The organism is Streptomyces sp. CWNU-52B, from assembly GCF_047444975.1.
Classification (GTDB): Bacteria; Actinomycetota; Actinomycetes; order Streptomycetales; family Streptomycetaceae; genus Streptomyces.
On record NZ_JBLFJV010000011.1, the window covers coordinates 1 to 57,671 of the forward strand.

General features: G+C 70.7%; 39 protein-coding genes (1 of these 39 running past the window's edge). 20 read left to right on the plus strand and 19 right to left on the minus strand.

Annotated elements, in window-relative coordinates:
- On the minus strand, window positions 1-613 hold a 613-nt coding region (locus ACLVWQ_RS13165; RefSeq protein WP_414108666.1), incomplete at its 3' end, for a 2-oxoacid:acceptor oxidoreductase family protein.
- Window positions 614-792: 179 nt separating this feature from the next.
- On the opposite strand from ACLVWQ_RS13165, the gene ACLVWQ_RS13170 reads away from it, so the two are divergent.
- Window positions 793-2,358 (plus strand): acyl-CoA carboxylase subunit beta, encoded by a 1,566-nt coding sequence (locus tag ACLVWQ_RS13170; RefSeq protein ID WP_414108667.1) that lies wholly within the window; start codon window positions 793-795, stop codon window positions 2,356-2,358.
- Entirely contained in the window at window positions 2,355-2,543 is a 189-nt protein-coding gene (locus tag ACLVWQ_RS13175) for an acyl-CoA carboxylase epsilon subunit (protein WP_414108668.1), read from the plus strand. Before ACLVWQ_RS13170 ends, ACLVWQ_RS13175 begins: the two co-directional genes overlap by 4 nt.
- A 38-nt stretch (window positions 2,544-2,581) precedes the next feature.
- Here the strand turns inward: ACLVWQ_RS13175 and ACLVWQ_RS13180 are convergent, their stop codons facing one another.
- The 8 genes from ACLVWQ_RS13180 to ACLVWQ_RS13215 form a co-directional block, all read right to left on the minus strand.
- The gene (locus ACLVWQ_RS13180) at window positions 2,582-4,423 is read right to left on the minus strand and encodes a sugar-binding domain-containing protein (protein ID WP_414108669.1); all 1,842 of its coding nucleotides are present in this window, start codon (window positions 4,421-4,423) and stop codon (window positions 2,582-2,584) included.
- Between the two features lie 100 nt (window positions 4,424-4,523).
- The gene (locus tag ACLVWQ_RS13185) at window positions 4,524-5,162 is read right to left on the minus strand and encodes a hypothetical protein (protein WP_414108670.1); all 639 of its coding nucleotides are present in this window, start codon (window positions 5,160-5,162) and stop codon (window positions 4,524-4,526) included.
- A gap of 9 nt (window positions 5,163-5,171) precedes the next feature.
- A complete protein-coding gene (locus ACLVWQ_RS13190; RefSeq protein WP_414108671.1) occupies window positions 5,172-6,008 on the minus strand; it encodes a carbohydrate ABC transporter permease in 837 nt (278 codons plus the stop codon).
- Window positions 6,005-6,976: a carbohydrate ABC transporter permease gene (locus tag ACLVWQ_RS13195; protein WP_414108672.1), complete on the minus strand. Its 972-nt coding sequence runs from the start codon at window positions 6,974-6,976 to the stop codon at window positions 6,005-6,007. Before ACLVWQ_RS13195 ends, ACLVWQ_RS13190 begins: the two co-directional genes overlap by 4 nt.
- Window positions 6,973-8,313: an ABC transporter substrate-binding protein gene (locus ACLVWQ_RS13200; protein WP_414108674.1), complete on the minus strand. Its 1,341-nt coding sequence runs from the start codon at window positions 8,311-8,313 to the stop codon at window positions 6,973-6,975. The genes ACLVWQ_RS13195 and ACLVWQ_RS13200 overlap by 4 nt, the downstream gene beginning before the upstream one ends.
- 137 nt (window positions 8,314-8,450) lie before the next feature.
- On the minus strand, window positions 8,451-9,191 hold the full coding sequence (locus ACLVWQ_RS13205) for a cupin domain-containing protein (protein ID WP_414108676.1): 741 nt from the start codon (window positions 9,189-9,191) through the stop codon (window positions 8,451-8,453).
- Window positions 9,185-10,138, minus strand: coding sequence for a PmoA family protein (locus tag ACLVWQ_RS13210; RefSeq protein ID WP_414108678.1), 954 nt, complete (start codon window positions 10,136-10,138; stop codon window positions 9,185-9,187). Before ACLVWQ_RS13210 ends, ACLVWQ_RS13205 begins: the two co-directional genes overlap by 7 nt.
- Window positions 10,135-11,283: a Gfo/Idh/MocA family protein gene (locus ACLVWQ_RS13215; protein ID WP_414108679.1), complete on the minus strand. Its 1,149-nt coding sequence runs from the start codon at window positions 11,281-11,283 to the stop codon at window positions 10,135-10,137. The genes ACLVWQ_RS13210 and ACLVWQ_RS13215 overlap by 4 nt, the downstream gene beginning before the upstream one ends.
- A gap of 279 nt (window positions 11,284-11,562) precedes the next feature.
- Here ACLVWQ_RS13215 and ACLVWQ_RS13220 point away from each other — a divergent pair, with 279 nt between their 5' ends.
- Window positions 11,563-12,606 carry a LacI family DNA-binding transcriptional regulator gene (locus tag ACLVWQ_RS13220; protein WP_414108680.1) on the plus strand — a complete coding sequence of 348 codons (1,044 nt, stop codon included), beginning with the start codon at window positions 11,563-11,565 and terminating at the stop codon, window positions 12,604-12,606.
- A gap of 410 nt (window positions 12,607-13,016) precedes the next feature.
- Here the strand turns inward: ACLVWQ_RS13220 and ACLVWQ_RS13225 are convergent, their stop codons facing one another.
- Window positions 13,017-15,080, minus strand: a complete 2,064-nt coding sequence (locus ACLVWQ_RS13225; RefSeq protein WP_414108681.1) for a glycoside hydrolase family 97 protein — start codon at window positions 15,078-15,080, stop codon at window positions 13,017-13,019.
- A gap of 486 nt (window positions 15,081-15,566) precedes the next feature.
- On the opposite strand from ACLVWQ_RS13225, the gene ACLVWQ_RS13230 reads away from it, so the two are divergent.
- From ACLVWQ_RS13230 to ACLVWQ_RS13240, 3 genes are all read left to right on the plus strand, one after another.
- Window positions 15,567-19,271 (plus strand): alpha-glucuronidase family glycosyl hydrolase, encoded by a 3,705-nt coding sequence (locus ACLVWQ_RS13230; protein WP_414108683.1) that lies wholly within the window; start codon window positions 15,567-15,569, stop codon window positions 19,269-19,271.
- A 51-nt stretch (window positions 19,272-19,322) separates the two neighbouring features.
- Window positions 19,323-21,647, plus strand: a complete 2,325-nt coding sequence (locus tag ACLVWQ_RS13235) for a family 43 glycosylhydrolase (RefSeq protein WP_414108684.1) — start codon at window positions 19,323-19,325, stop codon at window positions 21,645-21,647.
- 146 nt (window positions 21,648-21,793) lie between these two features.
- A complete protein-coding gene (locus ACLVWQ_RS13240; protein WP_414108685.1) occupies window positions 21,794-22,618 on the plus strand; it encodes an SDR family oxidoreductase in 825 nt (274 codons plus the stop codon).
- Between the two features lie 125 nt (window positions 22,619-22,743).
- Here ACLVWQ_RS13240 and ACLVWQ_RS13245 read toward each other — a convergent pair whose 3' ends face one another.
- Both ACLVWQ_RS13245 and ACLVWQ_RS13250 read right to left on the minus strand, forming a co-directional pair.
- On the minus strand, window positions 22,744-23,964 hold the full coding sequence (locus tag ACLVWQ_RS13245; RefSeq protein ID WP_414108686.1) for a metallophosphoesterase: 1,221 nt from the start codon (window positions 23,962-23,964) through the stop codon (window positions 22,744-22,746).
- A 123-nt stretch (window positions 23,965-24,087) separates the two neighbouring features.
- A complete protein-coding gene (locus tag ACLVWQ_RS13250; protein WP_414108687.1) occupies window positions 24,088-24,831 on the minus strand; it encodes a FadR/GntR family transcriptional regulator in 744 nt (247 codons plus the stop codon).
- Between the two features lie 124 nt (window positions 24,832-24,955).
- Here ACLVWQ_RS13250 and ACLVWQ_RS13255 point away from each other — a divergent pair, with 124 nt between their 5' ends.
- Both ACLVWQ_RS13255 and ACLVWQ_RS13260 read left to right on the plus strand, forming a co-directional pair.
- Window positions 24,956-26,698, plus strand: a complete 1,743-nt coding sequence (locus tag ACLVWQ_RS13255; RefSeq protein ID WP_414108688.1) for an IlvD/Edd family dehydratase — start codon at window positions 24,956-24,958, stop codon at window positions 26,696-26,698.
- Between the two features lie 66 nt (window positions 26,699-26,764).
- Entirely contained in the window at window positions 26,765-27,952 is a 1,188-nt protein-coding gene (locus ACLVWQ_RS13260) for a fumarylacetoacetate hydrolase family protein (RefSeq protein ID WP_414108689.1), read from the plus strand.
- A gap of 72 nt (window positions 27,953-28,024) precedes the next feature.
- On the opposite strand, the gene ACLVWQ_RS13265 is transcribed toward ACLVWQ_RS13260, so the two are convergent.
- The 4 genes from ACLVWQ_RS13265 to ACLVWQ_RS13280 form a co-directional block, all read right to left on the minus strand.
- Complete coding sequence (locus ACLVWQ_RS13265; protein WP_414108691.1) at window positions 28,025-30,406, minus strand: beta-glucosidase family protein; 2,382 nt, start codon at window positions 30,404-30,406, stop codon at window positions 28,025-28,027.
- Window positions 30,407-30,500: 94 nt separating this feature from the next.
- Window positions 30,501-31,403: a carbohydrate ABC transporter permease gene (locus ACLVWQ_RS13270; protein ID WP_414108693.1), complete on the minus strand. Its 903-nt coding sequence runs from the start codon at window positions 31,401-31,403 to the stop codon at window positions 30,501-30,503.
- Window position 31,404: 1 nt separating this feature from the next.
- Window positions 31,405-32,307: a carbohydrate ABC transporter permease gene (locus tag ACLVWQ_RS13275; protein WP_414108694.1), complete on the minus strand. Its 903-nt coding sequence runs from the start codon at window positions 32,305-32,307 to the stop codon at window positions 31,405-31,407.
- Complete coding sequence (locus ACLVWQ_RS13280; protein WP_414108695.1) at window positions 32,304-33,620, minus strand: extracellular solute-binding protein; 1,317 nt, start codon at window positions 33,618-33,620, stop codon at window positions 32,304-32,306. Before ACLVWQ_RS13280 ends, ACLVWQ_RS13275 begins: the two co-directional genes overlap by 4 nt.
- 655 nt (window positions 33,621-34,275) lie before the next feature.
- Here ACLVWQ_RS13280 and ACLVWQ_RS13285 point away from each other — a divergent pair.
- From ACLVWQ_RS13285 to narI, 8 genes are all read left to right on the plus strand, one after another.
- On the plus strand, window positions 34,276-35,313 hold the full coding sequence (locus ACLVWQ_RS13285) for a LacI family DNA-binding transcriptional regulator (RefSeq protein WP_414108696.1): 1,038 nt from the start codon (window positions 34,276-34,278) through the stop codon (window positions 35,311-35,313).
- 393 nt (window positions 35,314-35,706) lie between these two features.
- A complete protein-coding gene (locus ACLVWQ_RS13290) occupies window positions 35,707-36,579 on the plus strand; it encodes a universal stress protein (RefSeq protein WP_414108697.1) in 873 nt (290 codons plus the stop codon).
- Window positions 36,580-36,916: 337 nt separating this feature from the next.
- Complete coding sequence (locus ACLVWQ_RS13295) at window positions 36,917-38,128, plus strand: MFS transporter (RefSeq protein ID WP_414108699.1); 1,212 nt, start codon at window positions 36,917-36,919, stop codon at window positions 38,126-38,128.
- Window positions 38,129-38,206: 78 nt separating this feature from the next.
- Window positions 38,207-38,683, plus strand: a complete 477-nt coding sequence (locus ACLVWQ_RS13300; RefSeq protein ID WP_414108700.1) for a hemerythrin domain-containing protein — start codon at window positions 38,207-38,209, stop codon at window positions 38,681-38,683.
- A 243-nt stretch (window positions 38,684-38,926) separates the two neighbouring features.
- Window positions 38,927-42,649, plus strand: coding sequence for a nitrate reductase subunit alpha (locus ACLVWQ_RS13305; protein ID WP_414108702.1), 3,723 nt, complete (start codon window positions 38,927-38,929; stop codon window positions 42,647-42,649).
- Entirely contained in the window at window positions 42,649-44,373 is a 1,725-nt protein-coding gene (gene narH, locus ACLVWQ_RS13310; protein ID WP_414108703.1) for a nitrate reductase subunit beta, read from the plus strand. Before ACLVWQ_RS13305 ends, narH begins: the two co-directional genes overlap by 1 nt.
- Window positions 44,370-45,035, plus strand: coding sequence for a nitrate reductase molybdenum cofactor assembly chaperone (gene narJ / locus ACLVWQ_RS13315; RefSeq protein ID WP_414108704.1), 666 nt, complete (start codon window positions 44,370-44,372; stop codon window positions 45,033-45,035). The genes narH and narJ overlap by 4 nt, the downstream gene beginning before the upstream one ends.
- Window positions 45,032-45,802 carry a respiratory nitrate reductase subunit gamma gene (narI, locus tag ACLVWQ_RS13320; RefSeq protein ID WP_414108706.1) on the plus strand — a complete coding sequence of 257 codons (771 nt, stop codon included), beginning with the start codon at window positions 45,032-45,034 and terminating at the stop codon, window positions 45,800-45,802. The genes narJ and narI overlap by 4 nt, the downstream gene beginning before the upstream one ends.
- A gap of 396 nt (window positions 45,803-46,198) precedes the next feature.
- Here the strand turns inward: narI and ACLVWQ_RS13325 are convergent, their stop codons facing one another.
- Window positions 46,199-46,375 (minus strand): hypothetical protein, encoded by a 177-nt coding sequence (locus tag ACLVWQ_RS13325; RefSeq protein ID WP_414108707.1) that lies wholly within the window; start codon window positions 46,373-46,375, stop codon window positions 46,199-46,201.
- A 260-nt stretch (window positions 46,376-46,635) separates the two neighbouring features.
- Here ACLVWQ_RS13325 and ACLVWQ_RS13330 point away from each other — a divergent pair, with 260 nt between their 5' ends.
- The 3 genes from ACLVWQ_RS13330 to ACLVWQ_RS13340 all read left to right on the plus strand — a co-directional run bounded on the left by ACLVWQ_RS13330 (window position 46,636) and on the right by ACLVWQ_RS13340 (window position 48,047).
- Window positions 46,636-47,145 carry a hypothetical protein gene (locus ACLVWQ_RS13330; RefSeq protein ID WP_414108708.1) on the plus strand — a complete coding sequence of 170 codons (510 nt, stop codon included), beginning with the start codon at window positions 46,636-46,638 and terminating at the stop codon, window positions 47,143-47,145.
- Between the two features lie 208 nt (window positions 47,146-47,353).
- Complete coding sequence (locus ACLVWQ_RS13335; protein ID WP_414108709.1) at window positions 47,354-47,881, plus strand: DUF6924 domain-containing protein; 528 nt, start codon at window positions 47,354-47,356, stop codon at window positions 47,879-47,881.
- 28 nt (window positions 47,882-47,909) lie between these two features.
- Complete coding sequence (locus tag ACLVWQ_RS13340; protein ID WP_414108710.1) at window positions 47,910-48,047, plus strand: hypothetical protein; 138 nt, start codon at window positions 47,910-47,912, stop codon at window positions 48,045-48,047.
- 188 nt (window positions 48,048-48,235) lie between these two features.
- Here the strand turns inward: ACLVWQ_RS13340 and ACLVWQ_RS13345 are convergent, their stop codons facing one another.
- Together ACLVWQ_RS13345 and ACLVWQ_RS13350 are read right to left on the minus strand one after the other, a co-directional pair.
- Entirely contained in the window at window positions 48,236-51,937 is a 3,702-nt protein-coding gene (locus tag ACLVWQ_RS13345) for a discoidin domain-containing protein (protein WP_414108711.1), read from the minus strand.
- A gap of 144 nt (window positions 51,938-52,081) precedes the next feature.
- On the minus strand, window positions 52,082-56,044 hold the full coding sequence (locus tag ACLVWQ_RS13350) for a GH92 family glycosyl hydrolase (RefSeq protein WP_414108712.1): 3,963 nt from the start codon (window positions 56,042-56,044) through the stop codon (window positions 52,082-52,084).
- A 717-nt stretch (window positions 56,045-56,761) separates the two neighbouring features.
- Here ACLVWQ_RS13350 and ACLVWQ_RS13355 point away from each other — a divergent pair.
- Window positions 56,762-57,671 carry the beginning of a hypothetical protein gene (locus tag ACLVWQ_RS13355; RefSeq protein ID WP_414108713.1) on the plus strand. 959 nt of this gene lie beyond the right edge of the window, so 910 of the gene's 1,869 nt are visible here — the first part of the coding sequence; it begins with the start codon at window positions 56,762-56,764; its stop codon lies off the right edge, out of view.

Sequence of the window (57,671 nt, forward strand, 5' to 3'; positions counted from 1 at the left end):
TCGCCGACAAGAACGACTCGGTCCCCTCCGTCGGCCGGTGATACATCCACGACAACAACCCCAACGCGAACATGTTCTTACTGCGCTCCGCCTCCTTGCGGGAGAGCCCGAACTCCTTGAGCGCCTCGACGGTCAGCGTGGTCAGCGGCACCGGATGAAGGCGGTAACCGTCGAGGAGACCGTCTTCCAGCGGCGAGGTCGCATACCCCGCCTTCCGCGTCGCCCGTTTTGTGAACTCGTCCGTGTTCACGATGATCTGCGCGCCGCGTGGCAGGTCGGAGAGGTTGGCCTTGAGCGCTGCCGGGTTCATGGCGACCAGGACGTCGGGTGCGTCGCCCGGGGTGAGGATGTCGTGGTCGGCGAAATGCAGCTGGAAAGACGAAACGCCCGGCAGGGTTCCTGCGGGCGCGCGGATCTCGGCGGGGAAGTTCGGCAGTGTCGAAAGGTCGTTCCCGAACGACGCCGTCTCGGAGGTGAAACGGTCTCCGGTGAGTTGCATACCGTCACCCGAGTCCCCCGCGAACCGGATGACCGCTCGGGGCCGGCGCTCGGTGCGCGTGGGGGTGGTCGCTTTCGTCGGAGGGTCTGCGGTGGGTGATGAGGCAGCAGTCACCGGTCCTCAACTTCCTCGCTCGGGAATCGCGGCCGTTGCAGCTTCGGTACGAGTGCTTGAGGGGCGGTCAAGAAGCGGTGCATCCGGCCGGGGGCGCACGAGGCGCGCGTGAGCCGGTTTCCAGCGCCGCTCCAGCCCCACTGCGCACCCTGGGGCCGACGCACCGAGAAAGGGATCACATGGACCTTCACCCACTTCCGCTCCGGGAACGCACGGCCGAACTCCACGAGTTGCGTGAGGCGGTGCGCCGCGGTCCGGACGGACGGGCGACACGGGCGCAGCACGCGAAAGGGAAGCTGACCGCGCGCGAGCGACTCGACATCCTCTTCGACAAGGGCACGTTCACCGAGACCGAGGGCCTTCGCAGGCATCGTGCCGCCGGTTTCGGGATGGAGGGCCGGCGCCCGCACACCGACGGGGTGGTGACCGGCTGGGGGACGGTGCACGGCCGTACGGTCTTCGCCTACGCACACGACTTCCGGATCTTCGGCGGAGCGTTGGGCGAGGCGCACGCGCAGAAGATCCACAAACTGATGGATCTGGCTTCGGCGACGGGTGCCCCGCTCATCGGTCTGTGCGACGGTGCGGGCGCCCGCATCCAGGAAGGTGTCACCGCGCTCGCGGGCTACGGCGGAATCTTCGCCCGCAACGTCCGCAACTCCGGGGTGATCCCCCAGATCAGTGTCGTCATGGGCCCCTGTGCCGGGGGTGCCGCCTACTCTCCCGCGCTCACCGACTTCGTCTTCATGGTGCGCGGCACGTCACAGATGTTCATCACCGGGCCCGATGTCGTCCAGGCGGTGACCGGCGAGGAGATCACCATGGAACAGCTCGGTGGCGCCGATCCGCACGCCATGACCTCGGGCGTGGCCCACGCGGTCTTCGACGACGAGGAGGAGTGCCTGGAGCACGTCGGGTTCCTGCTGTCGTTCCTGCCCGCCAACAACCGCGAACTCCCGCCCGCGCTGCCCGAGTCGGACCCGGCGGACCGCCGCACCGAGCCGCTGCTGGACCTCGTGCCGGCCGACTCCCGTGCCTCGTACGACATGCGCGCCGTGATCGAGGAGATCGTCGACGACGGCAACCTGTTCGAGGTCCACGAGCACTGGGCGGCCAACATGGTGTGCGGACTGGCTCGGCTCGGCGGTGAGGTCACCGGTGTCGTCGCCAACCAGCCCACGACGCAGGCCGGGGTGCTCGACATCCACGCCTCCGAGAAGGCGGCCCGGTTCGTACGGTTCTGCGACGCGTTCAACATTCCGCTCGTCACACTCGTCGACGTCCCCGGCTTCCTGCCGGGTGTCGACCAGGAGCACGGCGGGATCATCCGGCACGGCGCGAAGTTGCTGTACGCCTACTGCGACGCCACCGTGCCCCGGGTACAGCTCATCCTGCGCAAGGCGTACGGCGGCGCGTACATCGTCATGGACTCCCGCTCCATCGGCTGCGACATGTCGTTCGCCTGGCCTGCCAACGAGATCGCGGTCATGGGTGCCGAAGGCGCGGCCAACGTGGTCTTCCGCCGGGAGATCGCCGCCTCCGACGATCCGGGGGCCACCCGCGAACGGCTCGTCAAGGAGTACCGCAGTGAACTCATGCACCCCTACTACGCGGCGGAACGTGGCCTCGTCGACGACGTGATCGACCCTGCCGAGACTCGCTCCCGCCTCATCGGCGCTCTGCGGATGCTGCGCCGCAAGCACGTGACGCACCCGTCACGCAAGCACGGGAACCCGCCGCAGTGAGCCCCGCCGGCCACACCGTCCGGGTGGTACGGGGCCACCCCACCGACGCCGAACTGTCGGCCCTGCTCACGGTCCTGCTGGCACGCGCCAGGCCGGTGGACCGTCCCAGGACGGGCCGGGCTCCGCTCGCCACGCGGTGGGCCACGGGCTGGGCCGCCCAGGGATTCCCCGGCTGGGCGGCATGAGACCCGACCTCCGCCGGATCACACCTCACTCACCCCACTCACCCCCGCTGAACCCGCCCGAGAATGGCCCGCATCTCCGCCACCGGGATCTTGGGCCTGCGGTCCGCCGTGAACAGGCCGTTGATCTCCTGCTCCGTGTCCGTGAACTGGGTGAAGCAGAAGCCCGCGAGGCCGGAGTCCACCGCGGCGCCCACCAGGTCGGCCAGCCGGTCGGTGAACTCCTCCTTCGTGGCGACGGTGTCGTAGCCGAACCACTCGGCGCCCTCGGCCGGTTCGAAGGTGGCCCCGCCGAACTCGCTGAGCACGACCGGCTGGCCCTGGTGACGTACGCCGTCCAGGAGGAGCCGTTTCGCGCCGGGCCACGGATCGGTGAGTTCGCCGCGGCGCAGCGAGGCGTGGCCGTAGCGTTCGCGCAGCACCTCCGCGCGCTGCGTGTAGTCGTGGACGCCCCAGATGTCGGCCGCGGATATCTCCCACCCGTCGTTGGAGACCGCGGGGCGGGACGGGTCCAGGGTCTTGGTCAGGTGGTACAGGGCATCCATGAAGTGGCGCTGTTCGGGGACGAGCGCGGGGTTCGGGACGGACCAGGACTCGTTGACCGGCACCCAGGCGACGATCGAGGGATGGCTGAGGTCGCGGGAGATCGCCTCGGTCCACTCGGCGACCACCCGCCGCACCGTCGTCGTGCCGAACGTGTAGGCCGAGGGCATCTCCTCCCACAGCAGCAGGCCGAGCCGGTCGGCCCAGTAGAGGAAGCGGGGGTCCTCCAGCTTCTGGTGGATGCGCAGCCCGTTGAGCCCGGCCTCCTTGGCGAGTTCGGCGTCGCGGCGCAACTCGTCGGCGGACGCGGACAGGTGGGACCCGGGCCAGTACCCCTGCTGCAGCGCGAACCGCAGGAAGTACGGCTTGTGGTTGAGCAGGAAGCGTCCGCTGTCCCAGCCGACGTCGCGCAGTCCCAGGTAGGACGTGACACGGTCGACCACCGGAGTGCCGGCACCGCCGACCACCGCCGTGCCTGCACCGCCGTCGTCGTCCGCCGCGTCGCTCAGTACCACCGTCGCGTCCACCAGATGCGGGTGCTCCGGGCTCCAGAGCAGCTCCTCCAGGGCCTGCCCGTGACGCAGCGCCGGCACCGAGATGTCGAACACCGTCTCCTGACCGTCGGCCAGTACCCGCTGCTCGGCGAGCACCCGGTCCGCCAGAGCCAGGCGCACCGTCACCGCGAGAGGCCGCCGCGGCCACGTGGCGAGGCGCACCTCGCAGCGGACCCGGGCATGGGCGACGTCGGGTGTCCAGTGCAGCGACGCCACATGCTGCTCGGGCACCTCCTCCCACCACACCGGCTGCCAGATGCCGGAGGTGCGGTGGTACCAGATGGCGTGCGGGTCCCGGCGCCAGTCCTGCTTGCCGCGGGGCTGTGTGGCGTCGAGCGGCTGGTCCTCGACCCGGACGACGAGCACCTGTTCCCCATCCCGCGTGACGGCGTCGGTGAGATCGCAGGTGAAGCCCGTGTGGCCGCCCTCGTGACGGCCGACCGGATGACCGTTCAGCCAGACGTCGGCCCGGTGGTCGACCGCCCCGAAGTGCAGCAGGAGACGCCGGCCCGCAGCCGGCGCGGTCACGTCGATCGTGCGCCGGTACCAGAGCACGGGGTGGAACCCGGTGTCCCCGATGCCCGAGGCCGCCGACTCCGGGGGATACGGGACCGTGATGGTCGAGGCGAAGGGCTCGGTGGTGCGCGGATCCATCCAGCGGTCGGACCGGCCGCGATCCTCGTCGTCGTGGGCGAACCGCCACGGACCGCTCAGGTCGTGCCAGTCGGGATCCCGGACGATCTGCGGCCTCGGGTGGCCTGCGGCGTCCAGATGGGTGTGGGGCATGCGAGATCTCCGGTGGGGCGTGCATAGGGGGTGGGGGTGGGGACGGGGCGTGAACAAGTGGGGGGAGGGAGAGGGAAGGAGGCCGGGGCGAGTGACGGGGTCAGCCGGGCGGTGGGCGGTCCCCCGCGCCGGGGAGGTCGACCGCCGTGCCGCGGAGGTCCACCACCGTCGCGGCGAACGCCAACGGCCCCGGCAGCAGCGGCAGGAGCAGCGGTATCGACCAGGCCAGCAGCACGGCCAGGACGATCGCGCCGGCCAGGAGGAGCGTGCCGCGCCGGTCGGCCACCGACCGGACCAGAGCCTCGCGGGCCGACAGCCGGTACGGGGCGTCCAGTGCCGTGGCACGCAGCCCCACGACCATGGCGCCCAGGGTCGTCAGGGTTAGGGCGGGTGCCATCACGGCCGCGCCCGGCAGTGCGCTGCGCACCAGCGCGGCGTCGACCAGCAGGACGACGACGAGCAGCGGCGGGACCAGCCCCGCGGCCAGCGCCCGTACCGTCAGGTGGGCCCGCAGGTGGCCGAGGTACACCCGGGCGCCGGCCTGTGCGCCGTCGCCCGCCGTGTCCCGGAGGGTCGCCGACGCGGCGGAGAAGGCGGCCGGAATCGTGACGACGGGCAGACAGGCGACACCCGTGAGCAGGCCGACGAGCAGCATGTCGGCGAAGAGGGTGAAGCCGGATCCGAAGACCTCGCCGGGTTCCCGGCGGTCGCTGGGCGGCAGCGTGGGTGCGTGTGCCATGTCGCCGCCTCAGCCCTTCAGTCCGGAGGTCGCCATGCCCTGCACCAGATAGCGCTGGAACACGAAGAAGAACAGCACGATCGGCAGCACCGAGATCACCGACATCGCGAACATGGGCCCGTACGCGGAGGTGCTGGACTGGTCGACGAAGCTGCGCAGGGCCACCGTGATGGTGAACTTCTCCGGCGCGAACAGATAGATCATCTGCGTGAAGAAGTCGTTCCACGTCCAGATGAACGTGAAGATCGCCGTGGTGATCAGCGCCGGCCGGGTCAGCGGCAGCGTGATGGCCCAGTACGTACGGAACGGGCCGCAGCCGTCGATACGGGCCGACTCCTCCAGCTCACGCGGCAGCCCCCGCATGAACTGCACGATGAGGAAGACGAAGAACGCCTCCGTGGCGAGGAACTTGGGCAGGATCAGCGGCCAGTACGTGTCCACCATGCCGAGCTGGTTGAAGATGATGTACTGCGGGATCAGCACCACATGGTGCGGCAGCATCAGCGTGGCCACCATGAAGGCGAACATCACCTTGCTCATCCGGAAGCGCAGCCGGGCGAACGCGTAGGCGGCCAGGGAGCACGACAGGACGTTGCCGATGACGGCGCCGCCCGCGATCAGCACGGTGTTCCAGAGGAGCCGGGTCACCGAGACGTCCGAGACGCCGTCCATCGCGGTCGTGTAGTTGGACCACTCCAGATGGCTCGGCCACAGGTCGAGGCTGGTCACCACCTGGTCGGCCGGCTTGAGCGACGTGGCGAGCAGCCACGCCAGGGGGTACAGCAGGACGAGCAGGCCCACGACCGCGATCGTGTGCGGCAGCCATCGCTTGGCAGTCAGGTTCATCGTCCCTCCTCGTCCGCGTAGAAGACCCAGGACCGGGACGTCCTGAACAGGATCAGCGTGATGACGCCGATGGCGATCAGCAGCAGCCAGGCCATGGCCGCCGCGTAGCCCATGTGGGAGGCGGTGAAGCCGCGCTCGTACAGGTACAGCGTGTAGAACATCGTCGAGTCGGCGGGGCCGCCGTCACCGCCGCTGATCGCGTAGGCCGGGGTGAACACCTGGAAGGACTGGATCATCTCCAGCACCAGGTTGAAGAAGACGACCGGGGACAGCATCGGCACCGTGACGGAGACGAACTGCCGCCAGCGGCCCGCGCCGTCCAGCGCCGCCGCCTCGTAGAGGTCGGGCGAGATCTGCATCAGCCCCGCGAGGAAGATCACCATGGGGGCGCCGAACTGCCACACCGTCAGCAGGACGACCACGAACACCGACAGGTCGGGGTTGCCGATCCAGCCTGCGCCGCCGCCGATGCCGAGGGTGCTCAGCAGATCGGGGACGGTGCCGCCGTCGTTGAACAGCGCCCGCCACACCAGGGCGATCGTCATGCTCGCCCCGAGCAGCGAGGGCGCGTAGAAGGCGGAGCGGTAGAAGGCACGGCCGCGGCCGAGGTTCTTCAGCAGCATCGCCGCCCCGAGCGCGAGCAGCAGCTTGAGCGGCACGGCGAGAACGACGTACAGCAGCGTGGTGCCCACCGACCGCCAGAACCGGGGGTCCTCGGTCAGCATCTCCTTGTAGTTGCGCAGCCCCACCCACTGCGGCGGGTCGAACAGGTTGTAGTCCGTGAACGACAGGTACAGCGACACGGCCATCGGCACCAGCGTGAGCACGATCGCGCCGAGCATCCACGGCGTGAGGAACACGAAGGCGGGCCACTGCTGTTCACGCCGCGGGCGCCGGCGCCCGGCCGGCGCTTCCGATGTCGTCGCGCGCCGGGCGCTCGCGGGCGCCCTGGTCGACACTGTGCTCATGACCGCAGCTCCCTCTTGGCCTCGTCGATGAGTTCGCGCGCCGCCTGCCGCGGAGAGGCCAGGTCGTACATGACGCGCTGGTACGCACGCTTGAAGGCGGTCTGGATCGCGACATCGCCCCGCGGGGGTGCGGTCGGCGGGGCGTCCAGGCCGTACTTCTCCATCGTCAGCGAGTACTCGTAGATCTCCCGCTCCGCTCCTTCGAGGGTCTTGGCGACGGTGGCGGCGATCTTCCGGTTCGGCGGTGTCGACCGGCTGAAGCCGAGGACGGCGCCGGCCCGTGGGTCGTTGACGAGGAAGTCGACCAGCGCGGTCGCCTCCTCGGGGTGCGGCGTGTTGGCCCCGACGCCCACCAGCATCGAGGGCTTGAAGTACGCGCCCTGCTTCCCGTCGGTCGTGGGGACCGGCGCGTAGTGGATCTGGTCGCCCATGAGCGCCGTGTAGCCGGGGAAGGGCGCGTCCCAGGTGAAGTCGGCGGCGGCGAGCCCGCGGCCCATGGGGCTGGTCTCCGTGGTGATCGCCTGCGACGTGTCCTTGGCCTGCGCGGTGGCGCCCTCCCTGCGGAGCTTGTCGCTGAACGTCCAGAACTCGGTGAGGTCGTCCTCGGTGAAGCCGAGCTTCGTCTGGCTCGCGTAGAGCTGCCCGCCGCGGCTGCGCAGCCAGTCCTCGAAGATGTCCTCGTTGACCCCGTTGTCGTTGGCGCCCGCCTTGGGGCGTCCGTCCGGGGACTTCAGACCCAGGTCGGCGATCTTCCGGTTGGCGTCCGCCCAGTCGTCCCAGGTCCAGTCGGGCCGGGGCGTGGCGATGCCCGCCTTCTTGTAGACGGCGGCGTCGTACGCGTATCCGGTGATCCCGCGGCCCATCGGCACCGCGTACTGCTCGCCCTGGTAGGTGCCGGTGTGCAGGAAGTCCTTGTCGATCTCGGACGTGCGGATCGAGCCGTCCGCGACGGCGTCGCCCAGCGGCAGGAGCGCGCCGCCTCCCGAGTACTGGGAGATCTGCCGGTAGTCCAGCTGGGCCACGTCGGGAATGCCACCGCCCGCGGCCTGGGTGGCGAGCTTCTGCATGTACGAGCCGAAGTCCGCGTTGGAGGTGCGGACGGTGATGCCGGGGTGTTCCTTCTCGAAGAGCCGTACGGCCTCTTTGGTGCGCTCGGCACGGTCGTCGTTGCCCCACCAGGTGAAGGTGAGGGTGACGCCGCCTGACGCGGTGCCGCTCTCGGCGGAACACGCGGAGAGCGAGGCCGTCAGAGCGGTGCTGAGACCGACGGCGGCCGCTGCCAGGACGGCCCGGCGGCCTGGGTGTCGGCGCCGGCCACTGCTTCGGGGCTCGGGCATGGGGGCCTTCCAGAGATGGGAAGAGACAATGGACATGGACATGGACATGGACATGGACATGGGCGGGGTCGGCGTCGGCGGTGGCGGTGGCGGTGGATGCCGGATCCAGGCCCGGATCCGGCATCCACCGAGGGGAGTCAGATGCCCGGGTAGACGGCCAGCCGGCCGCACATGCCGAAACGGCCGCGTGCGGTGGGTCCGGTCGCGGCCACCCCGGCCTCGGCCAGATAGGCGGCCTCGTCCTTGCCGCGCAGCGCGTCGAACTGCGCGCGGGTCGCCTCCGCGGCGGCGTGCGCACCGTCGCGCCACCGCTGCTCCCAGTCGTCGAGGCGGGGCCGCACCAACTCGGCGGCGGCCCGCCGGAACGCCGCGAGCGGCTCCGGATCACCGGCCTCGAAGGCCTCGCGCAGCTCCAGGAAGCGCCGGGTCGCCAGGTCGCGGCGGGCGCGCGCGATCCGTACCTGCTCGGCCTCGGGGACGTCGGACGGGATACGGATCGCCTCGGCGTACGTGTCCGCGTCGACGAGGCGGTCCGGCGGCAGGGTGAGCACCGCGTCGCCCGCCTCGGGCAGACCGCTGTTCTGCATCACGACGGTGATCTCCAGGCCCCCGTCGTTGATCAGCCGATGGATCGTGCCCGGCGTGAACCAGGCCACGGTGCCAGGTTCCAGCGCCGTCTCCTGACAGCCCGAGGCGGTGAGGGTCTGCACCGCGCCCCGGCCCGCCGTCACCACGTACCCCTCGCTGCACGTGAGGTGAAGGTGCGGGGTGCCGCCGCCGGGCAGGCCCTCGACGGTCGGCCAGTCGTACACGGTCAGCCGGGACACGCCGACCGCCGCCGGGAAGCCGCCGTACGTTCCGCTCGCCACGCTCACCATGCCAGCCCCGCCAGGTGCGCGGCGATCCGCTCGCGGTCCCAGGCGCCGTCGGCGACGAGGACGCGGTAGCTCCGGGCGAGGGTGTCGCCGGGGGAGAGGACCAGCTCCTCGTGGAACGCCCAGGACGGCGCGACCGCGGCGAACGGGTCGCTGCGTACGAACCAGTGCGCCGGGTGCGTCCCCTTCTCGCCCGCGTGGTCGTTGGCCGGCGCGTGCTCGAAGACGAGGGTGGCGTGGCCGTCCCGTCCGTCGTGCTCACCGACGTACGCCAGCCAGGGGGCCTGGCTGCCCATCAGGTCACCCTCGACGGCGGACTCGGCGGACTCGGCTGCTTCGGCTGCTTCCGAGATGAAGACCTGGCCGTCGCGGAAGGCGCGCGGGCCGCGCCAGAACAGCCCGGTGTAACCGGCGGCGGGGCGGCCATGGGTGGTGGGGCTGCCGAACCGCAGCGGCTCGGTACGCCGGTTGGTCACCGCCGACGTCCAGGTGAAGGCCCAGCTGCCGGCCTCGGGGTCGACGTCGGTCACCTCGATGCGGCGCTCCTCCTCGGCCCACAGCGTGCCGTCGTGCGGGTGCCAGGTCAGCCGCTCGGCGATGACGACGCGGTCCTCGGAGGCCGTGACCTCCTCGAAGCCCACATGGGCCATCGAGCCGACCTTCTCGGCCAGCGGGAGGTACCCCTCGCCGTGCACATAGGTGTTGCCGCCCCACAGGTTCTGCCCCGACAGATGGGACGCCGTCAGCTGCAGCCCCTTGTGCCACCGGTGGTCGTTGGGGCGGTAGTCGGTGACGAGCCCGCCGGACAGGGTCCGGATCGGGTGCAGGTACGGCTTGGGTGCCTCCCAGGCGGCTTCCGGACGGTACACGTAGGAGAACAGCTCGGTACCGGTCGCCTCGTGGGCCACGGTGATGCGGTCACCGTGGGCGTGGGTCAGCGAGAGCGTCATGCGTGATCCTCTTCCTTGCGCGGGCCGGCCGGCGCCCAGCCTGGGGCGCCGCCGTGCAGCTCGGTGTAGTACGGGTCACCGGGACCGATGTCGCCGGCCCGTACGGTCGTGTCGGTGAACGCGGACTTGTACACGGCGGTGATGAACTCCAGCGTCTGCCGGCCGCCCGAGCCGCTGGTCGCGTGGCGCCGGCCGTTCCTGATGTCGTCGACCAGGACGCGCAGTTGGGCCAGGTGCGAGCTGGGCAGGTCGGTGCCGAAGTCGCGCCAGGCCGCCACCGTCTCCTCGGGAACCCCGGGCGCGGGGGTGATGCGCCAGTCCGCGTTGCGGTAGCCGTACAGGTGGGTCAGCTCGATGGTGGCCAGCTCGCAGTCGATGCGGATACGGCTGACCTCGTCCGGGCTCAGCACGCTGTTGACGACGGTGGCGACGGCCCCGTCGGCGAAGCGGACCTGCGCGGTGGACACGTCCTCGGTCTCCACGTCGTGCACGAGCCGGGCGGCCATGCCGCGCACCTCGGCCCACGGGCCCATCAGGTCGAGGAGCAGGTCGGTCTGGTGGATGCCGTGCCCCATCGCGGGGCCGCCGCCCTCGGTCGCCCAGCGGCCCCGCCACGGCACGGCGTAGTAGGCGCGGTCCCGGTACCAGGTCGTCTGGCAGTGGGCGACCAGCCGCCGGCCGAACGCGCCCGCCCGCAGCAGACCGCGGATGTGCCGCGCGCCGGAGCCGAAGCGGTGCTGGAAGACGATGGAGGCGTACGGATCCGCGTCGCCGCCCTTCTCCGCGGCCTCCATGGCGTCGAAGTCCGCCAGCGACGGGCACGGCGGTTTCTCGCTCCACACCCAGGCCCCGGCCGTGAGCGCCGCCACGGTCTGCTCCCGGTGCACGGCGGGCGGCGTGCACAGCACCACCAGGTCCGGCCGGATCTCGGCGAGCATCGCGCCGAGATCCGTGGACGTGTACGCGATCCCCGTCTCGTCGGCGAGGGCGCGTGCCGCGACCGGGTCGACGTCGACCGCTGCCACGATCTCCACCGCGCCCTCGTCGGCCAGGGTCCGCAGCGCGGGGAGGTGGCTGGAACGCGCGATGCCTCCCGTGCCGACCACGGCGGTGCGCAGCGGGGTGTACGAACGGTTCGCGGACATGCGGACCCTCTCAAGAGACAGACAGACAGACGACAGATGGACAGTCGGGCGGGCGGGCGGACGGGCCCCACCGCGGGCAGCGCGGACGGCCTCGATGTGCGGCGGCCGGCCCCGGTGTGTGGCGCGGCCGGTTCTGATCGGTCGGTTCCAACGTTGTAACCGCCGCGTATCCCCGAGGTCAACCCCTTGGAAGAGAGCGCTTTCTCGACGGGGTCGGTGCTGACACGCGGGGCAGGGGCGTGCATAATCGAGGAAAACTATGCTTATGGGGGCTCGTCGGTGGCGGCAGTGACACTCAAGGAAGTGGCGCAACGCGCGGGGGTGTCGATGAAGACCGTTTCCAACGTTGTACGCGGCGCCCCGCGGGTGTCCGACAGCACCCGGACACGCGTGATGCAGGCAGTGACCGAGCTCGGCTACCGGCCGAACCCCTCGGCGCGCCGGCTGCGGACCGGCCGCAGCGGTCTGATCGCCCTCGCGGTCCCGGACCTCGCCACGCCCTACTTCGCCGAGCTGGCGCACCACGTGGGGGCGGAGGCGTCGGCCCAGGGCTTCACGGTGCTGATCGAGGAGACGCTGGGGGACGCCAGGGAGGAACTGCGGCTGGCGACCGGCGTCCACGCGTCGCTGCTGGACGGCGTGATCCTCTCGCCCCTGCATGTGTCGCCCACCGACCTCGCGCCCGTCGCCGACGAGTTCCCGCTGGTCCTGCTCGGCGAGCGCAGCTACGAGCACGATCACGTCGTGGCCGACCACGTCCTCATCGACAACGTCGCCGCGGCCCGTGACGTCGCCGCGCACCTGGCCGGCCTGGGCCGTACGCGGATCGGCGCCATCGGCGTGGACCAGCCGCAGTCGGCGACCAGCCGGCAGCGGCTGGAGGGCTTCCAGCAGGGGCTGCACGAGGCCGGGCTGACCTACGACCCGCGTCTCGCGGCACGGGTCAAGGAGTTCGACCGCAGCAACGGACTGCTGGCGATGCGCAGCCTTCTCACGCTGCCGGCCGAGGAGCGGCCCGACGCGGTCTTCTGCTTCAGCGACATGCTGGCCGTCGGTGCCCAGCACGCCTTGTACGAAGCGGGCTTGAGCGTTCCCGGCGATGTCGCCGTGGCGGGCGTGGACGGCTCCGAGGAGGCGCTCTACAGCACGCCCTCCCTCACCTCCGTGGTCCCCGACAAGGCCGCGATCGCCTCCTTGGCCGTGAAGTGCCTGGCGGCCCGCATCCGTTCGGAGGAGCGGACGTCGTTCGAGGTGTACAAGGCTCCGCACTGGCTGGAGGTGCGGGAGTCCACGGACGGGGTGCGGCGGCGCCTGTCCCGGTGAGCGGCGGAGCCCGCTCCGGCGGGGTGCCGCCGTCGTCGTACTGGTCGCGTCCGGGACCCGCCACGGCGGCGACCGGAAGCCGTCGCGCACACCCGCGCCGCCCCACGGCCGCACCGCCGCCGGCGACCGCGACTTGACGATCCGTCGGCGCCGGGTGTCCGCTGGCCCCGACGCCCCGACGCCCCGACGCCCCGACGCCCCGACGCCCCGACGCCCCGACGCCCCGACGCCCCGACGCCCCGACGCCCCGACGCCCCGACGCCCCGACGCCCCGACGCGCAGTTCTTGGGTTGTCGGCCCGGGAACGGCGAGCCCGACGCCCGACGGAGCACGGGCAGTCGACGGAGCGCGGGCAGCCGATGGTGCACGGGCAGTAGACCGGGCCCAGGCGGTCGACCGGTCGCAGGCGGTCAGCGCACCCCGGGGCGGAAGCGGATCGCGGTGCCCCCGCCCGCGGGCAGCCTCAGCTTCAGCACGGTGGACGCGCGCACCGTCTCGGTCCGGATGTCGATCGGCAGGGGATTGTCGTGCCAGCTGGTGTCCGCGGCGTCGCTGTAGATCTCGGCCGTGTACCGGCCCCGGCCCAGGAACCGCAGCGGCAGCCGCAGCGTCCGGTCGTTCTCGTCGGTGATGGCGCCGAGGTACCAGGTGTGGCCCTTGCGGCGGGCCGCCACCGTGTAGTCGCCGATCACGCAGTCCAGGAAGCGGGTCTCGTCCCAGCTGGCGGGCATGTCCTTGAGATAGGCGAACCCGGGGTGGGCGTGGTAGTTCTCCGGGGTGTCGGCCAGCATCTGCAACGGGCTGAAGAACACCGAGTACAGGGCGAGTTGCGCGGCCGACGTCGTCTGCACCCGGGTCCCGAGCCCGGCCGGGTCCCAGGTCACGGCGAGCACCCCCGGGGTGTAGTCGGCGGGCCCGCCCATGAACCTGGTGAACGGCAGAACGGTGGCCTGCTCCGGCGGGTTGCCGAGCTTGCCCATGTAGTTCTGCTGTTCCATGCCGGCGACGCCCTCGCCGGTCATCATGTTCGGGAAGGTGCGGCCGAGACCGGTCGGCTTGATGGCCTCGTGCGCGACGATCATGATCTGGTGACGGGCGGCCGTCTCGACGACCCGCTGGTAGTGACGCACCGCCTCCTGGTCGAAGTGGCTGCGGTTCACCCCGCCCAGCACGAACTTGGTGGCGTAGCCGGTCTTGACGGAGTGGATGCCCAGCTCCGCGTACCGCGAGAAGATCGTCTCCAGGTTCTGCTCGTAGTAGTCGACGAAGCCTCGTGTCTCGTTGTGCGCGGTGAACCCGACACCGTTGGCCCGTGCGTAGCGCAGGACCTCGGGCAGGTCGAAGTCGGCGCGCGGGGTGAGGAAGTCCTGACCGGTCCAGCTGCCACCGGAGTTGGTGTTCCAGCCCTCGGCGAGTACGGACGTCGCGCCCGCCTCCCTGGCGAGGTCGATGTAGCGCTTGACCCGCTCCGTCGTGGCGCCGTGCTTGGGGCCTTCGGTCCAGGTCGTGTGCCGGCGCTGCAGTTCCCACCAGACACCGACGTACGTGCCGGGTGAGACCCACGACGTGTCGGAGAGCGCGCACGGCTCGTTGAGGTTCTCGATGAGATGCGATTCGGCGAGTTCACCGGGCCGGCCGCCGATGACCAAGGTGCGCCACGGGGTGGCGAATTCGCCTTCGAGGTGGGCCTTCGCGCCGTCGGGAAGGCTGATCAGCTCACTGGTGAGGGTGCCGGGCCTGCCGCTGTCGGCGGCGAGGGTCATGCTCGGGTAGTCGATCAGCGCGGCCTCGTGCACCACGACGTACGCGCCGTCCGCGGTGGCCAGCGACAGCGGGGTCTGCGCGGTCTTCACGTCCGCCAGCGCGAGCCGCCGGTAGTGCTTCTCGTCGGCGTTCCAGTCGGTGCCCGCCGCCAGCGACCAGCTCGTGGCGGTCGGCGGCAGGGCGAACTCGGTCCGCTCGGCGGTCACGGTGTAGCTGTCGAGCCCGGCCTGGGCCGGCAGGCGGTAGCGGAAGCCGACGCCGTCGTCGAAGACCCGCACGATCAGGTCGAGCCGTAGTCCGGTCGCCGGTTGCACGGTCCGCAGTACGGCTTCCCGCGCGTGGTTGCGGACGACCGCGTCGGGCCCCCACACCGGCCGCCATCTCTCGTCCACGGTTCTGCGCCGCACGGACTCCAGCACCAGTCCGCCGGTGAGCGGGGGCCGGTCCGCCAGGTCGAGCCCGAGCCCCGAGGACGACACCAGGACCTTGCCGCGTCGTGCGACCTCGTAACGCAGCCGTCCGTCCGTCACCCGCACGGTCATCCGCAGCCGGCCGTCCGGCGAGGCGATCGTGACGTGGCCGGGCGGCGCGGCGGAGCCGGCGGACGCAGCTGAGCCGGCGGACGCGGCGGCGGGTGCCGCGAGGGCCCCGGTGAGGACGGCGCCGGCGGTGGCGCCGAGGACGGCACGGCGGTTGGGGACAGGGGTCATGTCACGCTCCATCACGGGTGGTTGGCTGCAGTACTGGGCGCCGCCCTCGCGCCGGCGTCGTGCTCCGCGCCCCCTTCAGGAGTCGGGCAGGGCGGAACGTCGACGCGCGGTCTGCCGCACCGGGTGCCGTTGCCCGTAAGTCCAACGTTGTAACAACCGCTTTCTGTGCACGTCAACCCTTCGGCGGACAGAAGTGTCGCGCGGGGGCGCCGAGGACCGGCGTCGGCCGGATTTCCGGTGTGCCGCCCCACGGTGCCCACGTCACCTCCGTGTGAACGGATAACCGCAGGTAGGGCGGGTCGCCCGGATGCTCCTCCCGTGCAGTCCCTCCTCGCCGTCCTGGGCGGGCCCAGAGGTCCGGGGCGTGGATCCGCGCCCGAACACGACAACACGAGTTGCTGCACGTTCCGTTGACAGTGAGGCGGTGCGGCGTGGAAGCTCTGCCGCGGTAAACGTTGGAATCACCGACGGAGGAGGCCCACTGCGATGGTGCAGCATCCACTCGGGCGGAGACGTCTGTTGCAGGCCTCGGCTCTGGCGTTCGCCGCGGCGGCCACCCCGTGGGCCGCTCCCACCGCGTCCGCCGCCACGGCAGCCTCGCGCTCTTCGGCCACTTCGGCTCCTTCGGCCGCGCGGCTGGTCGACGAGGACGGCTACGAACTGTGGCTGCGCTACCCGCTCGTGGCCGATCCCGGCCGCCTCGCGGAGTACCGGCGGAGTCTGACGAGCATCGCCCGGCTCGGCGACGGCCCGGTGCTGGAGAACGCCGAGTCCGAACTGCGGCGGGCGGTCGAAGGACTCACCGGTGCGGCTCCCGCCGGTGCCCGCCCGGCCAGGGCCGCGATCGTCGTCGGCCTGGTGCGGGACTCGTCGCTGCTGCGCTCCCACGTGGACGAGGACCGGGACTTCCGGCTCAGCGAGCAGGGGTTCGTGGTCAAGTCGGTGCGGGCGCGCGACGGACGCCGGCGGATCCTCATCGCGGGGCGCACCGAACGCGGAGTGCTCAGCGGGGTGTTCCACTTCATCCGGCAGGTGCAGCTCGGGACACCGCTGGCGAAGGTGTCGAGCCGGCAGAACCCGGCCGTCGGGCTGCGGATGATGAACCACTGGGACAACCGCGACGGTTCGATCGAGCGCGGATACGCCGGTACGACGGTCTTCGGCTGGGACGACCTGCCCGAGATCTCCGACCGGCACGTCGACTACGCGCGGGCGATGGCCTCCATCGGCATCAACGCCTCGGTCATCAACAACGTGAACGCCGACGCGGACTTCGTCACCGGCGGCATGCTGGACAAGCTGGCCCCCCTGGCGGCCCTCTTCCACTCGTGGGGCATCTCCCTGTGGCTCTCGGTGAACTACGCGAGCCCCCTCGTGCTGACCGCCGGCGACGAGGACCCGATCACGACGGCCGACCCCGCCGATCCACGCGTCCAGCGGTGGTGGAGCGCGAAGGCCGACGAGATCTTCTCCAAGCTGGACGGGTTCGGCGGGTTCCTGGTCAAGGCGAACTCCGAGGGCAGACCCGGCCCGCTGGACTACGGCCGTACCCATGCCGAGGGCGCCAACATGCTGGCCAGAGCGGTCCGTCCGTACGGCGGGAAGATCGTCTGGCGCAGCTTCGTCCACGAGGACTTCAGCGACTGGGCGGAGTACCAGTACCGGACCTTCGCGCCCCTGGACGGCGCCTTCGACGACAACGTCGTCCTGCAGACGAAATACGGGCCCATCGACTTCCAGGTCCGCGAACCGGTGCACCCGCTGTTCGGACGGATGCGGCGCACCCACCAGATGGCCGAACTCCAGCTGACCCAGGAGTACACCGGCCACGCCGTGCACACCGACTACCTGGCGCCGATGTGGCGCGAGGTCCTGAGCTTCCCGACCCAGGGACCGGCCACCGGACCGACCGTGGCGGAGATCCTCTCGGCGGGGTCGCTGCGGGAAGGTGAGCCGAGTACCGGCATCGCGGGCGTCAGCAACTTCGGCGCCGACCGCGACTGGACCGGCTACCAACTGGGGGCGGCCAACACCTACGCCTTCGGCCGCATGTGCTGGGACACCGACGCCGACCCCCGGGACCTGGCCGCGGAATGGGTGCGCCTGACCTTCGGCACCGACCCGAAGGTGACCGGCGTCGTCGTCGACATCCTGGCCGGTTCCAGGGAGGCGTACGAGGCGTACTCCTCCCCGCTGGGACTCGGGTACTTCACCAACCCCGGCGGCGACCACTTCGAGCCGAACCCGAAGGCGACGCTCTTCCAGTCCCACCACACCACCCCCGAGGGCACCGGCTTCGACCGCACCGCGGCCACCGGAAGCGGCTTCGCCGGGCTGTACCCGAAAGCCTGGCAGGACGTCTACGAATCCCCGGACACCTGCCCGGACGAGCTGCTGCTGTTCATGCACCGGGTCCGCTACGACCACCGCCTGCGCTCCGGCTCCACGGTCGTCCAGCACATCTACGACACCCACTTCCGGGGCGTCGAGGAGGCCGAGCGGTTCCTCCTCGCCTGGCGCACGCTCGCCGGACGCGTGGACGGGCGGCGCCACGACGACATCGAAGCCTCCTTCACGGCGCAGGTGGAGCACGCCCGGCTGTGGCGGGACACCGTCGTCGGCTTCTTCTTCGACTACAGCCGACGCGTCGACGAACGGCGTACGTGGTTCCAGGTCGCCCTGGGCGCACAGCGCGTGCTGCTCGGCGGCAGGCCGAACCTGCTGCCGGTCACCGTCACCAACGCCTCGCCGGACCGGCACCGGCTGACGGTGCGGCTGAGCCCACCGAACGGGCGGTGGACCTCCGAGCCCGCCACGGGCGAGGCCGCAGGCACCGCGACCGCCGCACTCGAACTGCCGGTCGCCCCGCCGCTGACCGGCACCGTCGTACCGTCGGACATCGACGTGTCACCGAACCTCACCCGCCTGGACGGAGCGGTCCCCGACCTGGTGGTCGCGCCGGACGGCGCCCGCTGCCGACTGGCCCTGAACGCCGGACCGGACGACGGTGTGCCGATGCCCGGGTACACCCCCCTGAAGCCGTCGTCCGCCTGGTCGGCGCAGGCCGGCTTCGGCTGGGTGGGGGAGCGGCCCACCGGACGGGACCGCGGCGGCGAACCGCTGATCCGCGACATGCTCCACCACGACCGTTCCCGGGTGCTGCGCGTCGCCGTGCCCGCAGGCCGGCACATCGCGTACGCGCTCGTCGGCGACACCGACGCGACCGCCTCGCCCACCGGGGTCGCGGTGGACGGTACGACGGTCGCGACCAGCCCACGCCAGACCGGCGGTACGTTCACCTGGCTGGAACTGCCGCTGGACGGCGGCGTTTCGGGGCGCACCCAGGACCTGACCTTCACCGGCGCGGGCGGGCCCTGGCGGCTGAACGCGCTGGCCCTTCCCGACGAGTCACTGCCGGAGCCGTCCCTGCTGGTGCTGAAGGCGACCACCGAACAGGTCTGGTGGACCGGCCGGCCGGGCGAGGTCACACTGCTGGTCCGCAACACCGGTGACACGCCCCGCGAGGTCACCGCCGAACTCACCGTCCCGGACGGCTGGGAGACCACCCCGCGCACCGTGACCGTGGCGGCGGGCGCGGAGGCGGAGCTGACGGTCACCGCGACCCCGGAACCGACACCCGGGTTCGCCACCGTGGGCATCCGCGTCGACAGCGGGGACGAGCCGGTCGAGCGCGGCCGGTCGGTGCCGGTGGCGACCGCCCCGCACGCGGACGACGCCGTACTGGCACTCGACGCGGGACCGGACGGCAGCCCCCTCGTCCCCGGCTGGACCCGGCTCACCGCCGAGGACCGGTACGACGACGAGCGCGGCTACGGCTGGACCAAGGAGCGCCCCGACAACCGCGACCGGGGCACGGGCGACGCCCTGCGGCGCGACTTCGTCACCCAGAAGATCAAGGACTTCGCGATCGGCCTGCGGGTGCCGGCCGGCGAGCACACCGTGTGGGTCCTGACCGGAGACATGGTGGCCGAGTCCGCGATCACCACCATCTCCGAGAACGGCACCGTCCTGGCGAGCTCCGGTGCCGCCACCCTGCCCGCGCGCGTCTTCCGCTGGTTCTCCTTCGGGTTGGACGGCGGCGCGTCCGGCCGCACCGCCGAACTGGACATCACGGGTTCGAAGTTGAACGGCCTGTGGCGGATCGGCGCCGTGGTGGTCGTCCGAGCGTGACGTGTGCCCCGTAACTCGAGTCCCTCAGTTCGCGTAAGGAGATCACCACACATGGCACGACCGACGACCGACTCGGAGACGGTGACGAGGGAACGGCGCAGACGGGTCAGGGGGCCGGTCTCGGGACCGGTCGCGACGGTCATGGCGATCGGCCTGATGGGATCCGGCGCGCCGCCGGCCGCCGCAGACCCGGACGACCGTCCCGGGACGTACACGAACCACGTCATGGACGACATCGCCGACGCCTACTCCGACCCGTCGATCATCCGCGGGAAGGACGGCTACTGGTACGCCTACGCGAGCCAGACGTCCATGACCAGGGAGAACGCCGGCGGCCCCTGGAACTCCCAGCGCTTCATGCCGATCACCCGCTCGTCGGACCTGGTGAACTGGACGTACGTCGGCGACGTGTTCAGCCCGGCCAACCATCCGGAGTGGCGCGACTTCGGGAGCACCTACTACTGGGCGCCCGACATCCGCTACATCAACGGCAAGTACTACCTGTACTACTCGGTCGCCGGGAACGACGACAACACCATCGCCCTGGCCACCGCCGACCACCCCGCCGGACCGTGGAAGGACATCGGCCGCCCGGTCCTGCCGTACGGCAAGCAGGTCAATCAGATCGACCCGTCGGTGTTCGTCGACACGGACGGGGAGAAGTACCTCTACTACGGCTCGTTCCGCGACGGGGGCATCCAGGCGGTACGGCTCGACGCCGAGGGCACGGCGCCGGCCGGCGAACCGGTCCAGGTGGTCGGCGCCCGCCGCGGCGAGGCGGCGTACGTGACGAAGCGCGACGGCTGGTACTACCTCTTCTACTCCGGGCTGGGCTGCTGCGCCCGGGACAAGGGCGCGTACCCCGTGTTCGTCGGGCGGTCGAAGAGCCCGACGGGACCGTTCGTCGACGCCGAGAACGTGGGTCTGGCCGACCTGCACCCGGGCGGGACGATCGTCAACTCGCCCAACGGCAACAAGTGGGTGGCCACCGGGCACTCGGCCGACGTGGTGGACAAGTCGGGCCAGGAGTGGATCCTCACCAACGGCTTCGACCGCTTCGAGACGGACCCGGACTGGGGCGGGCGCCCCACGGTCATGGACCGCCTCGACTGGATCGACGGATGGCCGACCGTACGCGCCGGGGCCTGGACCAGTGAGGGCGTACAGACCGCGCCGGTCGCGCGGTGGGACGAGGGCAGCGACTTCGAGGCCGGACTCGGCGGCTTCCGGACCCTGGGCACGGGTGCCTGGAAGGAGGGGACCGACCCGGACTCGGGCCGTTACGCGCAAGCTCCGCGAGCCCAGCAGGCCGCGCGAGCCACCGGCGCCCGCTCGGCCCCGCAGCTGCTGATCCCGAGCCGCGCCCCGAAGGGGGACGTGCGGCTGGAGGCCGACGTACGGCTGCGTGACGACCGCGGCGGTGTCGGGCTGGTCCTCGCAGCCGGGGGAGCCCGGGACCACCTGATCGCCTGGGTGGACTCCGATCGGGCCCTCACGGTCGAGCTGACCCGTGGCGGCAAGGTGCGGAAGACCTGGACGGAGCGACTGCACCCCGGTGTCGACGTACGGACCTGGCACTCGCTGAACGCCGAGATCCGCGACGGCCGGGCCCGGGTGGAGATCAGCTCGGCGATGCTCGGGATGCCGCTGGCGGAGATCGAGGTGGACGTCCCCGACACATGGCGCCGTGGCGGCACGGCGTCGCGCCACGGCTCGGGAGAGGTCGACAACGTCGGGGTCACCCGGCTCTACACCCCGGTGACGAGGAAGAAGCCCGACCCGAAGGTCGGCAAGGAGCTGACGTCCTACCGGGAGGACTTCACGGACGACACACTGGACGGCTGGGAGTGGTTCGGGCCGTCCGACGGACAGGTGGCCGACGGGAAGTACGTGTGGCCCACCCAGGACGCCGACTTCTCCGGCACCGGGACGATGGCCTCCGCCCTGCTCCGTGACGCCCCGAAGGGGACCTACACCGCGGAGGCCAAGCTGCGCTTCCCGATCACCGACGCTCCCGACGGCCGGAGTCAGGCGGGGCTCATCGCCTTCCGCAGCCCCGCGGACTCCGTCCACCTGGCACCGACCCGCACCGGGCCCTCCCGCCAGGTGTTCCTGTGGATCGGCCGCGACCGGGACTCGTGGCCGGAGATGCAGATCGGCCCGTCGGCCGACACCATGTGGCTGCGTATGCGGCACACCGTCGATCCGCGGACCGGTGAGCACATGTACCAGGCGGCGACCAGCCGCGACGGGAAGAAGTACATCTGGGGCGGCGTCTGGAGTCTGCCGGCCGGCGACGATCCACGGATCGGCCTGGTCTCCCTGGCCGGCGAAGGGGTGACCGCGGAGTTCGACCACGTCAGGTTCTACGACTGAGGGTTTCCCTCCGCTGAACGGCCTCTTCAGGGGGCCTCGACTTGCCTTGGAGCGCACTCGAAGGTGTGTGCTGGAGTCCATAGGCTCCGCTCCGTCATGCGGTACCGCATGACGGAGCGGGCGAGGAGTTCCCTGAGGAGCACGCCATGGCACAGAAGTTCTGGTTCATCACCGGCGCGTCCCGCGGCTTCGGGCGGGAGTGGGCGATCGCCGCGCTGGAACGCGGCGACAGCGTGGCCGCGACGGCACGTGACCTGTCCACGTTGGACGACCTGGTCGCGACCTACGGTGAACGGTTCCTGCCCCTGCGGCTCGACGTCACGGACCGCGAGGCCGACTTCGCCGCGGTGCGGCAGGCGCACGAGCGGTTCGGCCGCCTCGACGTGGTGGTGAACAACGCCGGCTACGGCCACTTCGGCTTCGTGGAGGAGATCTCCGAGTCGGAGGCCCGCGCGCAGGTGGAGACCAACCTGTTCGGGGCGCTCTGGGTCACCCAGGCCGCCCTGCCGTTCCTGCGCGAGCAGCGCGGCGGCCACATCCTGCAGGTCTCGTCGATCGGCGGGATCAGCGCGTTCCCGCTGGTCGGCATCTACCACGCGTCGAAGTGGGCGCTGGAGGGGATCAGCCAGGCGCTCGCCCAGGAGGTCGCGCCGTTCGGGATCAAGGTGACCCTGATCGAGCCCGGGGGCTTCGCCACCGACTGGGCCGGCTCCTCGTCGAGCACGTCCGAGCCCCTTCCGGCGTACGCGGAGCTGCACGAGCGGGTGCAGGAGGAGCGCCGCAAGCGCATCGGCACGCCCGGCGACCCGAACGCCTCCGCCGCGGCCCTGATGGAGATCGTGGACGCCGCCGAGCCACCGCTGCGCTGCTTCTTCGGCGCGGGCCCGCTGGACATCGCCAAGGCCGACTACGAGAGCCGCCTGGCGACCTGGGAGAAGTGGCAGCCGGTGGCACGCCTGGCCCAGGGCTGACGGGGCCGGCCGACGACCGGCAAGCCGAGGATCAGTACCTCAGGGTCGCCACAGCGACGCGGCGGCGGACCCCACGGGGCTTGTCGGCGGGGCTGTGCTCGGCCCGTACGGGCTGCCGCCCGGCGCTACGCCGAAGCGGGCGGCTGCTGCGAGCGGAGTACGAGCAGGGTGATCTCGCTGGGGGCGAAGACGCGGAACGGCGGGCCCCAGAAGCCGGTGCCGCGGCTGGTGTAGAGGAGGGTGCGGGCCCCGTGCCGGCTGAGGCCGGCGAGGGCGGGCTGGTCGAGGCGGACGAGGTGGTGGAAGGGCCAGATCTGGCCGCCGTGGGTGTGGCCGGAGAGCTGGAGGTCGACGCCGGCCGCCGCGGCCCGGTCGACGAACTTGGGCTGGTGGGCCAGGAGCAGGACGGGCAGGTCGGGGTCGGCGCCGGTCAGGGCTCCGTCGAGGTGGGCGCGGTGGCCGGCCAGCCCGGAGGACTCGGCGGTGACGTCGTCGACACCGGCCACCACGAGGGTGTCGCCGCCGCGTTCGAGCAGCAGATGGCGGTTGCGCAGCGGCTCCCAGCCCAGCTCGTCCATCAGGTCGACCCAGCCCTGGGCCTCGCTGTAGTACTCGTGGTTGCCGGTGACGTAGACCCGGGCCTTGGTGGCCCGCACGGTGGCGAGCGGGGCGGCCTGGGCGCGGCGGCGTTCGGCCGTGCCGTCCGCGATGTCGCCGGTGTGGCAGACCAGGTCGGCTTCCAGGGTGTTCACCGTCTCGCACACCCGTGCCGACCAGCGGGCGCGGTCGAGCGGGCCGTAGTGGGTGTCGGTGATGAGGGCGACGCGGGTGCCGTCCAACCCGGCTCCCAGGCGTGGGAGTCGCACGTCGAGGCTGCGCACGCGGGGCACGCGGCGGGCCTCGATATAGCCCCAGACGAGCAGTACGGCGGTGACGCCGAGGACGGCCCAGGTGACGACACGGGCCCGGTCCTGGCTCTCGCCGACGCCCGCCACGGTCAGGGCGAGCCGCAGGAGGATGCCGAGCAGCACGGACCAGGTGAACAGGATCCAGCTGAAGCCCAGCAGGGTGTCACCGACGATCGCCGCCCGGTCCTGCTGGCGCCGGCCGTGGCCGCGAGCCATCGCGAGCGGCATGGCGACGAGGCCGAGGACGAACAGCGCGGTGCAGGCCAGCGTGGCAGGAAGGGGCCAGTGCTGGCCGGTGTGCAGGAGCACCGCGTAGGGCACGGCCCACAGCAGGACGGGGGCGATCAGAGGGAGGTACCGCGTCAGCCGGTGCAGTGCGCCCTGCCGCGGCGCGTGCGTCTCACTGTCGGCGGGCCGGGTGTTACTGGTGTCGGTCACGCTTCCCCTCCTCGACCAGGCTGCGGTACTCGCGCACTGTATCCGGTCGCCTCGGGCCGGTCTGATGTGGTGTGCACGGGAGTTGGGGAGCCGGGGGCACTGCGGGGGCGCGGCGGTGACGGCTCACACGGGATCGCTCGGCAGTCCGGGCGATCGGGCGATCTCTCGTTCGGCGGCTTCGACGATGGCCAGTACGGCGGCCGCCGCGGCCGCGGGATCGCGGGCCTCGACGGCTCGTACGACGGCACGGTGACCCGGCAGCGAGGCCTCCACCGAGCCGGGGGTCTGGATGCTGACGGAGAAGCTGTGTTCCAGCGCGATGTCGACGGCGCGGCCCAGTGAGCCGAGGAGCCGGTTGCCGCCGGCGTCGAGCAGGGCCCGGTGGAAGGCGATGTCGGCCTCGACGTAACCGCTGCGGCCCGGTCGCGCCGCAGCGGCCTCCATGGCCGCGAGACAGTCGTACAGGACGCGTACGTCGTCGGGGCCGGCCCGTTCGGCGGCGAGCCGGGCCGCCTCGGGCTCGACGATCCTGCGCAGCTCACCCGTGTCACGCAGCAGGGCCGTGGCGTCCCCGGCCTGTTTCCAGCGCAGCACGTCATGGTCCAGGTGGTTCCAGTCCTCCGGGGGCAGCACGCGGGTGCCCGTGCGTGGGCGCACGTGCAGCATCCCCTTGGCCACCAGCGCCTTGACCGCTTCCCGCACCACCCCTCGGCTCACGCCGATCTCGGCCGCGAGGCTGTCCTCGACCGGCAACGGATCCCCCGGCTCCCACGCGCCCCCCACGATGCGCCGCCCGAGTTCGTCGACCACGCGCTGTTGCATGGTCAGGAAACGCACCACAATCTCCGTTCGCCCTCTGGACGTCATTCATCGAATCATCTAATGATTGTGCTCCAGGGTACGGCTTGTGGGCCCTCGCCCGACAACCCCGACGACATCCCACAACGCTCCATCGCGAAGCGGACGACGCCAGAGCCACGGGAGTGCCTACATGACCGAAGGTCACAAGACGAGCCGCAGCCAGGCCTGGTTCGGCGCACAGGGCCGCAGCGGGATGGTGTACCGCTCCTGGATGCGCAACCAGGGATTCGGGCACGAGGTGTTCGACGGGCGTCCCGTCATCGGCATCGCGACCAGTGCCTCCGAACTCGCCCCGTGCAACGCCCATCTGACGCGCGTGGCCGAAGCCGTCAAGCGGGGCGTGTGGCAGGCGGGCGGCTTCCCGCTCCAGTTCCCCACCATGGCCACCGGCGAGACCCTGATGCGCCCCACCGCCATGCTGTACCGCAACCTCATGGCCATGGAGGTCGAGGAGCTGATCCGGGCCAATCCCCTCGACGGTGTCGTGCTGCTGTCCGGCTGCGACAAGACGACCCCCGCCATGCTCATGGGCGCCGCCAGTGTCGACGTGCCCGCCGTCATGGTCACCGGCGGCCCGATGCTCAACGGCAAGTACCGGGGCCAGGACGTGGGATCCGGCACCCACGTGTGGAAGTTCGAGGAGGACCTGAAGACCGGCCGGATGACCGAGGAGGAGTGCTTCTTCGCGGAGGGGTGCATGGCCCGTTCCAACGGGCACTGCATGACGATGGGCACCGCCTCGACGATGGCCTGCCTGGCCGAGGCGCTCGGCATGCAGCTGCCGGGCTCGGCGGCCTGGCCCGCGGTCGACTCCCGGCGGATGGAGGTCGCGCAGGCGGCGGGGCAGCGCATCGTAGGGATGGTGGGGGAGGAGCTGCGCCCCTCGCGGATCCTGACGAGGGAGGCGTTCGAGAACGCCGTCCGGGTCAACGCGGCCATCGGCGGCTCCACGAACGCCGTCATCCACCTCATCGCCATCGCCGGACGCGTCGGCGTCGAGCTGAACCTGGAGGACTTCGACGAACTGGTCCGCGCGGTGCCGACCCTGGTCAACCTGATGCCCAGCGGCACGTACCTCATGGAGGACTTCTGCTACGCGGGCGGCCTGCCCGCCGTCATGACCGAGCTGCTCGGCGGCAGGCTGCTGCACGGCGGACCGATCACGGTCACCGGACGCACCGTCGCTGAGAATGCCGAGAGCGGTGAGAACGCCGAACGTGTCGGCTCCGACGTCATCACCGGCCTCGACGCCCCCTTCCAGCCGGCCGGCACCGGTATCGCCGTCCTCCGCGGCAACCTGTGCCCCGACGGCGCTGTGATCAAGCAGTCCGCCGCGTCGCCGCACCTGCTCACCCACCGCGGCCCGGCGCGCGTCTTCGACTCTCCCGAGGCCTACCACGAGGTGGCCGACGACCCGGAACTCGACGTCGACGAGAACACCGTCATCGTCATCCGCAACGCCGGCCCCAAGGGCTACCCGGGCATGCCCGAGGTCTCCAACGTCCCGCTGCCCGCCAAGCTGTTGAAGGCCGGCGTCACGGACATGGTGCGCGTCTGCGACGGCCGGATGAGCGGCACCGGGTACGGGACGGTGGTCCTGCACGTGGCACCCGAGGCCGCCGTCGGCGGCCCCCTCGCCCTGGTGCACGACGGGGACCCCGTCGTCCTCGACGTCCCGAACCGCACCCTGCGCGTGGACGTGGACGACGCCGAGCTCGCCCGGCGCCGACAGGCCTGGAAGGCACCCGCCGAGCGGCACACCAGCGGGTACGCCTGGCTCTACACCCAGCACGTGGAACAGGCCGACCAGGGCGCCGACTTCGGTTTCCTGCGCGGCAGCCGCGGACACGAGGTCCCCCGCGACTCCCACTGAGCCCGGACTTCCACCGAGTCCGTCCCCGGGCCACCGCAACCCCTCGAATCCAGGAGAGCATCGATCGTGGAATCGGCAGCAGCGCGCCCTCGTCCGGTCCTCACCCCCGGCTCCGTCCTGCCCGAGGACGCCGACCGGGCCGCCCTCGTCGCGCGCGTCCACGACCCGGACCGGGACGGACCCTGTGTGGCCGCGGTCCGCGGCGAGCAGGTCGTCGACCTGACGGCCGTCGCACCGACCGTCTCCGACCTCATGGAACGCGACGACGCTGCGGCCCTCGTCCGCGAGGCCGCCGGCGGGCGCACCTGGCGCCTGGACGACCTGCTGAAGGCACCGGCCGACCGCCGTGACGTTCCGCGTCTGCTCGCCCCCGTCGACCTGCAAGTGATCAAGGCGGCGGGCGTCACCTTCACCCGGAGCCTGCTGGAACGCGTCATCGAGGAGCGCACGGGCGGCGACCCGGCGCAGGCCGCACGGGTACGGGCCCGCGTCGGGGAGTTGGTGGGCGGCACCCTCGACGGCATCCGTCCCGGATCGCCGGAGGCGGACAAGGCCAAGGAACTGCTCGTCTCCGAAGGGCTGTGGTCGCAGTACCTGGAGGTCGGGATCGGACCGGACCCGGAAGTGTTCACCAAGGCCCCGGTACTGTCCGCGGTCGGCACCGGCGCCGACATCGGAGTGCTCGGCGCCTCGGTGTGGAACAACCCCGAGCCCGAGGCCGTCCTGGTCGTGGACTCGCGCGGCCGGGTACGCGGCGCGACGCTCGGCAACGACGTCAACCTCCGCGACATCGAGGGACGCAGCGCCCTGCTGCTGTCCCGCGCGAAGGACAACAACGCCTCGTGCGCGATCGGCCCGTTCGTCCGCCTGCTCGACGAGGGCTTCGCCCTCGACTCCGTACGCGAGCTCGACATCGGCCTGCGGATCGACGGTACGGACGGCTACGTACTGCACGGCAGCAGTTCCATGCGCGAGATCAGCCGCGACGTACTGGACCTGGTGGCCGCCACGCGCGGTCCGCACCACCAGTACCCGGACGGCTTCGTGCTGTTCACCGGAACACTGTTCGCGCCCACCGAGGACCGCCAGGCACCCGGCGCGGGCTTCACCCACGAGTACGGCGACGTCGTGCGGATCTCCAGCCCGCCTCTGGGCGCCCTGGTCAACACCGTCGTCCCCAGCGAGCAGGCCGCGCCGTGGACGTTCGGCGTACGAGAGCTGATGCGCAGCCTCGCCCGGCGCGGCGTGCTGTGAGACCGCGCCGGGTCGCTCGTGCCGCGTCCGCTGTGCCCTTTGTTCCTGTTGTGACTGTTGTGCCCGCCCGGTTCATTCCCGGGCGACCGCCTCCTGCCCGATCGTGGCGTGCAGCCGCCGCGTGTGGTCCACGTGGCGCTCGGCCCCGGTCAGCGTGACCCTGGCCGTCAGGCGCGGATCCGCGCTGGAGGCGGCCAACCGCACCTCCAGCTCGCCCGGTTCGACGACGCGCCGGCCGTCGCGTCCGGTGAAGGAGGCCAGGTCGGCCGGGACCGTGACGCGCAGACGCCGGGCCTCGTCCGGCTCCAGCTCGACCCGGGTGTAGGCGACGAGGCGCTGTACCGGCTGGACGACGGAGGCGACCGGGTCGTGCAGATAGAGCTGCACCACCTCGGTTCCGGAGCGCCCGCCCGTGTTGCGGACGGTGAAGGAGAGGGTGAACTCGCCGTCCGTCGGGACCTCCCGGACGTCCATGGCCAGGTCCGTCCAGTCGAACCGCGTGTAGGACAGGCCGTGCCCGAAGGCGAACGCCGGCGTCGGATCGATGCTGGACACCTCGCTGGCGTGAGCGAGCCGCGCCCCGAGGTACGTGGCCGGCTGGGAGCCGGGCCCGCGCGGCACGCTGACCGGAAGACGCCCTGAGGGGTTGGTACGGCCGCTGAGCACCCCGGCGATCGCGTGAGTGCCCTCCTCCCCCGGGAAGAAGGACTGCACGATGGCGGCGGACTCCCGCACGGCGCGGCCGACGGCGTACGGTCGTCCCGCGAGCAGCACGGTGACCACGGGGGTCTCCAGGTCGAGCAGGGTGTCGAGGAGCTGTTGCTGGGCGCCGGGCAGCCGCAACTCCTCGACGTCGCATCCCTCGCCGCTGGTGCCCCGCCCGAAGAGCCCGGCGCGGTCGCCGAGCACCACCAGGGCGACGTCGGCCTCGCGTGCCACCCGGGCGGCCTCGCCGATGCCGGAGAGATCTCCGTCGTCGATCCCGGTGCCGCGGGCGACCGTGATCTCGGCGTCGGGGAACTCGGCGGCGAGCGTGTCGCGCAGCGTGGGCAGCTCGATGCCGAGCGGGGTACCGGGATGGCGGACGCCGATGTGCTGGGGGAAGGAGTAGCAGCCCAGTACGGCGACGGGTTCGTCGGCGTTGGGACCGAGCAGGGCGATCCTGCGCGGCCTCTTGAGCGGCAGGGTGCCGTCGTTGCTCAGCAGCACGACCGCCTTCTCGGCGACCGTGCGGGCCAGCGCGCGGTTCTGCGGCCCGTCCAGGTCGATCCGGCCGCGCAGGTCGGCGGGGGCGTCCAGGTCCGCCCCTTCGAGCGCGGCCGGCACGGGGTTCCAGTCCGCGTCGAGCAGGCCGAGCAGCGCCTTCTGGGTGAGGATCCGGCGCAGGGCGCGATCGACCAGTGTCTCCGGTACACGGCCGTCGGTGACGGCCTCGGTCAGGGGCGCGCCGTAGGTCTTGACGTTGGGCAGTTCGACGTCGATGCCCGCGCGCAGCGCCGTGCCGGCGGCGTCCGCCCAGTCGGCTGCGACGCCGTGCAGGGTCTTCAGGAAGCCGATGGCGAAGTAGTCGGCGACGACGGTGCCGTCGAAACCCCAGGTGTCGCGCAGCAGCCCGGTGAGCAGATCCTCGTCGGCCGCGGAGGGCATGCCGTCGGTGTCGGTGTAGGCGTTCATCACCGACCGGGCGCCGCCTTCACGGATCGCCATCTCGAAGGGCGGCAGCAGAACGTCGGCGCGTTCACGCGGGCCGACGGAGGAGGGGGCGAGGTTGCGGCCGGCGCGCGAGGCCGAGTAACCGACGAAGTGCTTGAGGGTGGCGACGATCCCGGCGGACTCCAGGCCCTGCACGTACGCCGTCCCGATGGTGCCCACGAGGTACGGGTCCTCGCCGATGGTCTCCTCGACCCGGCCCCAACGGGCGTCGCGCACCACGTCCAGGACGGGTGCGAGTCCCTGGTGGACGCCGACGGCACGCATGTCGCGGCCGATGGCGGCGGCCATGCGCCGCACGGTGTCCGGATCGAAGGTGGCGCCCCAGGACAGCGGAACGGGGTAGGCCGTGGCCCCCCAGGCGGCGAAGCCGGCCAGGCACTCGTCGTGCGCGAGAGCGGGGATGCCGAACCGGTTCGTGGCGGCGATACGGGTCTGGGTGCGGGCGAGCGAGAGCGCACCCAGGGCGGGGTCGACCGGGACCGTGCCGAAGGGCCGGGTCAGCTGGCCGAGACCGGTGGGCAGGAGTGCGTCGAGATCGACGGCCTCCTCCATGTCGTGCTGGTGGGGGGCGACTTCACCGCCCTGATCGGAGGCGCCCACCCACACTCCGTACAGCTGGGCGGTCTTCTCCTGAAGGGTCATCGCGTCGATCAGGGCGTCCACGCGAGCGGCGACGGAAACGCTGGGGTCGTTCCAGAGGAAGATTCCGGAGGTGTTCTCTACAGCCACGTTGGCGTTCACTTTCCTCCTCCACCCGGCAGGCCCTCGACCAGGGCGCGACGGGTGGCACGGGCGATCAGGTAGACGAGCGGGACCAGCGGTGGGGCGGCGTCGGTCAACGGCTGAATCCGGCGGTCAGGCCGCTCAGGAGCTGGCGGCGGCCGAACGCGTACAGCACCAGGACGGGCAGTGTGGTGAGGACGACGGCGGCGAGAACGGCGGGCACATTGACCCCGTACTGGCCCTGGAAGGTCCACAGCGCGAGCGGCAGGGTCCGGCGGTCGGGGCTCTGGGTGAGGATCAGCGGCAGCAGGAATCCGTTCCAGATGGTCAGCGCGTTGAAGATGGTCACGGTCAGGATGGCCGGCCGGGTGAGCGGTGCCGCCAGCCGCCACAGGGTCGTCCATTCGGTGGCGCCGTCGACCCTCATCGAGTCGAACAGCTCGTTGGGCACGTCGCGGATGAAGTTGGAGAGCACCAGTACGGACAGTGGGACGGCGAAGGCGATCGACGGGAGGATCAGCGCCAGCAGGGTGTCGTACAGCTGCAGTTTGATGATGATCAGATAGACCGGGATCACCGTCGCCTGCAACGGGATGGCCAGGCCCATGAGGAACAGCCCGTTCATCGCGCGGAGCACCCGCATGCGCCAGCCGCGCACGATCGCGTAGGCGGCCATGAAGGAGAACAGGACCGCGGGCACCACGGCGCCGGCGGTGACCAGGACGCTGTTCAAGAGGTAGCGAAGGAAGTCGGACTCGATGACCAGCCGGTAGTTGTCCAGCGTGGGTTCGCCCGTGGGCGCCAGCGGGTTGCTCCCGTAGTAGCGGTTCTGGGCCTTGAGACTGGTGATGAGGGTCCAGTACAGGGGTACGGCGACGACGACGAGCCAGAGCCATCCGGCCAGGCCGCCGGCCCAGTTGCGCCGGCGGGCCGTCCGGCGGGAGTGGCGTTGCCGCTCCCGGTGGGTGTCCTTCTGCGGTCGTCGCGACTCGGTCAGCGTGGTCGTGGTGGACACGTCAGGCCCCCTCGAGTTGGCTCGCGCCGGCGTCCCGGCCGCCGAGCCGGCGCAGCAGCAGGGCGAGGGCCAGGCCCACCAGGACCAGGATGACCGCGATGGCGCTGGCCGGTCCCATCAGGCTGGCCTGGAAACCCCGCTTGTACATGTCCAGGGCGAGGACCCGGGTGGCGTCGCCGGGACCGCCCTCGGTCAATATGAAGATGAGGTCGAAGAAGGTCAGCGACCCGACCACCATCAGCGTGGACGAGGTGATGATGGTGTATTTCAGCTGGGGCAGCGTGATGCTGAAGAACTGCCGGATCCGTCCGGCGCCGTCCAACTGCGCCGCCTCGTAGAGGGACTTCGGGATCTGCTGCACACCACCTTGGTAGATCAGGGAGTGGAACGGCAGGAACTGCCAGGAGACGACGAAGATGACGACCCCGAACGCGAGCCCGGGACGCCCCAGCCAGTCCTGGCTGAGCAGCGGGATCTTCAGGCCGGCACCGAGCCCGAAGTTGGGGTCCAGCAGGGCCTTGTACGCGATCGCGATCGCCGCGGAGCTGAGCATCAGCGGGATGAAGTACACCACGCCCAGCACCGCACGGTAGCGCTGGCGGCCGGCCAGGAACGTGCCGAGCAGAATGCTCAGCGGGGTCTGGACGGCCCAGGACACGGCCATCACCAGGAACGTCACCCACAGGGCGTGCGGCAGCCCGGGATCGGTGAGCACCGCACGCCAACTGGTCAGCCCCGACACGTGGATGGCGCCGATCCCGTCCCACGTGGTGAAGCTCAGCGCGAAGACGCCGACGAGCGGAACCACGGCGAAGCCGACGAAGACCACCAGCGCCGGCGCCGCCAGCCACGGCAGGATGCTGCGGGGTGGGCGCCCGGCCGGCCGGCCGGTGAGTGAGCTCATGTGCCGATGACCGCGTTGAGGTTGCCGGCGAACTGCTTGGGTGAGACGGAGAGTTGGAACAACTTGACGATGTTGTCCAGCAGGGTCTCGGCTGCCGTGGGGCTGAGGGCCTGGTCCCAGGACTGGCCGAACACCTTGGCCTTGCTGGCGATGTCATAGGTGAACTGCAGGAAGTCGGCGTTCTTGGAGGCGGCCAGCAGCTTCTCGGTGCCCAGCAGGATCGGCACCGACCCGTTGTCGATCCACTTCTTCACCTCCTCGTCCTGGAGGACGCCGGTGGCGAGGAAGTCCTTGGCGATCTTCTTCTGATCGGCGTCGGCCTTCGAGGAGATGGACAGGTACTGGGCGGGGTTGCCGACGGTGTTGCTCGGGTCGCCCTTGCCGCCTTCGACGGGCGGGAAGGTCATGTAGCCCAGCGAGCCGCTGGAGACGAAGTCCCCGCCCCGGTCCTGCTGGATGCCGTACGACCAGGCGCCGTGCAGCATCATCGCGGCCTTGCCGGTGTACAGCAGCGCCTGGTCGGCGTTGGAGTCCGCGGTGATCGAGGAGAAGCCCCTGATGAACCCGTCGGCCTTGACCAGATCCTGCACCTTGGTCAGCGCGTCGATGGCCGGTGGGGCGGACCAGGCGTTCTTCTCGCCCGCGATGACGGCATCGAACAGCTCGGGACCGCCGATGCGGTCGAACAGGAACTCCAGCCACATCATGTTCGTCCACCGGGACTGACCACCTAGGGCGAACGGTGCGATGTTCTTCGCGTTGAACTTGGGCACCAGCGCCATGATGTCGTCCCAGGACTTCGGTGGTTCCACACCGACCTGGTCGAACACCTTCTTGTTGTAGTAGAGGATGATCGGCTGCACGACCTCGCCCGGCATCGCGTAGATCTTGCCGTCGACGGTCGCCGCGCCGAACGAGGACGGGAACAGCCGCTTCTTGACCTCGGAGTGCTCGTCGAACCACGAGGTGAGGTCCTCGACCTGGCCCGCCTCCACGTAGGTGCGCAGGGTCCCGCCGCCCCAGCCCCAGATGAGGGTGGGCGCCTGCCCGGCACCGATGGCGGTCTTGATCTTCGTCTTGTACGCGTCGTTCTGGAAGGTGGTGTCCTTGATCTGCTCCTTGGGGTGCGCCTTGTTGAACGCGTCCACCGCGCCGGCTCTGACGCCTTCCTGCGGCTGGCCGTTCAGGTACCAGTAGGTGGCTCCGTCATCACCCTTGCCGGGACCGGACGAGCCGCAGGCCGCCAGTGCCGCCGAGACCGGCACGCTGGCTGCCAGGCCCAGGAGGGTACGTCGAGAGAGGGGGTTCGCCATGTCTTTTCTCCGCACTCGAGAGCCACCGGCTTCTCGTGAGTCATGGTGAAAGGTTTTCGAAATGGCCTTCTCTGAACTCTGATTGAGAAAATTAGGTTTCGAGCTGATGCCCTGTCAAGACGTGTGCAGGCGTCTTGTCGGGTCACGGACAGCTGCGTAGTATCCGGGGGAGGGTGGCCCTTGAGAAGCTCCGGCAGAGACCGAAACTGTTTCGAAATGAGGACGGCTGGGTGCTGAGGGTGAGGCGACGGCAGTCGGCTGACGCGCTGTCGGTGCAGGTCATGCCGCGGCGGCGGGCCCCGGTGCCGCCCATCCCGGACGGCTCGGACGGCCGGCAGTCGGCCCCCGCGTCCAGGTACGACCGGAGCCGTACGCAAGCGCACGTGCACCGGTACAGGTGTCAGGGACAGGTTCAGGTACGCGGGTACGGGTACGGGCACGGGTTCAGCCGCGGGTCGGCGTGCGTCCCGATCGGACCGGGTCCACCGGCCGCGATCTCACGCGGATCGTCGAACATGCCGGAGCCGAGGGGCTCGTCGGCACCTTCCCCGGACGAGCCCGGTGCCCGGCTGCCGTACGGTTGACCGGTTCCACCCGCGTCGTCGGCCCGACCGGCGGCTCGACACATCGGTGGACGGACGGCGGAGAGGAACCGATGCGACCGAACGGCAGGCGCACCACTTTGGCGGACATCGCCCAGGCGGCCGGCGTCTCCATCGCGACCGTGTCCAAAGTGGTCAACGGTCGCGGCGACGTGGCGGCGCACACGCGCACCCGCGTGCAGGAACTGCTGCATCAACACGACTACCTCGCGCCCGTGTTCCGCCACACGGAGTCCGTCCAGAGCCCGACCATCGAGGTGCAGTTCAAGGGCGGCCTCAAGTCGTACGTGGCCGAGACCCTGGAAGGCATCATCGACTCCGCCGCCGAATCGGGGGCCGCGGTGGTGATCAGCAAGGCGTCCCGTGCCCCGCACTGGGCCCGCGACCTGGTCTCGGCCGGACGCCGCGCCGTCATCGCGATCACCAGCGTGTACACCACGGCGCACCTGAACGAACTGGCCCGGTCCGGGCTGCCGTTGGTCGTGCTGGACCCCCTGCACCTGCCGGACAGCCGGGTCAACAGCGTCGGGGCGACCAACTTCGCCGGCGGCCTGGCCGCGACCCGGCACCTGCTCTCCCTGGGCCACCGCCGCGTGGCCTATCTCGGCGGACCGGCCATGGCCGTATGCAACCAGGCACGTATGCACGGCTACCGCGCCGCCATGGAGGCGGAGGGGGCGCAGGTACCGGCCGCCTATGTCCGGCCCGGAGAGTTCACGTTCGAGACCGGGCTGCTCGGCGCCACGGCGCTGCTGGATCTGCCGGAGCCGCCGACGGCGATCTTCGCAGGCAACGACGAGATAGCCCTCGGCGTCATCGAGACCGCCCGCAGCCGCGGCCTGCGCATCCCCGAAGACCTGAGTGTCGTCGGCTTCGACGACACGAGCCTCGCGCAGATGGCCTCACCGCCCCTGACCACCGTGCGCCAGCCGCTCCGGGAGATGGGTGGCGCCGCCCTGCGCACCGCCCTGCGACTGGCCAACGGCGAGAAGGTCGAGTCCCACCACATCGAACTCGCCACCGAACTGGTGGTGCGCACCTCGACGGCGCCGCCCCGCGAAGGGAGTTGGCGCGCGGATCATCGCGGGTGAGGCGCCTTCGGGCAGGACGGGCGAGCCGCCAACAGGTTCGAGTCGCCATTGGCGGAGCCGTGGAGCCGTGGAGCCATGGGGCCGGCTGCCGAGGCCGACGAGGGCCATGTGCCTGAGAGGTACCGGTCGAGCGTCTCGCGGCGTTCGCGGCGCTGTGCGATCTGCGGCGCGTGCGGGCGAGTTCGCCGCCGACCGGTCCTGACCGCCTACCCGGCGCCGGAACGGTGCCGACCGCCGAGGAGGCCCGGGTGGGTCTTCACCGTTGGGGCCCATGCCGTCCGAGTGGGGACCATCGGCCCCTGGAACCGCGGCCGTCCTCTCATCAGGCTCAGGGGCGAGGGCCGACGTCGTCGTCCGCGGCCCGCCGGTCCCGTATCGGGAGGTCGCTTTCCCATGATTCGCCCCATCACCGTCGGCCTGGACGGCTCACCCGAAAGCCTGGCAGCCGCCGACTGGGCGGCCCGCGAGGCACAGCGCCGCGAGCTGCCGCTGCATCTGGTGCACGCCTGGAGCTGGCAGCCGCACGACGTGCCCGCCGTGCAGGATCCGGACACACAGAAGCACTGGGCTCTGCGTATTCTGCGGAAGGCCGAGGAGGAACTGCGCGGGCGGCATCCGGAGCTGACTGTCAGTACCGAGCAGTTGTCCGAGACCGCGGCCGAGGTACTGCTGAGCCAGGCGGAGAAGGCCGAGACGCTGGTGTTGGGCTCCAGCGGCCACGGCGCCATCGCAGGGTTCATGCTCGGTTCCGTGGGGCAGCAGGTGCTGGCTCGGGCCGGCAGCCCGGTGGTCATGGTGCGGGCGAACGCCCGCTCGGCCGCCAAGCATGACCGCGGGCAGGTCGTGGTCGGGCTCGACGACCTGGGCGACCCGGCGGCGTCACTGCTGGAATTCGCCTTCGGCACGGCCGCCGCTCGCAGGACGCAGCTGCGTGCGGTGCACGCGCCGAGCCTGCCGCCGCTGTACGGACATGGCCCGATCGTGGGACAGCTGGCCGGCAAGGAAGGCGGAATCACCGGCCAGGCGGAGAAGGCCCTGTCCGAGGCGCTCAAGCCATGGCGGGAGAAGTACCCGCAGCTCCCGGTCTCCCACACGGTCGATCTCGCCCGCCCGTCCACCGTCGTACTGCGGGCCGCCGCGCAGGCCGGACTCGTCGTGGTCGGCCGCAGGGTGCACCGGCCCGCTCTCGGTATGCGCATCGGGCCGGTCGCCCATGCCGTCCTGCACCACGCCGACGCCCCGGTCGCCGTCGTCCCGCACGGCTGAGGGCCCGAGCGGCCTCACGGACGACGGCCGCCAGGAGCTGCCCACCGCGTCGGGGGCCGGTCGCTTCCGGAGCCACACCCGGGACCGACGCGGGGACGTCTGTCCGCCGGTAGGGACTGTCGGCCCATGCCCCCGGTGCGTCCTGATGCGGACAGTAATGACGTGACGCCGTTCCACAGGCGAGGGGCCTGCGGCGCGCGTGTGTTGCCGGGGCGCGGTATCAACCACGCGGTATCAACCACGAAGCAGAGAGGGGACGGACGACATGGTCCAGCCGTTGGAGTCGAAGCGCGGCAGCTCACCGTCAGCCGGGTCGCCATCCGGCCGGGCGTGGCTGATGCTGGCTCTGGCCACGGTCGGGTTCGCCGTGAACTTCTGGGCGTGGGCGCTGCTCAGCCCGCTCGGCCCCCGGTTCAAGGACGGCCTCGACCTGTCGTCGTTCGAGCAGTCGCTGCTGGTGGCGGTGCCGGTCGTGGTCGGTTCGCTGGGCCGGATCCCGGTCGGCGCGCTGACCGACCGGTTCGGTGGCCGGGTCATGTTCCCGATCGTTTCGGCGGCCACCATCGTGCCGGTGCTCTACCTAGGACTGGCCGGGCACTCCTCCCTCGCCGCCCTGCTGGCCGGCGGGTTCTTCCTCGGCATCGGCGGCACCGCCTTCGCCGTCGGTGTGCCGCTCGTCAATGCCTGGTTCCCGCCCGAGCGGCGCGGCCTTGCCATCGGTGTCTTCGGCGCAGGCATGGGTGGCACCGCCGTCAGTGCCCTGACCACGGTGAAGCTGGTCGACGCGAACGGCATGGCGACACCGTTCCTGATCACCGCGGCGGTCCTGGCCGTGTACGCCGTCGCTGCCGTGCTGCTGTTGCGCGACGCCCCGGGCCGCACCGTACCGACCGAGCCGCTGGCCCGTCGCCTGGTCGCCACTCTTCGGCTGCCCGTCACCTGGCAGGCATCCGCGCTGTACGCGGTCGCGTTCGGTGGCTATGTCGCCTTCTCCGTCTACCTGCCCACCTACCTCAAGACCGGCTACGGCCTGACCCAGGCCGACGCCGCGAACCGCATGGCCGGGTTCGTCCTCCTCGCGGTGGCGATGCGCCCGATGGGCGGCTGGCTGTCCGACCGGATCGGCCCGGTCCGGGTGCTGGCCGGGTCGCTGGCCGTGGTCGTGGCCGGGGCGGTCGTGCAGTCGTTCACCCCCGCCCTGGCGCCGGTGGGCACCATCGCACTCCTGGCCATGGCCGCCGCGCTCGGTGCGGGCAGCGGAGCGACCTTCGCACTGGTGGCCCTGCGCACCCTGGCCGACCAGGTCGGCTCGGTCACCGGCGTGGTCGGTGCCGCGGGCGGTCTGGGTGGGTTCCTGCCGCCGCTGGTGATGGGCTCGCTGTACGGAGCGTACGAGTCGTACGCGATCGGTCTGATCCTGCTCGCGATCGTGGCCGCCGCGGCGCTGGCCTTCACCCTCACCGGTGTCCGCGTGGCGGCCGACGGCGGCGAGAGGAAGCCGCGCACCGGCGGTCGGCGAGGGCACCGCACCGCCGATACCACCGCGTAGGTCCGAGCGGTTCAAGAACGACCGCAACGCGGAGCGGACTAGACGACCACAACGCAGAGCAAAGCAGGGAGAAGACCGGTGTGCGAGTACTGCGGCTGCCAATCGCTGGCGTCGATCGACGAGCTGACCCGCGAGCACGACGAGGTCGTCCGTCTGATCAGCCACCTCCGCCCCGCCCGCCAGGACACAGACGTGGCCCGGATGGCCCGGATCGCCCGCGAGATCACCACCGTGCTCGACCCGCACACCCGGGTCGAGGAGCACGGGCTGTTCCCCGCGCTGGCCGGGGACTTCCCCGAGCAGATCGCCGCCCTGGAGGCCGAGCACCTCCGCATCGGGGCGGTGCTGGCCGAGGCCGCCGACGGCCTGACGCCCTCGGACCCGACGTGGCCGGACCGGTTCATCGCGACGACGGCCCTGCTGCGCGATCACATCCTCAAGGAGCAGGACGGGGTCTTCCCGGCCGCGCTCGCCAACCTGAGCACCGAGGAGTGGGAAGCGGTCGAGGCGGTGCGCGCGGAGGTGGGCGGCGCACTGTCCCGGCCCACTGCCTGACCGGGCCGTGCTCTCGCCCTGCCGGGAGCACACCGAGCGGGACCGCACCCCGCCCGGAACGAGCGGCGGCAGGGCGTTCGCAGACGGACACAGTGCCGCCACCGCGCCCAACAACCTTGGCCACACGCCGAGTTGGTCGTGGTGTGGCTGTTGACCTTTGAGGGGACGGCGGCCGTAGAGTCGTGTGCGGCTGGACCGATCACAATTCGAACGGGGCCGTGGTGCCCGGGGCGGAGTGGCACGGTGAGCACGGAGGCAAGCCCCGAGCGGGCACGGACAGGCCTGGACGGCGAGTTGGCGGAGGCGCTGGTGCGCAGCCGCCGCTTCTTCACGAAGGCGGAGGTCTCCGACGACCTGCGTACCCTGCACCGCAAGGGCGGCCGTCAGGCGGACACGTTCTACCGGGACCGCTGGTCGCATGACAAGGTGGTGCGCTCGACGCACGGGGTGAACTGCACGGGTTCGTGTTCGTGGAAGGTGTACGTCAAGGACGGCATCATCACCTGGGAGGCCCAGCAGACCGACTACCCCTCGGTCGGCCCCGACCGTCCCGAGTACGAACCACGTGGCTGCCCGCGCGGCGCCGCCTTCTCCTGGTACACCTACTCGCCCACCCGCGTGCGCTACCCGTACGTCCGCGCCGTGCTGCTCCAGATGTACCGCGAGGCCAAGGCCCGCCTCGGCGACCCGGTGGCCGCCTGGGCGGACGTCGTCTCCGACCCGGAACGTGCGCGCCGCTACAAGCGGGCACGGGGCAAGGGCGGCCTGGTGCGGGCGAGCTGGGACGAGGCGGTCGAGATGATCGCCGCCGCCCACGTGCACACGACCAAGGAGTACGGTCCGGACCGGCTGGCCGGCTTCTCGCCGATCCCGGCGATGTCGATGGTCTCGCACGCCGCCGGAGCCCGTTTCTACTCGTTGCTCGGCGGCGCGATGCTCTCGTTCTACGACTGGTACGCGGACCTGCCGGTCGCCTCTCCCCAGGTCTTCGGCGACCAGACCGACGTACCGGAGTCCGGGGACTGGTGGGACGCCGGCTACCTGATCATGTGGGGCTCCAACCTGCCGGTGACCCGCACGCCCGACGCGCACTGGATGGCGGAGGCCCGTTACCGCGGCCAGAAGGTCGTCGCCGTCTCTCCGGACTACGCGGACAACGTGAAGTTCGCCGACGAATGGCTCGCCGTCCAGCCGGGCACCGACGGGGCCCTCGCCATGGCGATGGGACACGTGATCCTCAAGGAGTTCTTCGTCGATCGGGCCGCGCCGCGCTTCACCGACTACGTCAAGAGCTACACCGACCTGCCCTTTCTGGTCGCCCTGGACGAGCGGGAGGACGAACCGGGCACCTTCACGCCGGGCAAGTTCCTCACCGCCGCGGATCTCGGTGGCGAGTACGCCCAGGCCGAGCACGCCGACTTCCGGACCGTGCTGCTGGACGCGGACACACGGCGGCCGGTGGTGCCGAACGGCACGCTCGGCGACCGCTACGGCGAGGCAGGCGCCGGGAAGTGGAACCTGGACCTCGGCGACACCCGGCCGCTGCTGTCCACCGAGGGTGGTGACGAGGCGCCGGTCGCCGTCGACCTGCCGCGCTTCGACGCCCCCGACGGCAGCGCGGCGCGACTTCGGCGCGGCGTACCGGTGCAGCGGGTCGCCGGGCGACTGGTGACCACGGTGTACGACCTCATGCTCGCCCAGTACGGGGTCGCTCGCGACGGCCTGCCCGGCCGATGGCCGTCCTCGTACGAAGACACGGAGGAGCCGTACACGCCGGGCTGGCAGGCGGCGATCACCGGAGTGGACGCGCAGAAGGCGGCGCGGATCGCGCGGGAGTTCGCCACCAACGCCGAGGAGTCCGGCGGCCGCTCGATGATCATCATGGGGGCGGGGACCAACCACTGGTTCCACTCCGACACCATCTACCGCGCGTTCCTCACGCTGACCACGCTGACCGGCTGCCAGGGCGTCAACGGTGGCGGCTGGGCCCACTACGTCGGCCAGGAGAAGGTCCGTCCGATCACCGGCTACTCGGCGATCGCGACCGCGGCCGACTGGAACCGGCCGGCCCGGCAGATGATCCAGACCGCCTACTGGTACCTGCACAGCGACCAGTTCCGCTACGACCCGTTCTCCGCCGACACCCTCGCGGCGGCGGGCGAGGGCGGCCCGTTCGCCGGGAAGACCACCGCCGACGTCATCGCCCAGTCCGCACGGATGGGCTGGATGCCGTCGTACCCGACCTTCGACCGCAACCCCCTCGACCTCGCCGACGAGGCCGCCGCAGCGGGCCGCCCGGTCGCCGAGCACATCGTGGACGAACTCAAGGCGGGACGGCTGCGGTTCGCCGGCCAGGACCCGGACGCCCCCGAGAACCACCCCCGCGTACTGACCGTATGGCGGGCCAATCTGCTGGGCTCGTCGGCGAAGGGCAACGAGTACTTCCTCAAGCACCTGCTGGGCACCGACTCCTCCGTACGTGCCACCGAGGCACCGCCGGACGCCCGCCCCAGGGAGGTGGTGTGGCGGGAGGAGGCACCCGAGGGCAAGCTCGACCTGCTGCTCACCCTGGACTTCCGCATGACCAGCACGACCGTCTTCTCCGACATCGTCCTGCCCGCCGCCACCTGGTACGAGAAGCACGACCTGTCCAGCACCGACATGCACCCCTTCGTGCACGCCTTCAACCCGGCCATCGCCCCGCCGTGGCAGACCCGCACCGACTGGGACGCCTTCCACACGATCGCCGCGGAGTTCAGCCGCCAGGCCGCCGAACACCTGGGCGTCCGCACGGACGTGGTGGCCGCCGCGCTGCAGCACGACACTCCGGACGAGCTGGCCACCCCGCACGGCCGGGTGCTCGACTGGCAGGCGGGGGAGTGCGAGCCGGTCCCCGGCCGCACGATGCCGAAACTGGTGACGGTGGAACGCGACTACGCGGCCGTCGCCGACAAGATGGCCGCTCTCGGCCCTCTGCTGGACAGCCTGGGCGCCACCACCAAGGGCGTCACCTTCACAGTGGAACGGGAGCTGGAATACCTGCGCCACAAGAACGGCACCGTGCGCGGCGGAGCGGCCGACGGACGGCCCTCCATCGCCCGGGACACGCACGCCTGCGAGGCGATCCTTGCCCTGTCCGGCACCACCAACGGCCACCTCGCCACCCAGGGCTTCCGCACTCTCGAAGCCCGCACCGGTACGCGGCTCGCGGACCTGGCCGCCGAGCACGAGGGCAAGCAGATCACCTTCGCCGACACCCAGGCCGCCCCCGTCCCGGTCATCACCTCCCCGGAGTGGTCCGGCTCGGAGACCGGCGGCCGCCGCTACTCCCCGTTCACCATCAACGTGGAGCGGCTCAAGCCCTGGCACACCCTCACCGGCCGCCAGCACTTCTACCTCGACCACGACTGGATGACGGCCCTCGGTGAGCAACTCCCCGTCTACCGACCACCGTTGGACATGACGGCCCTGTTCGACGAGCCGCGGATCGGGGACACCGGCGAACTCGGCGTCACCGTCCGCTACTTGACCCCGCACAACAAGTGGTCCATCCACTCCGAGTACCAGGACAACCTCTTCATGCTCTCGCTGTCCCGGGGCGGCCCGACGATCTGGATGAGCACGCAGGACGCGGCCAAGACAGGAGTGAAGGACAACGACTGGGTGGAGGCGGTCAACCGCAACGGCGTGGTCGCCGCCCGCGCGGTCGTCTCCCACCGCATGCCCGAGGGCACCGTCTACATGCACCACGCCCAGGACCGCCTGATCGACGTGCCCCGCACCGAGACCACGGGCCGGCGCGGCGGCATCCACAACTCCCTGACCCGCCTGCTGATCAAGCCCAGCCACCTCATCGGCGGCTACGCCCAGCTCACCTACGCCTTCAACTACCTCGGTCCCACCGGCAACCAGCGGGACGAGGTCACCGTCATCCGCCGCCGTACGAACCAGGAGGTGACGTACTGATGGCCCGTGACGAAGCACCCATCGGACGCGTGATGGCCCAGATGGCGATGGTGATGAACCTCGACAAGTGCATCGGCTGCCACACCTGCTCGGTCACCTGCAAACAGGCGTGGACCAACCGCACGGGGGTCGAGTACGTGTGGTTCAACAACGTCGAGACCCGCCCAGGCCAGGGCTACCCGCGCCGCTACGAGGACCAGGACACCTGGAAGGGCGGCTGGGAACTCAACAAGCGAGGCCGCCTGACGCTGAAGGCGGGAGGTCGGTTCACGAAGCTGATCCAGATCTTCTCCAATCCCGTGCTGCCGTCCCTCGACGACTACTACGAGCCCTGGACGTACGACTACGAGACGCTGACCAACGCCCCGCTCCAGGAGCACACCCCCGTCGCCCGCCCCAAGTCCCTGATCTCAGGCAAGGACATGAAGATCACCTGGTCGGCGAACTGGGACGACGACCTCGGCGGCTCGGCGGCGACCAGCGAGCGGGACGTCCTGCTGAACGAGGTCTCCGAGAAGATCAAGTTCGAGTTCGAGCAGACCTTCATGTTCTATCTGCCGCGGATCTGCGAGCACTGCCTCAACCCGTCCTGCGTGGCCTCCTGCCCCTCCGGCGCGATCTACAAGCGGGAGGAGGACGGCATCGTCCTGGTCGACCAGGACCGCTGCCGCGGCTGGCGGATGTGCGTCACAGGATGCCCGTACAAGAAGGTGTACTTCAACCACCGCACCGGCAAGGCCGAGAAGTGCACCTTCTGCTTCCCCCGCATCGAGGTCGGCCTGCCCACCGTCTGTTCCGAGACCTGTGTCGGCCGGCTGCGCTACATCGGCCTGGTCCTCTACGACGCCGACCGTGTCCTGGAAGCAGCTTCCACGCACGACGACACCGGCCTGTACGAGGCACAGCGGCAGGTCTTCCTCGACCCGCACGACCCTCAGGTCGTCGCCGCGGCCGAGAAGGCGGGTATCCCACGCGACTGGGTCGAGGCCGCCCAGCGCTCCCCGGTCCACTCGTTGATCAACACCTACCGGGTGGCCCTGCCTCTGCACCCGGAGTACCGGACGCTGCCCATGGTCTGGTACATCCCGCCGCTGTCGCCGGTGGTCGACGCCGTACGCGACACCGGCCGCGACGCCGAGGACCACCACAACCTGTTCGCGGCCGTCGAGTCCCTCCGGATCCCCGTCGACTACCTCGCCCAGCTGTTCACCGCGGGCGACCCGGCACCGGTCGACGCGGTCCTGCGCCGACTGGCGGCGATGCGGGCGTACATGCGCGACATCAACCTCGGCCGTGAGCCCCGTGCCGCGATCCCGAAGGCCGTGGGCATGGACGAGGAGCAGATGTACGACATGTACCGGCTGCTGGCCCTGGCCAAGTACGACGAGCGGTACGTCATCCCGCCCGCTCACGCCGAACAGGCCCACCGACTCGAAGAGTTGGCCACCGAGTGCAGCCTCGACCAGGAGGGCGGCCCCGGTATGGGTGGCTCCGGCCCCTTCGGGGAGACCTCCGGCGGCGCCGTACCCATCGCGGTGGAGAACTTCCACGCCCTGCGTGACCGGCAGACCGCCGACACCCCGGCCACGCCCGGCGACAAGTCCACCCGGGTCAACCTCCTCAACTGGGACGGCAAAGGCTCTCCGCCCGGCCTGTTCCCGGACAGACCGTCGAGCGACGGCGCCGGCACGGACAGCGGCGGGGAGGCCGAGCCGAAGTCATGAAGAGGAAAACGACACGCACGACTCGACGAGCGGAGCCCTGGCTCCCCAGCGCCTGGCAGGCACAGTCCCTGTTGCTCACCTATCCCGACGAGGAGTTCGAGCGGACCCTGGCCCTGGCCGGCCGGGTCGCCGCCACCTTGCCGGACCCGGTCGCCCGCCCCCTGCTCCGCTTCACCGCCCACGCCGGGCAGACCGCCCCCGCGGACCTGGCAGCCGCCTACGTGGCCACCTTCGACCACCGCAGACGCTGCTGCCTCTACCTGACGTACTACGCGCACGGTGACACCAGAAAGCGCGGCGTCGGTCTGCTGAGGCTGAAGCAGACCTACGCGGCGGCCGGATGGCGCCTGGGCGACGACGAACTGCCGGATCACCTGGCTGTCGTCCTCGAATTCGCCGCCGCCGACCCCGCCACCGGCGCGCGCCTGCTCACCGAACACCGGGCCGGCCTGGAACTCCTGCGCCTGGCCCTGAACGACGACGGTTCGCCCTGGGCCCACGTCCTGCACTCCGTCTCCGCGACCCTGCCCACCCTCGCCGGCGACGACCGCGAAGCCGTCCTGCGCCTGGCCGCCCAGGGCCCGCCCGAGGAACAGGTCGGTCTCGACCCGTACGCGGCCCCCGTGTTCCTGCCCGACCCCGTCGTAGGAGGCCCTCGATGAGCGCACCCGCGCCGTACGTCCCCCTGGCGGCGGAGGCGGGCACCGGCGGCCTCCTGCTGTGGGTCGTGCTGCCCTATGTCGTGCTCGCGGTGTTCGTCCTCGGTCACATCTGGCGCTACCGCTACGACAAGTTCGGCTGGACCACCCGCTCCTCCCAGCTCTACGAACGCCGCCTGCTGCGCATCGGCAGCCCGCTGTTCCACTTCGGCGTCCTCGTCGTCCTCCTCGGCCACATCGGCGGCCTGGTCGTCCCCAAGAGCTGGACCGAGGCGGTCGGGATCAGCGAGCACATCTACCACGTCGGCGCGGTCACCCTCGGCACCGTCGCGGGCGTCGCCACGCTCGGCGGACTCGCCATCCTGATCTACCGGCGCCGTACCGTCGGCTCCGTCTTCTCCGCCACCACGCGCAACGACAAGGCCATGTACGTTCTCCTGACGGTGACCATCGCGCTCGGACTGGCCGCCACCGTGGCCGCGAACATCGTCGGCGGGGGATACGACTACCGCGAGACCATCTCCCCCTGGTTCCGCTCCGTCTTCTACCTCCGACCCGACCCCGCCCTGATGACCGGAGCCCCGGTGCTCTTCCGGCTGCACGCGATCAGCGCCCTCCTGCTGTTCGCGGCCTGGCCCTTCACCCGGCTCGTGCACATGCTCACCGCACCACTCGGCTACCTGACCCGCCCCTACATCGTCTACCGCAGCCGCGACACCCAACTCGGCGCCCGCGCCCCGCGCCGCGGCTGGGACCGGGTGGGGCCATGAACTACCACCCCGACCGACACCGGACGGCGGCTCCAACACGCTCTCGGCGTGGTGAACTCGTTGGCCTCGGGGCCGAGGCCGATCTCCTGGATGACCTTCATCGTCGCGATACCGACGGGGACGCTGTCGCGTGTCGCGGTCAGCGGAAGCAGGCCGCGCCGTTGACGTTAGAGCACCATCCGACGAGGCCCGCAGCCGCCGCCGCGGCGCGCCCTTGAGCGTGTTCGACGACTTGACCTTCTGAGGGCTTCGACGGCCGCTGAGCCGGGGGAGCAGACCTGCGAGACCGGTCGCGACGGTCTACTCCTTCCACCTGACGCTCTCGTACTCCCGCGACCCGCGTGAGGCAAATCGTCACCGACATCCGGCAAGCAGCCCAACTGCTGGAATCCGGACTCACCGCCCCAGCCTGACGTTGGGCGGAACGTGCGAGGGAATGCCGCAACTTTCCGAGCCGCCCGATGGCCGGCCGGTCTTCAGGGCCGGGCGGGCGGCATCCGCATCGACGGCATCGGACTCGCCGCGCTTGCGCCGCGTGGCGCGATCGGGCTGGTTGACCTCGACGACCTGCATATTTTTCCGGCTCAGGAACCGGGCCAGGACAGCTCCGTAGGAACCGGCGCACTCCACGTTGCTGTGCGAGGCCCGGGGTTCGAAATGGCGCGAGTAGTCAGAACCGCCTCGTCGGCGTGGCGCTCCCTTCGGGGAATCGGATCGCGGTCCTGAGGAGCGACAGCCCCGGCACCGACTTGATCGTCGACGTCAAGTCCCTCTGAGCGGTCGGACAAAGGCCGCTGCCGGGCATCGACGGGCTTCCCGAGGGAAGGCGACGGATGCTTGTTCAGGGTCTTTCCTATCTGTTGGCCAGGGAGTGCTTCATGCTTGAGATCAAACGGGAACGCGCCTTCGGACGCACTTACCAGATCTTGTCGGAAGGCGTGCCGGTCGCGCGATGGTCCGCCCGTGCCTGGAAGTCGGGCGGTCACGTCGAGCTGGCGGGCGAAGTCTTCGAGCTGCGCTCTTCCAACTGGGGACGCTCCTTCCGCATGCTCGCGGGAGAAGCGGGAGGGCCGGTCCGAGCCGAGGCGCACCGTTCCGGCCGGCGGTGGTACATCACTGACGGGGAGTCCGAGTACGAGCTGACCCGCCCGTCGGCCCTGCGTGGAAAGCGGCAGCTGGTCCGGGGCAAGAGCGTCCTTGGCGAATTCCGGCGGGGCCGGTTCGGCAGCGGACTGATGGCCGACCTCACCGACGTGCCGCTCCCTCTTCAGGTCTTCGCGGGCTTGGTGGTCTTGTCACTGCAGCAGCGCCAGAACGCGGCCGCCGCGGCGGCCAGCGGCTGATCGGAGTGGGCAGGAAGCCTTCTGCCGCAGGTCGGGGAGGTCGCAGGCAAACAGGAACCCGCACCTCCAGGCGGGGCTGACATATGGAGCGGCAGCCGCGCCGTCTTCTTCGATCTGGCGAACCTCGAACACGGCGACAGCATCTGCATCGCCCGACAGGACGGCACCACCGCGCACTCGTAGGCGGCTGCAACTGACCTGTGGGGGCGTGCAGTTGCAGATGGCGTTCGCCACGGGAGAAGGTGCCACGATGAGGACACTCCCGGTCATCGGCGGTCGTGACGCGAACGCCGCACTTGTCGTACGAACCGACTACGGTGACGAGGGCACGTGGCGGGCCATAGCCGTCGAGCTGACGCAGCCGTGGGGCGTGGACGAGGAGTACCAGGCCTACGTGCACTTCGTGGACGATCCGGCGTGGACCGGCGCGACGCCGGATGAAGTACAAGCCGCCGTACGTGCCGCTGACAGGTTGATCAGTGTCGTCTTCCTCGCGGACTCCACTGCGATGCAGCATTCTCACTACGCCCTGCTCGCCGTCAAGGTGGCCGACGGGGAGCAGGGGAACTCGTCGACCCACTCGGAGGAGGGGGTCCCACTCAGCCCGTCGTTTCGTCTGGAACCGGGTGCGGTGCAAGACGTCCATGGGCAATTGTTCATCGACAACCTGAGCTTCGAGGACTTCGCCGAGGCGGCTCGGAGAGACGCTGACGACGTGCTCAGGTCGCCGTACTGACTGATCTTTCAGAAGGAGGTTCTGAAAGATGACTTCTCTTTCGACCGGCACCATCGCGCCGGTCACCATCGAGGCACGGTCGCTGAGCAGCCAGGCGGCCACCTCGGCGACCTCGGCGACCTCGGTCACTTCGCGGCGAGCATCCTCCCATGAGCGGCATGGCTGAGTCCGTCCGCTGCCCGGACGAACTGGCGGCTCACCGCTGCGCCGGCCGCTCTGCGAGACCCGTGCGCGCCGCGGACCCGTACGGAACGTGGCCTGCGACGCGCCCTCACTGTGCAGATGGGGACAGGGGAACCACAGAGACGGGAACCGCAGAGACGGAACCACGGTGTGCCGAATGACGGCAGCGACTCAGCGCCGGTCGCGCGTGGAGACCCTGGACGTGCGGTAGCCCTGCGCGGTCACCTCCAGATCGCCGTGGTCGTGGCTGCCGAGGGGGCAGGACACCGTGATGTCGCGCTCCTCACCGGGCAGCAGCCACAGGTAGTTGTCGGAGTAGCGTGCGGGCAGGACCCGGTTCCCCGAGCGGTGGTCGCGCAGCGCGAGGCGCACCATGGGCGCGACGACACGGCCCCTGTTGCGTACGGTGACGGAGAGGCTGAGCCGGCCGTCGCGCCGGACCGTTCGGGTTCCGGAGATCTGCAGCCGGGCGCCGGTGAGGTCGTTGAGAGTCCGCAGGTCCTCGGGCCGCTCGTAACGCCAGTACGTGTTCCGGGACAGCGTCCGTCCGTCGGCGTGTGTCAGACGCAGCCGCACCAGATGCACGGGGTGGTCGCCGGCGGGCCGGGGCACCGCGAACGCCCGCGTCGTCGCGGAGGCGGCGACGTCGACCGTCCGCCGCTGCGGATCGGCCAGGCGGCGTCCGGACAGGTCCAGTACCTCGGCGCGGACCTCCGCGCCGCGCAGCCTCTCCCCGGTGTGGTTGACCGCGAGGACCTTCCAGTCGACCGGGTCGGCCTGCACATGATGGGCCTCACAACCGGAACGGGCTCCGTAGTAGGTGCCGTTCACGTCCAGGTCGTAGTCGTACGTCTGCCACACGGTGCTGTGCCACGCGGGGTTGGACATCCACAGCAGCAGCCCGCCGGCGTCGTTCCACAGATTGGCGTTCCACGCCTCGAAGATGGCCCGCATCGACTCGAAGTTGACGAACTGCGCCTTCGCGCTGAACTCCTGCAACGAAGAGGACGCGCCCAGCCGTTCGTCGATGGCGGCCCGGTAGCTCTGCGGGTTCTGTCCGCCGCGTTCCAGCCAGTCGTGGTGGTTCCACACCAGGCCGATGGGCCACTCCTTCTCGTCCCCCACGAGATTGCGCATGCTCTCCGCCACCGACACCGTCGGGATGCCGATCTCCGTGTGGAAGCCGAAGGTGCCGTGCGCGTACAGGTCGGGGGAGTAGTACCGCTTCGGGTCGACCCAGGCGTACGGTCCGCTGCCGCTGACCACACCCGCCGCCGAGTTGCTGATGTACTCGACGCCGGGGTGCTCCTGGGCGACGGCCTTACGGGCGCCCTCGTCGATCTCCCCGGACGGGGTGCCCTCGTTGGCGCCGCACCACACGACGATGCAGGGGTGCGAGCGGTAGCGGCGGATCGTGTCCCGCACGTGGTCGAGGTAGAGGGAGTGGTTCGGCGGGTCGAGGAACCAGGCGTTCCAGAAGTCGTTCCACACCAGCAGCCCGTTCTCGTCGCAACGGGCGTAGAACTCCTCGCGGTTGCTGCTGCCGAGCCAGTTGCGGATCATCGTGAAGTTCATGTCGCGGTGCATCTCGACGGCGGCCTCCATACGGCCGTCGCCCATGCGGCGCAGCAGCTCGTCCCAGCCCCAGTTGCCGCCGCGGCACAGCACCCTCACGCCGTTGACGCTGATCTGGAGCTGGTGCGGCCGGTTGTCGACGGACGTCACGTCCGCCCACTCCTCACCGTCGTCGGAGACCTGCACGGTGAAGGTGAGGGCGTACGCCGACTCCCACAGGAGGGTGATCCGGTCGAAGTCCCTCGCCGCGCCGAGGTCGACGCGGATCCACTGGTCGTCGGAGTAGGCGGACGACCAGCGCGTGTCGTCGTCGCCGTCGACCGCCGCCGCCGCGGTGTTGGCCGCGTTGTCGGTGGACGAGGCGGAGGCGGTGGCGCGCAGCGCGAGGTCGGTGTCCGGCGTACCGCTGTCGGTCACCGACAGACGCCACAGTGAGGCGCCGTAACCGGTGGCGCGGCGCCCGGTGAGGATACGGACCCAGCGAGCGTGCTGCCGCTCGGTGTCGACGGTCTGCTCGTAGCGGTTGGCGCCGGGCGGGAAGACGACCGGGTTCTCGGAGGCGTAGTCGAACTGGCGAAGCCCCACACGGATCGTCCGCTCGTCGCTCTCCTGCCTCCCGACGGACGCGGTGAGACGCAGGTCGTGCAGGGCGGGCTCGCCGTAGCCGTTCGGCCACCACAGCTCCGGCTCTCTCAGACGTAGGGCGGAGTGGTCCTCGGGCGTGAACACCACGTCCGTGCTCGCGCCGCCGTCGATCCGTACGTCCTTGGTGACCCGTACGCCGCCCAGCCGGGCCTGGACCGTCACGTCTCGGGCGTCCGCCGCCGCGTTGCGGACCGGGACGGTGACGGTGACCTCGGCGCGCGAGAGGTCCGGCAGGTCAGGCAGCACGGTGTCGACGCGCGCGTCCCCGAGGACGGCGTCACCGGTGGCACGCAGCCGGACGTGGTTCCAGATGCCCATCACCCGGTCGCGTACGGCGGGCATCCAGTCCCAGCCGGACACCGCGAGGTAGGAGGGGCCGTTGCGCATCATCATGTCCGAGCCCGCGTCGGCGTAGGACACGCCGTCCGAGCCGCGGTCACCCGGACTGCCGGGGTAGGGCATGTGATCGATCCGGACTGCCAGCACATGCTCGCCGCCCTCGCCGAGCTGTTCGGACACGTCCAGGGCGGCGCGGGCGGTGGGGTGGGACATCTCGCCCACCTTCGTGCCGTCGAGCCAGATCTCGGCCGCGTGGTTGATGCCGTCCAGCTCCAACCAGAGGCGCTCCCGTCCGCGGGAGACCAGCCCGCGCGGTACGGAGAACGTACGCCGGTACCACCAGGCGGACTTGCCGAGCGCCTCGGGCACCTGGAGGTTGTCCATGCCCTTCACCGGGTCCGGCAGGTGTCCCTCGGCGACCAGCGAGGCGAGGATCGTCCCCGGTACCCGGGCGCGCAGCCAGCGATCGGTGTCGACCCCGGGCGAGGACAGCCGCGCCCCGCCGCCGGTGCCGGCGAACTCGTCGAGCGTCACGTTCCAGCCCGACTCGATCGGTACGGTTCCGTCGTCGGCGAGCTTCAGCGTGGGTACGGGGCGAGCGCCGCTGGTCCACTGAGTCCACCCTGTCGCCTCGGGGCGGCGGGACGGCGCGGTGCCGTGCACCTGGAGGGAGTTCAGGCCGAGCGGGTTGTCGTTGGACAGACCGGTGCCGACCATGCGGACCCAGCGGGTGTCCACCGGCTCGGCCAAGGTCACGGTGACGGTGCCGCCCTTGTCCGTGGAGCTCTCGTGCACCTTCTTCCAGGTCTTCCCGTCCGGTGACACCTCGATCCGGAAGGTCGTGGCATAGCTGGACAGGACCTCCCAACCGGTGGTGTTGGTACGGGGGTTGACGCCGTCCGAGGGCTTGTAGACGGTGTCGCCCTCGGTTGCCTCGAAGACGAGCACGACGGCGGTGACCCGGCAGGTGGCCTCCAGATCGACCGCCACCCACTGAGGGCCGTCGGTGTCGGCCGCCCGCCAGCCGCTGCCCGTGACGCCCGCGCGTCCCATGCGGTCCGTGACGAAGTGGGCAGGGGTGGGTGCGTACGCGGTCGAGGACGCCTGTACGGGCCGGTAGAGCGCGAGGTCGGTACCGGTCGCCGCCGCGTCAGCCACCGGGGCGGTCGTGGCGGCGACGGCGCGGTCCGGCAGCGCCGCCGTCAGGCTCACACTGGCGAGCACGGTGGCGGATGCGGTGAGGAACGTGCGGCGCGAGTGCTCCGACAGCGGTTCCGACTGTGGTACGGCGGCGCCTGCTTGGTCGTCGCGCATGTGTACTCCCTGAGAGATGGTTCAGTTTCGGGTGAGGAGTGGGGGAAACGGACGTGGGGAGAGGACGACCGGGATGCGGGAGCCGAGAGTGAAGGCGACCAGGGCGGTGGCCGGCCCTCGGGGAGGAGCCGGCCACCGCGCCGGTCAGCCGGAGGTCTCCACGCGGAGGCCGGCCAGCCAGCTGCCCCAGCCGTCCTCGGGACGGCTGTCGGAGAAGCGCAGGTAGAGGCCGTCGCCACCCGCCCGGCTGCGCAGATCGGCCAGATCCAGGGTGCGCTGCTCGCGATTGGACTGGAAGATCACCGCGTTCGGCTCGCGCAGCACGGTCTTCCAGTCGGTGCCGTCGGCGGACACCTCGACGAGGAACTGGTTGGCGAGGTCGAGCGTCACGGTGCCACGGCTGTCCTCGGGCACGGGCAGACGGTACGTGAAGGACCGGTCCCCGTCGGCGTAGCGGGCCTGCCCGTCGGAGCCGTCCCCGGTGGTCTGGGAACGGTCGTCCGCGACCAGGACGTCGTGCTCGGACTCCGTACCCGGTTCGATCTCCGTGACGTCGCCGACCACCCGTGCGGTGCCCTGCCCGGTCACGGACCAGTCGTCCCAGCCGGCCGTGGCCCGGATCCGCTGTGTGCCCGGGGCAGCGCCCTCCGAGGCGGTGACGCGGACGGCGACCGTGGCCGAACCGCCGGCGCCCAGCTCGCCGACCTGAGCGCGCTCGGGGTCGACGGTCCAGCCGGTCGGCGCGGTGACGGTGACCTCGGGGGTCACCGCGGTGTCCCCGCTGTTGGTCAGCCTCACGTCGAGGGACGCCGTCGCTCCGGCCCGCAGCGCGACATCACCGACGCTCACCTTGACCGGCGCCTTCGGAACGGTGTCCAGCGTCAGCAGTTCCAGCTCGGCGAGCGACACCTTCTGCTGTCCCTCGGCCGTCACGATCCGCAGCCGGTACTCCCGCATGCTCGCCGGGTGCGCGGCGCGGAACGGCCGGGTCTGGTTGCGCCACCGGAACTCCTCCCCACTGCGGCGGTCCAGTTCCGTCCAGCGCTTCCCGTCGTCGGAGCCCTCCAGTACCCATTGACGCGGATCCTGGTCGGCGGTGTCCGCCGAGGAGGTGAGCGTGTAGGAGGTGACCTCGGTGTCCTTGCCCGCGCTGACGCGGTAACCGACCTCGGGATCGTCACCGGTGAGGACGGCGGCCGTCCGGGAGGTGTCGTCGAACAGCGCGGCGACGTCACCGCCCCCCGAGGCCGACGCCGTGCCACGGTCCGCCCCTGTGACGTCGTGCAGCGGGCGCGGCCGCTCGCCGGCCGGGGTCGGCGAGTCGGGGACCTCGTTCCTGCCGGTACCCCAGGAGGACGGCTCGGACGCCATGCTGAAGCGCAGGCGGCCGCCGTCGGCGATCTCGCGGTGCGAGACCGTCGTGGAACCGTGGCGCTTGCCGTCGACACTCAGGTCCCGCACATAGATGTCGCCCTCGCTGGTACCGGGGGCGTCGATCACGAGCTTGCCGGCGGGGAGGTGGAGGGTCGCCTTCTCGAACAGCGGGGAGCCGAGGGCGTACTCACCGCTCGACGTCTGCAGGGGATAGAGGCCCAGGGCACTGAGCACCCACCAGGCCGAGGTGGCGCCGTTGTCCTCGTCGCCGGGGTAGCCCTGCCCGATGTCGGAGCCGAGCCAGCCCCGGTCCAACGCCTGCCGGACGAGCCGCTGCCCCTTCCAGGGCTGTTGCGTGTAGGAGTACATCCACGGAATGTGGTGGGAGACCTGGTTGGGAATGCTCCACTGCCCCAGTCTCAGGTCCCTCGTCTCGCGCATCTCGTGAATGACGGAACCGTAGGAACCGGGACGGTCGGCCTTCTCCGGCGTGGCGAAGAACGCGTCGAGCTTGTCCGCCAGCCCCTTCCTGCCGCCGTACAACTCGGCCAGGCCCTGACCGTCGTGCGGCGCGGGGAACGCCTCGTTCCAGCCGTCGGCCTCGGTGTAGTCGTGGTTGTTGCCCCAGGTGAGCGGGTCGTACGCGTCCTCGGCCGTGGTCCACGCGCCGTCGGTCGACTTGCCCTGGAAGAAGTCGATCGACGGGTCGTACAGGTCGGCGTACCCGGCCGAGCGGCCGCGGAAGTACTCCGCCTCCTCGCGCAGACGCCTCCGTTCCTTCGCCGAGGTGCCGGACCTCTTCGCCATCTTCTCGGCCATCTCGGCGATCGCGTCGTCGTTGACGTAGCCGTCCAGGGACCAGGAGAAGCCGGCACCGACGTCGTTGGGGACGTGTCCGAGGAAGGTCGAGCGGTCCAGGCTGTCGCGTCCGACACTGCTGTCGGGTGGCCGGACCGTGGCGTTCTTGAGCGCGGCGGCGTACGTGTCCTCGGCGTCGATCCCCGGTACGCCCTTGGTGTAGGCGTCCGCGAAGGCCGCGTCGGAGTTGGTCCCGGTCATCACGCGGGCGTAGCCGGGGGAGGACCAGGGCGAGATCCAGCCGCCGTCCCGGTACTGCTGGACGAAGCCGTCCACCAACTCGCCCGCGACCTTCGGCCACAGCAGGGAGTACGCGGGCCAGGCGGCTCGGAAGGTGTCCCAGAAACCGGTGTTGATGTACACCTTGCCGTCGGCGATCCTCGCACCGGTCTGCGTAGGGCTGCTGGCCGGGGGCGTCCATGAGCCGGAGGACTGAACGGCGTGCCGGTAGCGGGGCCTGGACTTCGAGCCCGTGTTCTCGTGACCCGAGTTGGGATACAGACTCATCCGGTAGAGGTTCGAGTAGAGGGTCGTCAGTTGGTCCTGGCTCGCACCCTCGACGCTCACCACACCGAGCCGCTCGTTCCAGGCCGCTTCGGCCCGTGCGGCGACCTTCTCCAGGGAGTCCCTGGCCCCGATCTCCAACCCCAGGTTCCGCTTGGCCTGGTCCACGCCGATGAGGGAGGTGGCGATGCGCAGGGTGACGGTGTCGCCGCGCTTCTTGCCGCTGCCGTCGAAGGCGACGTAGCCGGTCGAGGGACGGTTTCCCGCCGTCAGCATGCCGCTGCCGGTCACCGGGCGATCGAACGTACCGTACATGTACATACGGCTCATGCCCGCCGAGATCGTACGCGTCTCCGACCAGCCGGAGACCGTACCCGCCTTCTGGTCGATCGTCAGGCCCGCCCGGTCGTCGACGTTGTCGAAGACCAGCTTCCGCCCGCCCTTCCCGGGAAACGTGAAACGCAGGATCGCCGCGTGGTCGGCGGGTGCCATGTCGGCGCGCAGTCCGTTGGTGAACGTGACGCCGTAGTGGTGGGGCAGGGCGGTCTCGTCCTCGTGCCGAAATGCCAGGGCCCGTGCCGCGCGCCCGGCGTCCGGTGTGCCCTCGGCGGTCGACGGCATCACCTGGAAGGTCTGCCGGTCGCCCATCCAGATGCTGGTCTCGTGGCTGGCGGCGAAGGCCTGGATCTCGGGAAGGTTCTGCGCGTTGTTCTGCTGGTGATAGCTGTACAGCGTGCCCAGGGACCCCGCATCGGTCATCGGGGTCCAGAAGTTGAAGCCGTTGGGGACGGCGGTCGCGGGGAAGTTGTTGCCGCGCGAGTAGTCGCCACTGGACTGGGTTCCGCGCGTGGTGAGGACCTGGTCCGCGGGGGAGGTGTGCCGGGGCTTCGGCGGGCTGTCGTCGAGGGAGATGTCGTCGATCCAGCCCCCGACGTCGACCGTCCCGTCCGGACCGTCGTACGTGATCAGGATGCGGTCCACGGTCCGGCCCGCCGCCACGTCGCCGACGTCCGCCGCACGGCGGTTCCACTGCAGGGGTGACACGGTCTTGGCGTCGCCCTGGGCGCGGGCGGTCAGCCGGTCGCCGTTCTGGTCGCGGGTGTCGAGCGCGCTGAGCCGCGAGCCGTCGGTGAACTCCAGGTCGACGGCCACGTAGGTGCCGGCGTAGTCGGCCTTCTTCTCGTCGAAGTCGGGGAACAGCAGGTACGACAACTGGCTGTGCGCACCGAGGAGTACGTTCACATCGGCCACCACGGCGCTCGCGCGGGCGGCGGCGTCGGCCGTGTGCCGGGCGGAGTAGTGCAGCGCGTTCCGGCCGGTGAATCCGACATCGGTCCTGGCCGCATAGGCCCGGTCCGGTCCGTCGTCCACGACGGCGCTCAGCCCTGGCTCGTCGGATCCGGGGTGCGCGACCCCGGAGATGTCGGGTTCACCGTCGGGGCCGGTGGCGGGACTTCCGTCCGAAGGAGCGTCGCCCGGCTCGAACGACGTCTGCCAGGTGCCGGTCTGCTTCGCCGATGCCCCCGATGCCCCCGATGCCCCCGATGCCCCCGATGCCCCCGATGCCCCCGATGCCCCCGATGCCCCCGATGCCGCGGGGGCCGCGGAGGCCGACGAGTCGGCGTTCGCACTGCCGGCAGCCGGGCCGGCGACGAGGACCAGCCCGAGGAGACCGACCGTGAATCTGGAATGCGGGCGGTAGTGATTTCTCCGCACGGACTGCGATCGCATGATGCCCCCACCGGTGTGGCGTACACCGCGGGTACGCCTGACAACGTTGTCAAGTCTTTGACGCATCAGTCTTGACGGGCTCTCTGACGGGAGTCAAGAGGCGCGCAACGCCTTATGGGGTGAGGTTCCGCCCTTGGTGTGTTCCGCGCTTGGTGTGGTTCCGGAGCTGATCGGGAACAGGCGGAGTGGCGGGGCATTCCGTGGAAGCCGGCGGTGCGTGGCGGGCTGCCTCATCGGCCATCGCCAGGGCCTCGGCGCGCGGTCCGCCCCGGGCGGCGGTGAGGGCCAAGGGGCCGCCAGGGTGCGGAGCTTGGCTGTTCAAGGGGCGTCAGGAACGTAGTTGTAGTGTTCCGGGCTATGGCTTCGATCAGCGATGGCGAAAACCCGGACGAACTCGTGGTGGCCTACTCCGGCCTACTCGAAACGGCGAAGCCGGCTCAGGCCCGCAAGGCGGTGCGAGAGCTGGTGGTGGTCACCGACGACGGTGCCGCGCTGAAGCTGGCCGCCCGCTTCGCACCGGTCGCGGACCTCGCCCTGGACACGCTGCTGCGGCTGTGGCCGACGGCAGGCGACCCGGACGGCTTCGCCGCGGCCCTGCTGGCGCCGGCCTTCCGCCGTGCGGGCCGTACGGAGTTGACACTGAAGCGTGTGAACTCGCTGTCGGGCCTGCGGCACCTCACCATGCTGCGCACACTGACGGTGGATCGCTGCAAGGAGATAACCGACCTCACGGAGCTCGGCACGCTCACCGAGCTGCGCCACCTCGACCTGAACGGCTGCGCGGGAGTCGAGGACCTGACCCCCCTCAGCGGTCTCACCCAGCTCACCTGGCTGAGCCTGCACCGCTGCCGTCCGGTGTCCGACGTCAAGCCGCTGATGTCCCTCAGCCGACTGCGACACCTCGACCTGAGCATCACACGGGTCGACTCAGTGACTGACTTCGCGGTGGCGTTGCCCCAGCTTGAGCACCTGAACCTGCGCGGCTGCCGGTCCTTCAGATCCCCCGCGCAGCTCTCCGGCCTGACCGGCCTCACCCACCTCGACCTGGGCTGGACGGCAGTCCGCGACCTGACCGGCCTGACGAACGTGCCCGCACTCGCCTCCCTGCGCCTGGCGAGCTGCAAGCAGCTTCGTGACCTGACCGGCATCGCCGCGGCAGCGAACCTCTCCGAGCTGGTCATCGAGGACTGCCCCCGGTTCCAGTCCTTCCGCGGTTTCGGCCACCATCCCCGTCTGACGACGCTGGAGGTCAAGGGCTGTCCGGACC

Bases quoted from the DNA above. Each gene is read 5' to 3' on its own strand.
- ACLVWQ_RS13170 (WP_414108667.1), top strand. From the start codon at position 793: ATGGACCTTCACCCACTTCCGCTCCGGGAACGCACGGCCGAACTCCAC.
- ACLVWQ_RS13180 (WP_414108669.1), bottom strand. From the start codon at position 4,423: ATGCCCCACACCCATCTGGACGCCGCAGGCCACCCGAGGCCGCAGATC.
- ACLVWQ_RS13185 (WP_414108670.1), bottom strand. From the start codon at position 5,162: ATGGCACACGCACCCACGCTGCCGCCCAGCGACCGCCGGGAACCCGGC.
- ACLVWQ_RS13190 (WP_414108671.1), bottom strand. From the start codon at position 6,008: ATGAACCTGACTGCCAAGCGATGGCTGCCGCACACGATCGCGGTCGTG.
- ACLVWQ_RS13195 (WP_414108672.1), bottom strand. From the start codon at position 6,976: ATGAGCACAGTGTCGACCAGGGCGCCCGCGAGCGCCCGGCGCGCGACG.
- ACLVWQ_RS13200 (WP_414108674.1), bottom strand. From the start codon at position 8,313: ATGCCCGAGCCCCGAAGCAGTGGCCGGCGCCGACACCCAGGCCGCCGG.
- ACLVWQ_RS13205 (WP_414108676.1), bottom strand. From the start codon at position 9,191: ATGGTGAGCGTGGCGAGCGGAACGTACGGCGGCTTCCCGGCGGCGGTC.
- ACLVWQ_RS13210 (WP_414108678.1), bottom strand. From the start codon at position 10,138: ATGACGCTCTCGCTGACCCACGCCCACGGTGACCGCATCACCGTGGCC.
- ACLVWQ_RS13215 (WP_414108679.1), bottom strand. From the start codon at position 11,283: ATGTCCGCGAACCGTTCGTACACCCCGCTGCGCACCGCCGTGGTCGGC.
- ACLVWQ_RS13225 (WP_414108681.1), bottom strand. From the start codon at position 15,080: ATGACCCCTGTCCCCAACCGCCGTGCCGTCCTCGGCGCCACCGCCGGC.
- ACLVWQ_RS13230 (WP_414108683.1), top strand. From the start codon at position 15,567: ATGGTGCAGCATCCACTCGGGCGGAGACGTCTGTTGCAGGCCTCGGCT.
- ACLVWQ_RS13235 (WP_414108684.1), top strand. From the start codon at position 19,323: ATGGCACGACCGACGACCGACTCGGAGACGGTGACGAGGGAACGGCGC.
- ACLVWQ_RS13240 (WP_414108685.1), top strand. From the start codon at position 21,794: ATGGCACAGAAGTTCTGGTTCATCACCGGCGCGTCCCGCGGCTTCGGG.
- ACLVWQ_RS13250 (WP_414108687.1), bottom strand. From the start codon at position 24,831: ATGACGTCCAGAGGGCGAACGGAGATTGTGGTGCGTTTCCTGACCATG.
- ACLVWQ_RS13255 (WP_414108688.1), top strand. From the start codon at position 24,956: ATGACCGAAGGTCACAAGACGAGCCGCAGCCAGGCCTGGTTCGGCGCA.
- ACLVWQ_RS13275 (WP_414108694.1), bottom strand. From the start codon at position 32,307: ATGAGCTCACTCACCGGCCGGCCGGCCGGGCGCCCACCCCGCAGCATC.
- ACLVWQ_RS13280 (WP_414108695.1), bottom strand. From the start codon at position 33,620: ATGGCGAACCCCCTCTCTCGACGTACCCTCCTGGGCCTGGCAGCCAGC.
- ACLVWQ_RS13285 (WP_414108696.1), top strand. From the start codon at position 34,276: ATGCGACCGAACGGCAGGCGCACCACTTTGGCGGACATCGCCCAGGCG.
- ACLVWQ_RS13290 (WP_414108697.1), top strand. From the start codon at position 35,707: ATGATTCGCCCCATCACCGTCGGCCTGGACGGCTCACCCGAAAGCCTG.
- ACLVWQ_RS13295 (WP_414108699.1), top strand. From the start codon at position 36,917: ATGCTGGCTCTGGCCACGGTCGGGTTCGCCGTGAACTTCTGGGCGTGG.
- narH (WP_414108703.1), top strand. From the start codon at position 42,649: ATGGCCCGTGACGAAGCACCCATCGGACGCGTGATGGCCCAGATGGCG.
- narJ (WP_414108704.1), top strand. From the start codon at position 44,370: ATGAAGAGGAAAACGACACGCACGACTCGACGAGCGGAGCCCTGGCTC.
- narI (WP_414108706.1), top strand. From the start codon at position 45,032: ATGAGCGCACCCGCGCCGTACGTCCCCCTGGCGGCGGAGGCGGGCACC.
- ACLVWQ_RS13325 (WP_414108707.1), bottom strand. From the start codon at position 46,375: ATGCAGGTCGTCGAGGTCAACCAGCCCGATCGCGCCACGCGGCGCAAG.
- ACLVWQ_RS13330 (WP_414108708.1), top strand. From the start codon at position 46,636: ATGCTTGTTCAGGGTCTTTCCTATCTGTTGGCCAGGGAGTGCTTCATG.
- ACLVWQ_RS13340 (WP_414108710.1), top strand. From the start codon at position 47,910: ATGACTTCTCTTTCGACCGGCACCATCGCGCCGGTCACCATCGAGGCA.
- ACLVWQ_RS13345 (WP_414108711.1), bottom strand. From the start codon at position 51,937: ATGCGCGACGACCAAGCAGGCGCCGCCGTACCACAGTCGGAACCGCTG.